Genomic DNA, 57,671 nt, shown 5'->3' with positions numbered 1-57,671 from the left:
TGCAGGACAGTGCGGACAGGTACTGGTTGAAAAAACTTCTACTTTAATTGTCATATATTATATCTCCGTTAAGTTAATTTGTAAATTAGTTTATAGTTTAGCATATATAACTGTTACCCAATATTATACCTCCTAACAATATTTATTATATATTAATTAAAAAAATAATTAAATGATTAAAATGGAAAATTTAAGAGACGATATCAAATCAATAATCAATAGTGCGTATCCTTATATTAAGGAATTTAACCCTGCTCAAAAAGCGGTAATCGAGTCCGGTTATCTAGAAGATAAATCAAATTATATTATCTGCATTCCAACAGCTAGCGGTAAAACTGTTTTAGGAGTGCTTCCTATGCTAAAGACAATACTGGATGGCGGAAAAGCAGTTTATGCTGCACCATTACTTTCAATACAAAATGAAAAAGTGAAAGAATTTAAATCCTTTGAAGAACATGGAATTAATGTTGGTAGACACCCTGCAAGCTCTGATTTATCAGTCATGGTTTTTGAATCATTTGATGCGCTTACAAGATTTTCCTGGAACACACTAAGAGACGTTGACACATTAATCATCGATGAATTTCATATGATTGGGGAGTTTACAAGAGGACCAACTCTTGAATCAGCCATAACAAGAGCTAAAATTATCAATCCATCTATGAGAATTATTGCATTATCTGCTACTTTAAGAAATATTGAGGAAATAGAAGGCTGGCTTGAAGGAAAATGTGTTGAACATGATTATCGCCCAGTACCTCTTCACAAAGAAGTTTTAGATGCAGAGATGTTTAATACTAAAAATAAAAATGACGTTATTGTAAAAGTATTAGAAAAATCAATTAAAGACAAATCACAAGCATTGGCATTTGTTTCTACAAGGCGGTTTACCGAAAGCCTTGCAACATATGTATCTAAAAAAATCAACAAAAAAATCAATTTAAAACAAAGAGAACAATTTAAAAAAGTCTCTGATAGAATATTGGAAGTTCCAAAAAAGAAAGGTTCACTTCCAACAAGCACATGTGTTAAATTAGCTGAAAGCCTTGAACATGGTATTGCATTCCACCATGCAGGATTGTTTAATGAACAAAAAGAAATTATTGAAGATGAATTTAGAAATGGCAATATTTTAATGATTACTGCAACTCCAAGTTTAATGTATGGAGTTAACTTACCTTCAAAAACAGTTGTAATTAGAGATACTACTCGTTGGACTGGAAATGGACCTCAACCAATACCTGTCTTTGATTATGAACAAATGTCCGGTAGGGCTGGAAGGCCCCAATACGATGATGTAGGATATTCTTACTTAGTTGCTAAAACTATGGATGAAGCTTCAAACCTGCAAGACTATTACGTTGAAGGAGAAATTGAATTAACTAACTCTAAACTTGTTGACAATAAAGATGCAATCTACAAACAAATTATTGCCCAAATAAATTCATCACTTTCCAAAAATCTTGATGAGCTAACTGACTTTTTTGAAAAAACATTATACGGTTATCAAATGACCAATAATCCTTCAATGGCATTATTCGCAGAAGACAGCATCAAATATGAACTTGAAAATGCAATAGACTTTCTACTTCAAAATAGAATCATAAGAGCAACACCTGAAGGATTAGCAACGACTGATTTTGGTAATTTAATAGCCAAATCCAATTATTCAGTTGAAACTGCCGTTAAAATTAAAGAATATGTTTCAAGCATTGATAAAATTAATGTTAGTGAGTTTATTTATGCATTATGTGAAACTCCTGATGTGCCATTAATCTCGTTTAAAGGAAGAAAATCAAAAGATCCTGTTCTTGACAAATTATCTGAAGAGGGATTATTTGCAGTTGACATTGGAAACATTGAAGCTACTGCCGTGTCATTAATGGAATGGGTTGATGAGAGAAATGAATATGAAATTGAAAATAAATATAATGTTTATTCCGCATCAACTAGAAGATCTGCTTATGAAGCATCACACCTTGTTAAATTTGCAAAAGATACATCAGAGGTCTTAGGAAATTATTCAAAATTAAAAGACTTTGACTTTTTATCTGCCAGATTATATTACGGCGTGAAAGAAGACATTATTCCATTAGTGGTTGGCGTTAAAAGACTTGGAAGAAAAAGAGCTAGAAATTTAGTCAATATCTTTGGAAATGACTTAAGTGGCATTTCTGAAAATGAACTGCAAAAAGTTGAAGGCATTGGTCCTAAATTAGCTGAGAAAATAAGTTTATTTGCAAAAAATTAAAAAAAGGTGGGTTTTTAACCTCCACCTTCAGCAACATTAGAATCTAATTCAATATCTTCCAATTTTCTTGCTTTTTCTTTCATTGCATCGATGTCAATTTCACCATCATCTTCCCTATCATAAAAGGAAGATTTTTTAATGTCCTTTTCTTCAAGCAATTCAACTAAATCGGAACGATACCATAATTCGGTTTTATCAAGCATTACCCATTCTGAGCCACTTTCTGATTTTAAATCAATGACCTTACCCATTGTTCCTGTGTCAACATATCTAACATGAGAATCTAGAGTAATTTCCAATCCCCTTGCATCAAAAACCATATTAATACCTGGCTATTCTTCAACTTCAATTTCAACAGTTTTAACTTCTTCGTCTTCTTCTACTTCTTCATTTTCGTATGTGATTTCAGTGCTTAAGATAACATATGCACCGATAGTTGCAATATCTTCAAAGCTGATTTCGAGTTCATCTTTAGAGAAAATATTTTTTTGCAAGGTTAAAGTGATTGTGTCAATTTTACCAGTTTCAGTGTCAAAATCAACATTATCAACTCTTCCGACTACATTTGCATTTTTGTCTAAAACGGTAGATCCGATAAATTCTTTAATTTTCATGATTTCACCTTTTATATATAATGTATAAATCATTAAATATTTAAATAAATTGTACATATAAGTTTAACTATTTAAATTATGAGGATTGAAAAATGGAAAATGCATGTCAAATTATAATTAATGACATTCTTAACGGCAAAATCACAACTAGAAGAGAGCTAGAAGTTGAAAAAAGACAATTATGTCGTGATTTGAAATTATCCAAGTTCATGAGCAATGCAGACATCTTAGAATTTGCAAAACCTGAAGAAAAGGAAATTATTTCTGGATTTTTAAAGAAAAAACCAACAAGAACAATGTCGGGGGTTGCAATAGTGGCAGTAATGTGCCACCCACATAAATGCCCTCATGGAAGATGTATTTATTGTCCGGAAAGTGATATTGCTCCTCCCAGCTATACTGGTGAAGAACCGGCCGCACTTAGAGGTAGGATGTATGAATATCATCCATATATCCAATGTTTTAACCGTTTGAAACAACTTAAAAAAATTGGCCATCCAATTGATAAAGTTGAATTAATTATAATGGGAGGAACTTTCCCTTCAAGAGATTTATCGTATCAAGAATGGTTTGTTTCACAATGCCTAAAGGCAATGTGCGATTTTGGTTTAATAATGGAAAATAAACCAGAAAATTATGATTATAATCTTGACCGTGACGAAATTAAATTATTCGAAAAAGGGGTTTTAAAAACTTACGAACCTAACGATTATGTTTTAATTGAAGATGTTCAAAGGGTTAATGAAAATTCAAAAGTCAGATGTGTTGGCATGACCTTTGAAACACGGCCTGATTTTTGTAAAAAAGAACATATCAATAGAATGCTTGATTTTGGAGTGACAAGAGTCGAATTAGGTGTTCAAACATTATCAGATGATTTGTACAAACGAATTAAACGTGGGCACTCTATAAATGATGTCATAGAGGCAAATCAGCTTTTAAGAGATTCATCTATCAAAGTGGCTATGCATATGATGCCTGGGTTATTTTCAAACCAAAATCAAGATTTAAAAATGTTTAAACAATTATTTAGCGATGATAATTTTAAACCAGACATGTTGAAGATTTATCCATGTCTAGTTACTAAAGGAAGCGAGTTATATGATTTATGGAAAGAGGGAAATTATAATCCATATAATGACGACGAGGCTGTTGAATTAATAACGAAAGTTAAAGCAATTCTTCCAAAATGGGTTAGAACAATGAGAATTCAAAGAGATATTCCTTCAACACTTATTGAAGCGGGGGTTAAAAAATCCAATCTTGGAGAACTTGTTTACAACAATTTAGAAAAAGAGCATATAAATTGTCAGTGTATTCGTTGCCGTGAAATCGGCCATAAAAAAACATCTAGAGAATATGGTTTAGAGGATTTTGAATTGTATAGTGAAAGTTATACTGCATGTGAAGGGGAAGAGCATTTCTTATCTATTGAAGATATAAATGAAGAAAGCATTGCAGGATTTTTAAGATTACGCCTGCCATCAAAAAATCATTTTCGAGCTGAAATTAATGAATCCACAGCGCTCGTTCGGGAATTGCATGTTTATGGAAATATGATTAAAATTGGCGGTAGGAATCCTAAAATAGGTCAGCATACCGGATTTGGTGAAAGACTTCTAAAAGAGGCTGAAAATATTGCTATTGATAATGGTAAAGAAGAAATGGCCATTATTAGTGGTATTGGATCTAGAAATTATTATCGTAAATTCGATTATGAAAAAGTTGGATCATATATGATGAAAAAATTAATATAACAATATTTAAATAGGATGTTCGTATATATACTAACTAATTAAGAGAGGGTGTTATGATGTACAATATAAAAAATTCAAAAGAGTTAGCAAGTTTAATTAACTACACCAATTTAAACAACATAATTACTGAAAGTGAAATGAAAGAATTTCTTGAAAAGGCAAAAGAATTGAAGTTTAATTCAGTAGTTATTTCACCAACATACATATCATTAGCTAAAGAAGTTTTAAAAGACAGTGATGTTAAAATTGGAAGTGTGGTAGGATTTCCTTTAGGTTTTGAAGATACTGAAAGCAAAATAGCTGAAACTAAAGAATTACTTGATAAAGGAGTGGACGAAATCGAAGTAGTGATGAATTTGAGCTACCTCAAAGATGAAAAATATTCCTTACTTGAAAATGAGATAAAGCAACACAAAGAAGTTATGGGAGACAAAGTATTAAAAGTAATTATTGAAAGTAAAGCTTTAGAAGATTATGAAAAAGCTAATGCTGCCAAAGTAGTTGAAAAAAGTGGAGCAGATTATATTAAAACATCCACCGGATTTGTAGCTCCAGGCCATATCTTTGAACATGTAAATGACATTAACATTATCCAAAAATATGCACCTCAAATAAAAATTGAAATTTATGGCGGTGTTGATGAATATAAATTTGCAAACCAAATTTTAACTGGAGGAGCAGATTTAATCGGAAGTGACAAAGGTTATGAAATTGTTAAAAGATACAAAACATTAAGAGAAAACACTCAAGTAAAACCTAAACCAATTACCTTAGGTAAAACCAGCAAATAGATTAAAAAACCCATCACCTTTTTTAATCCAATACCTCCAAGAGCATAATAAAGATTTTCTAAATTATTTTATGTTCAAAATTAAAATATTGTATCCGGAAATTAGTTATAAAAAAAGATAATAAAATAGGATGCCATGGGCCGGACTTGAACCAGCGACATCTAGATCTTCAGTCTAGCGTTCTCCCATCTGAACTACCATGGCATATGGACCGAACGAGATTCGAACTCGTGATCTCCTCCACGTCAAAGAGGAATCATACCCCTAGACCACCGGTCCTATACAACATTATATAATTAGGTTTAACTAATATATAAACTTTTCTTAGTTGAATAGAACAAGCAGTTAAAATTAATTTAGATAAAATAAAAAAAATTGACCAAGAAAAATGGCCAATAGATTTTATTATATAAGCTATTTTGAAAATAAACAATTAGTAAATCTATTTGATTGCTAATTTGATATCTTCAGCTTTTACAGTTTTTCTACCAGCGTGGCGTGCGAAATTAACAGCTTTTTGTGCGATTTCGTCACCTTTTTCTTCTAATGCTTCAGCTAATGCAATTTTTGCATCGTCACTAATTCTTTGTGCGCCAGCATTTTTTAAGATACGACCGACTGGTGCGATTGGTAATTCACTCATAATTACACCTCCAATTAAAAGATAGTAAACAATAGTATATAAAGGTATCGGTAAAACTCAATAATAATCGCTCATATTATACCACAATAACTGTTACAAAATACTTTTGAATATTAAAAAAAAATATAGATATTATAAAAATTTAAAGCATAAAAAAAGACAATTATATAAAAATAAGAATAGTAAGAAAATTAAAAAATTATTCTTCCAATAATTCGCTTTTAAGATAAGTTGAGGTAGCTTCAGTTATCTTTACATTAACAAAGGTTCCTAATTCAACATCCTCAACAATAACTGGAATATATGAATTAGTTTTTGCTATATATCCACCTTTAGAACCTTTTTCAACAACCAAAACATTTTGAACCGTATTGACCAATTCCTTATTTTCTTCTTTGGTTATTTCCTGTTTAATTTCAGACAAAAATTTTGATCTTTTTTTCATTATTTCATGAGGAATCTCAACTAGAGATGATGAAATTGCACCAATTCTATGCTGATATTTTGACAGATGTATCAAACTTGGTTTTATCTCTTTTAATAATTTTACAGTTTCACCGAAATCTTCATCACTTTCAGTTGGATATCCAACAATAATATCAACAGCCAATGTCAAACTTGGAATTTCCTTTTTAAATTTTGATACAATTTCCTTATATTGTGAGATGGTATGGCCTCTTCTCATGTCGGACAATACCTTATCACTTCCACTTTGTACAGGCAAATGAATAAAATCATATACCTTCAGATGTTTTATTGCATCGATTATTCCATCAACATCATTTAATATGTTTTTAGGATGCATCATTCCAACACGAACTCTGAAATCTCCATTTAAATTAGCCACTTCTTTAATTAAATCAGATAGTTTTACACCACTGTCCCGACCAAATGCCGCAGTATCCTGAGCAGTCAATTGTATTTCACAAGCACCATTTTCAATAGCTTCCTGTGCTTCAGCAACAATATCTTCAATAGAATAACTATTTAAAGGTCCTCGCGCAAAACGAGTACAGCAAAAAGTGCATGCACCTAAACAACCTTCACAAATCTGAAGAATATGAATTAAACTATCATCTCCGACTTTAGGAACGCCAACTTTAGATTCTTTTGAAAATCCTGTTTCACGAATAATTTCTCCACAATATGATGCATTAACCACACTGGCAGATTTATTTAATTGATGTGGGCCAATCCATGAAATATCCTCCCCGAGTTTATTTAATTTTTCAGGATCGATTTCAACCATACATCCGCCAACAATGATTTTTTTATCAGGATACTCTTTTTTTAATTTTTGAATCCTGTAAGTCATTTTATCTTCAGTAGGCAATTTGACATAGCAAGTATTTACAATGATTACATCTGCTTCCCCAATATTATCAACAAGAACCATGCCATTTTCTTGCAAATTTCCAGCGATGATTTGTCCATCTGCTTGGTTAAATGTACAACCATAAGATTCAATGAAAACTTTCATTTAGATACCTTATTTAGTTTTTTTAAAAATATTTCTAGTTAAATCATAATCATAATTATTGAATTTAACTGGTTTAGAATAAACTCTTTTGATTACTCCTGCTTTTGCAAAGCCGGAAGTTAATTTTTTTTCCTGTGTTTTAATAACATGTACTTTAACTATGTGTTTATCAAGTTTAATAATATCTCCAGGAGCTATTTCAAAATCCCTTTCAAGGTCGAGTTTATATGAATCAACTTCACCATGCAAATCTACTGAAAATCCAATACGTGCTGGAATTTCAACTGAAGAAGCCCAAATTGTATCAACATCTTCCAGTTTTGATTTATTTACTCGCCTATCTCCAATTTCAATACCAGTTACCTCAACTTGACCTAAATCACTAAGTAAAGTGTCGCCAACTTTTAAGTTATCGCTTGGAGACAAATCAATTGTGGTTTTATGAGATTTGTCCTGCTCTGAAATAATTAATCTGTAAGGTCTAGGTTTCTTAAGAGAAATAATGTTCCTGTACACATGACCGCAATCTTCACATTTTAATAAGTACTTTTCTGTAAATTTCTTTTTTGTTGTTTTTTGTTTTGAATTTAATATTTCAATATTATCCGACCCGCAAATTGGACAATCCATTTTTATGCCTCCTTATTCAGAATCATTTAAATAGTGATTAACTAATCCTCCATCCTCTAATATAGACAACATGAATTTTTTAAATGGTTCAAAAGTTTTTGACACCCCTGTGGTTTTATTAACCAATGTTCCTTTTGACAAATCAATACTAATAACGTCTCCATCTTTAGCTTCAATATCGCAAACAATAACCGGCAGCCCGATATTTATTGCATTTCTATAAAAAATCCTCGCAAATGATTTGGCAACAATGGCGCTTACCCCAGCAGTTTTGATTGCAACTGGTGCCTGTTCCCTTGAAGAACCACAACCAAAGTTTTCATCAGCCACTATGATATCTCCAGATTCAACATTTTGAGTAAAATCGGGCCTTTCACCTTCTAGAACATGATCTGCTAAATCTTGAGGATCAAATGTTCTTAAGTATCTTCCAGGAATAATAACATCAGTATCAATATTCTCCCCAAAGATCCATGTTTTTCCTTCAATAGTATCCATAAGTATCACTCTAAAAAAGATTAATAAATAAAAAAAAATAAAGTATCTGAAAAATCGCAAATACGAAGTTAAGGTGATTTTTGTAAGTTTATTCCTTTTTTCGTTTTAATGGTTTTGCGAATTTCTTTTCAACACCCGGACGATACATTGAATTGAATGTGCAGAATGGAATAATCCTACCATCCGGTGTTGCATAGTGGATAACACATTTTTTAACCCTATCTTCATCAAAATTAAATGGATCCATAAAGTGCATGCATGAGATAAGCATTGCATCTTTAGAAAAGTCCCCTAAAGCGTCATAATCCCCTTTAACGAATACATTTAATAAAACCTTAGTAATATCCAAATCTTTTGGAGTTCTACTGGTATGAACCATTTTAGTAAGATTTCCTGTTAAACCAGCTAAAACCCTTTTACGAGATCCGAATTTACCTTTTTTGAGTATTTCATTATATTCCTTTAATTTATTAAATAAATCTTCAACATCAATAAAGTCAGTGATTGGAATTAGTTTGTCTTTACCCTCACCTTCAGTTTTTTCTCTAAACACATAAGTAGCTATACCACAATGCTCATGACAGTTTAAAGTTACTTTTGCTGAATCTTCACCATGTAAACGAGAAATAAACTCAGCAATTGGTTCTACAGAAGATGGCGGGTAAAAAGAACTTGTCGGTACTTGGCCATCAGTTTCCTTCTCAATAATTTTAACAAAATCCGGAATAGTAATTCTTTGTTCTTCAACATGATCTGCAGGAGTCCTTCCAGCAAAGGAGACCGGTTGGAAGTTTACTCCATAAATTATGTCATTGTGATCAAATGCGAATTTAATAATCTCTCCAACTTGATGGTCATTGATGCCTTTAACTAAAGTCGGTACAAGAACAATGCCCAAACCAGCTTTTCTACAGTTTTCAATAGCCTGAATTTTATCTGGAAGCAAATTCCTAGCCCTATTGTAAATGTAAGGTTCGGGAGTTACTCCATCAAAGGCAAGGTAAACTGTATTCAATCCTGCTTCTTTAAGTTGTTTAGCAAAATTCTCTCTTTTAGCTAATCTGATACCATTAGTTGCGATTTGAACATGAGTAAAACCTTCTTCTTTTGCCATTTTAATAAGATCAACTAAATCTTTTCTGACAGTAGGTTCTCCACCAGCATATTGAATAGCAGGACAGGGATAAGGTTTTAGATTCCTCAAATTTCTAAGCATTTGTCTAATTTCATCTTGAGTAGGTTCATAAATATAACCAGCCGCTGCAGCATTGGCAAAGCAGACTGGACATTTTAAATTACACCTATTTGTTACATCAATTAATCCTAATACCGTAGAAGTCTCATGTTTTGAACATAAACCACAATTACTTGGACAGGAAGCAGTATCTTCAACACAAGGATTATCAACACCCGTAATTGTTGGAATAAAATTCTCCATCCGATTGTATAAACTCTCATCACTCCAATAAGTGTTTACAAACTCTCCATGTTCATCGCAAGTTTTTTTGATGAAAACTTTCCCATCTTCATCGAAAACTTCAGCATCAACAGGTTTTCCACACTCTGGGCATAAACTTTTTGTATTTTTTATTTTCAAATAATCACCTTTTTACTAATAAAATTCTATTAGTACAAACTTACATAATATAATATATTTAAAACAATTTAATATTTAAATATTATTAATTTTATATATGTATATAAGTATAATTTCAAATGGTGAAAAAATTAAATGGCATTCAATATTCAAATAATTTCAATAGCATTCTTAACCACATTATATTTTATTCTTCCAGCATATTTTTCAAATGGAGGGGCATTAGCATTCGGTGGAGGAACACCAATTGATTTTGGAAAATGTGACTCAAAAGGTAACCGTTGGATTGGAGATGGAGTTACTTGGAGAGGGCTAATTGCTGGAACGTTAATTGGTATGATTACTGGTGCCATTCAAGGATATCTAGCCCCTATGATTTTAAATGGCGTTGAACCTTATTTAATAACCCCAATTGTGACTAATGTAGCTAATGGAATATTGATTGGATTTTTATTAGGTTTTGGAGCATTGGTTGGTGATGCTTTAGGCAGTTTTTTAAAAAGAAGACTTAGAATTGAAAGAGGCCAACCTGTTCCCTTTCTAGACCAATTAGATTTTATAATAATCGCAATAATTTTTGCAACACCCTTAGTTAGTGTTGATTGGATATTTATCATTATTGCCCTTATATTAACCTTGATAATTCACTTAATAGCTAATGGTGGAGCTTATTTAATTGGATTAAAAGATATATGGTATTAAACTAAATACTTCTCCATCATAACTGCCGTTCCAATAGCTGGAGCAACAGTACATTCATCATCAGTTAAGATATCCCCCATTGATTTAACCTCCAACTTTAAAAATTCAGCTGCCTTTCTATCTAAAATATCTTTTCCAAGACCTGTTGTCACTATTAAATCTAATTTTTGAGTATCGACAACCTGTTTTAGGCCATCAGCAATTTGTTCAACTTGTTTTTGATGAACAAATTTAGACATTTCAACAATATCCTCCATAGATAACATTTCTAAATCAGCGCAGACTACACGTGCAATTCTGCGGGCACATTCAATTTTAGATTTGCCTTCACCATCAAAAGTATCACAGATATAATCATCTTCAGTGATTAAATCCAATACTGTGTAAATATCAGCAGTTTGAGCAAATAGTTCACTAGCTACCCTGTAAGTTTTTCCATTTAATTCAACCTTATCCAAAAAACTTGCAAGAGAGGTTCTCAGAGTACCTGTATAAACTAGCTCACCAGTTGCAGACCTATCAAAATCAGATTTTCCGATTGCGCACTCTTTACTATCTTTAATAGGAATAATGTCCGTTGTTGTACTTCCAGTATCGACAAATATGCAATTATCAGATATTAATGTTGCAATTTGAGCTGTTGCAATCCAATTTGCAGCCGCCGCTTTAAGTGGGGTTTTTTCAATTTCTTCACTGGATAACATTCCATCAACACCAACATATGCAACGGAACATGAAAACGTATCTTCACATTTTTTAACCACATCCAAAACTCCATCTTTTTTAGTGTCATAAGCATCGACAAGTTCAGCAGTCATTGAAATACCTACAGCATCAATTTCAGAAACCGGACAAATGTTTTCAATCAGTTCAATTAAAACTTGTGACAAATCATCATTATTACTCCACATTGGCAGATATGCAAAGTCAACTTCAATATTCTTAATTTCACCTTCTTCAAAGTCAACTATTGCCAAATCGGTGTTTGCACCCCCAATGTCAAATCCTGCAATTTTCATGTTATATTCTCCTAATTTTTAATGAGTCTCCAGATTTTTTAAATTCAATTTCACCATCTAGAGAAATATCTAACTCCCCAATAGCTATTTCTCCATCGATTAGTTCGATAATGGATTTGGCAATGTTGAAATTAGCCACTTTGTTCAATCCTACATAAGGTGTTGTAAATCTGGAATTTATTTCTAAAAGATAAACCGAATAAACATCTTTTTCATCTGAATTTATTAATAAATCAACACCGGCAAAACCCTTTATACCTTCAATAGATTCAATAGCTTTTGTTGCAATTCTAAAAGCTTCATCTTCATATTTACTTTCAAATGGTAGTTTACCACCCAGATAAATTCCTTTATCATTTTTAAGTTCAACATATTGTTCATTGAGACTTATAGGAATTGCCTTTTTGCCATCCGAAATTAAACTGACACTAATATCAATCCCATCAATATATTCCTGAACAATCACACGGGAACCGGGCTTGAAAATTTTATCCAAATCCAAAGTTAAATCTTCAATGTTTTCAATTATGACAATGTCTTCACAGTCAACACCCATCAATGGTTTTATGATTAATTTAAGTGGAGTTAAAGGATCTTCTGATTGCCATTTTTCATGCAGATTTTCAATTGCCCTTTTCCAGTATCCTTTTGAATCGATTTTAAATCTAAATGTTCTTGGTTGAGGAACATCCATTGGCAATGATTCATAAGTTTCATACTTATCCGATGTTTTAAAACAAGCTTCAGCTGATGAATTATATGTTTTAACATTATTGTCTTCCAATATTCTAGCAATATTGTATAAATTGTTGTTGTTTTCTGCAGATATGAAAATAGCATTGTTAAAGTTTGCTGCATTGTCAACTAACCAATCAACAACATCACAATCAATTAAAATAGGATTTGCATTATCATAATTTTTTATAATATATTCATAGGATTTATTAACTACAACATCAACATTAAAATCCTTCAAATCATCCAAAAGAGCAAACAATAATGCTTCTGCTTCTGAAATAATGCACTTGTCTTTTTCGCCAGAAGCGGTAAAATACTCAAATACCAATATGGACTCATTCTCTTTTATCATAAGTAATCATCATGCCTTTTAAATTTAAATCATCAGCCGGAAAACACATCTTATCCCCATCATAAGCCATGTGAATCAAAGCATTTTCTGTTTTTTCAAATTCGCCAACAGTTACATTTTCTGTAATTTCAGCCATTTTCCTTGTAAATGAATCCATAATATCTTCTGGAGCTTCAATGTCAAGTAACCCCTTATCATAATAATCTTCAATAGCATCAACTGTTAATTTTGCGGAATTTCCTTGACCATATGGATTTTTTGCATTTTTCATTTTATCTGCAAATTCTTTATCATCAAGGATTTTGCAAGCATTTTCAACTATGGCCTGTCTGTCAGATCCGACAAGAATATTGCCTCCTGCCGTTACTGTTTCTGGCCTTTCAGTATTATATCTTAACGTTAATGCAGGCACATCTAAAGTAATGGCTTCTTCTTGAAGACCTCCGGAATCGGTTAAAATTAAAGTTGATTTTGAAGTTAAAAGTAAAAAATCAAGATAACCTACCGGATTTACAATATGAACATTGTCTAAATCATTCAATTCATCAAATAATCCAAAGTTTTCCAAAGTTTTTTTAGTTCTCGGATGAATTGGAAAAATAATATTCAAGTCAGACAATTCTTTTAAAGCATCAATGATGTTAACTACCCTTTCTTTAATATCAACATTCTCTGCCCTATGCATTGTTAAAGTTGCAATATTTTCCATGTTTTCAATATCCAAGCCAGTAAGAGATTCATCTTCAAAACCTCTCTTTTTAGCTAAATCCAAATGTCTAAAACAGGCATCAACAACAGTATTGCCTGTTATGAAAAGATTTTTATGTGAAAATCCTTCAGACAGTAAATTAATAGCTGACTCCTCCGTTGGTATAAAATACATTATAGAAGCAACGTCCGCAGCCCTGCGATTAAGTTCTTCAGGCATTGTCATGTCAAAAGATCTAAGTCCCGCTTCAACATGGCCAACAGCAATATGTAATTTAGAAGCTACAAGTGCTCCTGCCAATACAGCATTAGTATCCCCTTGAACAAGTACAATATCAGGCTTTTCCACAAGAAGTACCTCTTCAATACCTCTCATCATTAAAGCAGTCTGTTTTCCATGAGTGTCGGAACCAACATGAATATTATAATCAGGAGTTGGCAGTTCCAAGTCTTTAAAAAAGTTATCTGACATTTCTTTATCGTAATGCTGGCCTGTATGTAAAACTATTTGATTGATGTTTCTTTTTGAGATTTCATCAATAATTGGTGCCATCTTAATAATTTCAGGCCGTGTTCCTAAAATTGTTGCTATTTTCATAATAATCACTTAAATAATATATATTTAAAATACTTTAAAACTTTTTATAAACAATTGAAATGCTGGGGAATTAAAAACCGTGCAGATCCTCTAAACTTTTTATCATAGCTTCACGAATTGCATATCTTTTTTGTAAATCCGTCAATGACCCCACAAGGTCACGTCTAAATCTTTCACAGGCATAATTGTCATGATTAAACTTGACTCCATCATATTGAATGTCCATTAAGATAAGATAGTCCGGCTCCATAACTTTAATATATGCTCTTGGTTCATCTTCTTTGGGATTTAATAATCTTTCAACCTCATCCAAATCCATTTTTCCAATAGCCACATCTACAAAGACCCTCATCATTTTACGAACCATGTTCCATAAAAATGATTCGCCATAAATATCCACAAATATTGGAGATAGTGTTTCATGAAGATTTGGAAAGTCTCTTTTGTGATAATCGGTGAAATTAACTTTCGTGATTTTAATATCGTCAATAGACCTGACAGTTGTTTTTTGAAATCTTTTAGTAAAATTAGTGAAGTTATGAGTGCCTTTAAATAATTCAGCACATTCATTTAATTTATCAATATCCAAATCCTGAAAGAGCATGTAACGGTATTGTCTCATCTGAGCATATCTCGGTTTAAAAGCATATCTTACCGGCGCACTTGCTAAAATTTGAATATCATCAGGTAAAGAATTGTTTATTTCGTTAACACGAACTTCTTTTTCAGACTGAAAACTAATTACATTGCCTAAACTATGAACTCCTGCATCAGTTCTACCTGCAATTCTAAATCTAGACTTTTTTAAATCATCAATATAGTTTAACTTACGTAAATGATAGATTAACTCTTCTTCAACTGTTCTAAGATTAGGTTGTCTTTGAAAACCATGGAAATTAGTTCCTATATATCCAATTTTTAGTGCTGTTCTCTTCATCAATATATTATTAAACTCAATGTAAAATAAAGTTTATTGAAAAATAATATGAGAGCAAATAGCTATACTTTGATAGCTATTTACAGTTATATGACATTTATAACGGATCCCCGTATCAATTCATCAATACAGCAGAGATAATAAAAATTAAAAATAAAAAATTGAAAGATAGAGTATGCATATTATATTTTATTTTTATCATCTCAATTATTCAAATAATTAAATAATCCAAATAATTATAAGTAGTAATAAGCATATAAAACTTAGCATATAATTAATCTTTAATTATAGCTTAAAAATTAAAATGAACCAATTAAATTAAATATAATAAAGAAAATAGTTAATATGCATTTAGATATTTTAATATAACTGAAGCAAATGACTTTATTAAAATAAACTGACAAACCCGAAAATTTATCAAAATGAGTTATATTTCAAAAAACAATTATTGAAAACATTATCTTGAAAATAAATATTAATTTACTCTAACATCATAATTTCAAATAAACATACCTTAAAAATAAAGAAACAAGCATAAATAATTAAAATAAAAAAAATGTAATAATTTTTTATGAAAAAATAATAAAATGCAATATAAGTATTTAAATGTATATTTACTATATTAACCTATTATCTTCCTCCTAATCATAAACGTGTTTGACAATTATTTTCTAAGTTTTACCATAACCTTATCGGTCTTTACTGATTTGTAATACCAATAGTCATGATAAGTTAACTCATCTTCCCCATCATCCCAATTACTCCATTTCCACTGACCTTTATTTTTAAAGTGAACTTTAGATAAGTAATTATCAGGATTTACAATTTTACCATTTTTATATACATATATTTTAAGTTTAAAACCTTTAGGTGTTTCCTTTTGATAAGTTTTAATCTTATATTTTCCACTATATTTTGTAACATATTTATTATTTTTAACTGCTACCTTAATATTGACATATTTACTTTTAGTAGCAGATTTCTTGACTATTAAATTAAATGTAGTGGAATCGCCTCTATACTTAGAATCTCCACTATATTTTACTTTACACACATATCTTTTAGCTTTGGATGGAGCTTTAAATGTTATTGAAAACTTTCCGTTTTTAACCTTAGCCGAATATTTTTTACCATCAACTTTTAATGATACCTTCCCCTTTGCAGTTTTTGCGATTTTATCAGTTTCATCATCAAAAATATAGCTGGTAATTTTAACTTTTTTACCGCTTTTTACAATTTTTGAATCGATTTCTAAATCGCTTTCTTTTTTCTTATTTCCAACTGCTGAGAAATCATCGTCATCATCATCGTCATCATCATGATCACGTGAACTAATTTTATCTATATTATTTTCAGAATCCAAAAGATCAGATTCTGACAAACCCGTCATGCTATTTTCATTATTCTCAATAGCAGTTACGGCCGTAACTGCTAATAAACTTACAATAAATATCGTAAGTAAAACAAATTTTTTATTCAATATTTTTTCCACACCTGTAAAATATGTCTAACATTTATATAGTTTTATGTACAAAAGTACATATTCAATATTATTTAATCTACTAACATATTAAGTTATTTACTATTCATGTAATTTGTGTTAAACTCAATTTTGTTTTTATAAAATCTTATTGAAATTAATTTTGGAGGGCGTTTTTTATGGAAGATTAACTTATAAAAAACCGCTTAGACGAACAGATATAAATTAAAAATTCAAAAGGTATGTGAAGAGTCTGTTTGATAAAGATATAATTTAAAACAATATTTTCTGGAAAAATAAAAAGAACATGAAAGAGTGCAAAAAAGAAAATAAAACTCAATGACCAGGTGGTTTGAGAAATCCGTATTTTCAAAAACTAAATTTAACAAAAATCAGCGAATTTTTTTACAGTAGGATCTTCAATTATCAATACTGTAAATTGTTTAAAAAAATAAATGAAATTAAATAAAAGAATTATTTTTTATTTAATTCGTTGAAATAAAATATTTCGTCTGATACTACTTCAAGTAATGATTTATCATGGCTTACAGCTAAAATTCCAATATTATTTTTTTTAGCATAATTTAATAATACATCCCATATTTGTACTTGTGTTACTGTATCAAGCATGGTACTGATTTCATCTGCAATGATAAATCTTGTTTTAGGATGTAAAGATCTCAATATTGAAAATCTTTGCAATTCTCCCCCAGATAACTCATTAGGCCATCTTTTTAACCAACCATCAGAAATACCAAATGTATCTCTTAATTCTTTTGATGGAACCCATGATTCCTCCAAAATATTTTCCATTTTCCATTTTGGATTCATAGTTTTTTCAGGATGTTGAAATATAAGTTGTACTGGATTATAATCCTTAGACTCTATAGGATTATTATCAATTGTTACAGTTCCTTCGTATCTTGGAATATAACCAGAAAGTATTTTACATAAAGTACTTTTACCACTACCACTATCACCAATTAAACCTATTACTTTATCATTAGGAACACTTATAGAAATATTATTTAATATAGGTGAATCTTTTTTATAAGCAAATGAAATATTATTTCCTTCAAGTTTCATCGTATTCCTCCCACAGGTGACATCTAACTTTATTATTTCCAATATCACGTAATAATGGCTTAGTATCTTTACATATTTCTTTTCTCATTGGACAATTTTTATAATAAATACAACCTTCTTCATCATTTAATGGTTGGGTGCCCTCAGTTAATTTAAATCCATTATCCGGCAAAGCTCCTATTAATGCTTTTGAATATGGGTGCATTAACTTATTAACATCTTTAAAGTTTTCTACTTGATTAATTTCAATTACATAACCTGAATAAAATATTGCAATTCTATTAGCAGTTCTAATAGCTACTTCTATATCATGAGTAATTAAAATAATGCCTTTACCATCTTCAGCTAACCTTTTAATATCATTGATTGTTTCTTCTACGCTTTTAGCATCTAATCCAGGTGTTGGTTCATCAGCAACTAATAAATCTGGATCAGACAATAATGCGGTTGAAAGTAAAACTTTTCTCGCCATACCTCCAGATAGTTCAAATGGATACATTACATCTACAGATTCATCTAGACCATATTTAGCAAATACTTCTCTTTGATGGGATTTTTTACGTTTATAATCTTCTTCACCATTCGTTTTTCCAATAGCTTGCTGCGATACTTTCATTAAAGGATCCAGGTAATTGACTGATTGTGGAACTAAACAGATATTTTTACCTCTAATGGCCTTTTTATCTTCTTCTGTTAAAACTTTACCTTTAAAACTAATATCTCCCGTGCATGTTGCATTATTTGGAAGAATTCCCAATATAGCATGAGCAAGTAGACTTTTGCCTGACCCGCTAGACCCTAGAATAGCTACAACTTCTCCCTCTTCAACATCCAATGATAAATCAGAGATTACTTTTAGTTCCCTTTGTTGTAGTCCTTGAACATATTGAGTAAAACCTATTGATAAATTTGAAACACTTAATAATTCCATAAAAACACCTAATTTTGAGCCTCAGATGGATCTAATAACTTATGTACATACTCACCAATCAAATCAAATAACAATACAATGATTAATAAAGAAACACCAGGGAAAAATGCTAACCACCAGCAACCATTTGACAAATATTGCATGGATTCAGCTAAAATAATACCAATAGCCGGTTCATGTGGAGATAAACCAAATCCTAAGAAAGTAATACCTGCTTCATGCATAATTGCATGAGGAAACATTAATATAACACCCACCACAATTTGTGAAAGTAATAATGGGAACATATGCTTTGTTGCAATCCATAGTTTGGATTTACCTTGTTGTTCAGCTACTTTAATAAACTCCATTGTTTGTATTTGCTTTACTTCAGCCCTTAAAATACGAGCTAATGGTGTCCAATGAGTTAAACCAACACCCATAATTACCCCATAAAATCCTCCACCAAAAGAGATTGACAATAAAATAATAAGCAATATATGTGGAATAGCTGAGAACAAATCTATTATTCCTGCAACAAATTCATCTAATATTCTATTAACTCCTGAAAACAATCCTAAGACAATTGCAACTGCTGTACTTATGACAGATGCAAAAGCCCCTACTCCCATACTCAATCCAAGTCCTGCAACAGTTCTTACAAACATGTCCCGACCCATCCAATCAGTACCGAAAATATGCTCAAAAGAAGGCAATTGATTAAACTGTGAAAAATTAGTGGTTAATGAAGATACATCAATAATCATACTACTTATTAGGATAACTAATAAAAATAGTGTAGATATTCCAATTATAACCAATGTTTTAGTTCGGAGATTAGCATTATATATAAACCAAGGCTTTTTATCATCACTTTTCTTTTTAAACATCATACCTCATTCTCCTTAATACGTGGATCAATAAAGTAGTATAAGATATCTGCAATTAAATTTCCAACAAACACAAATACTGCACTTATTACAACTATCCCCAATAATAATGGCACATCACTTTGAAGACCTGCAGCAACAGCAGTTTGACCAATTCCAGGATATAAAAATACTTGTTCTACAAGTATTGTTCCTCCAAACAATTCACTGAAATTTAAGAATTGTAATGTTAAGGCAGGTAATAAAATATTACGTATGCCATGTCTTTCGATTAAATCCCAACCATCTTCACCTCTAGATTTGGCAAATAACACATAATCTGAAGACAATACATTTAATAGTTCATTACGTGTATACAATGCAATTGGTGCAACACCAACCATACTTAATGTAAGCGTTGGCAGCACAAGTCTTGCAAGCCATTGCCATATCGTTACATCCGTGCTCGACACTCCAATGGGAACACCTAATCCAACTGGAAACCATCCCAGTTCTACTGAAAAAATTACTAAAATAAGTAATGCTATCCAAAAGGTTGGTGCTGACTGCAAGATATAACAATAAACCCTTATGATTTTATCAATCCATGATCCCCTATTTTTACCTGATACAACACCTAAAACAAATCCTAATAACCCGCTGATAACCCAGGATAATAACATTAATACTAAAGATGCTGTGAATTTCTCAAATATAACATCACTTACAGGTTTTCTAAAAATTAATGAATTTCCAAGGTTTCCTTGAATAAAATTAGTAAACCAATTAAATATTTTAGTGGTAATAGGTTGACCTACACCCCAATACTGTTCTAATAATGCTCTTTGAGCTTCAGTCACAGGAGTTTCTCTTAAATATGCATTAACAGGGTCAATAGGCGAAAGATCCAATAATAAAAAACTAAAAATCGAAACTGCTACCATCAAAACAATGAAATGAACTAACTTATTCCTAAAAAAAAGCATCATACGTGAATCCATATTATCAATACTCCAAAACTAATACATGTTAAAAACTATTTTAAAAAAAAAAAATAAAAAAAAGAAAGAAATGATTATTTAGTTGAATTGGTACGTGTCCATTCACAAATGTTTTGCATATAGTCGTGACCTACGCTTGGAGGAGCACCCATATCAATATCATTCTTTACAAAATAACAGTAATCAAAATCAGCAATCCATAACCAAGGAGCATCTGCATTAGGTCCAAATCCAGAACCAGAACCAGTATTGGCAGCGTCAGCCCAAAGACTATTAGAAGCATTGACATCATTTTCTCGTAAAGCAGATTCTAATATGGCATCTACTTCTGAATTACCATATCCATTTGGATTCATATAATTATCTTCACTATAATTTTCTTTACTATGATATTGTTGGTAAATATTCCTGTAAGGATTATCTGAAGATTGTTGGAATACAGCAGAATCTTTATACATTCTAGAATATATTGTATCCCAGTCTGTTCCTTCCAACTCAATATTAATTCCTAAATCTTTAGCTTGTTCAGATACGACTGTTGCAAGAGCTTGTCTTGCTTGATCATCAGAACTATACAATACCGTGAAGGTTGCATTAGTACCATTTTTCTCTCTAATTCCATCACCATCAGTATCAATCCATCCAGCATCTTCCAATATTCTTTTAGCTTCTTTTTTATCATTGTCTTTTATAATAGCATTTGGATTAGAATATTTATGACTATCAACACCAGTATAATCAACTACTGCATGACCTTTATAAACAGAATTAACGATTTCTTCACGATTAATTCCAACATTTAAAGCTTTTCTTATTGCAATATCTCCAGTTACATTGTTACCTACATCATTTCCACCAGTGGTTTTTACACCAGTATCATTTTGATATGGGAAAGTTAAACCTTGTGCACGAGGACTATAAAATTCTACCAAATTATAACCTTCAATAGTTTCATTTAAACCTGAAATCGGTACTTGAACAACACTAGCCTGATTAGATTTAGCAATTTGCATTACAGCACTATCTTCCTCAGGGAACAACATAGTTATTTGTGTGAAATATGGCTTATCCCCATAATAATTATCATTTGCTTCAAAAATAGCTTGTTGACCTTTATCCCATTGTTTTAATACATAAGGACCAGTACCAATAGGATTTTCACCATAAGTCTCATTATTATAATCTTTTTCAGGTACAATACCAATATATCTTAAATCATATGTGAAAGTAGACTGAGGTGAATTTAAAGTAAATTCGACAGTATTATCATCTATGGCTTTAGCTTCCTTTAAGTTGGACATGTCTAATTCAGAACTACTTGTTCTTGCTTCATTGAATGTGAATGCAACATCTTTTGCTGTTAAAGTTTCGTTATTGGAAAATTTAACGTCATCTCTTATTCCAACAGTCCATTTAAGACCATCTGAACTTATATTATATCCTGTTGCTAAATCATTGACAAAATTGCCCTTCTTATCAGATTTTAGAAGTGTACTTTGAACTAAAGGGTTAAAGTTCATGTGTCCACAACCCCAACCGGTCAACGGGTTGAAACCTGTTGCAGGCTCACCAGTTAGACCAGGAACTGTTACAACAATATGGGTTGGATCATCATCATTAGACGTTCCCAACATTGAAGCAACTGCAACAATTGCAATAACAATGACAATTATAGCAACAATAGAATATTTCATTTTATTATCCATTTTCTTAAAACTCCATAATTCATTTAATCTATTATCAATCAAAGTAATACACCTATCATATAATTTAATAATAAATATAATACTTTTTAAATTAATAATATGATCAGATATATTTAATTCCATATTATTTAACTATTTCTAATAATTACTACAAAACTATGTGATTTCACTTTAAACAAAATTTTCATTAAAAATTTTTAGCTTTAACATTATAGTTTACGATAATAAATCGATTATAGTGAAATAACTTGAGTGCATAAATTAATCAAAAGAATACAGGAAAAAATAAATGAAACATTCTTTTAAACAAAAATCATGAATAATCAGCTAATTTTACCCGAGTACTGTTAAAAAATCCAAATTTTAAAAACAAATTATAATTTAACTACATATTGAAAATCAGCAACTCCAGGATTGATTTCTAATCCATAAATATTTTTATCCATATGAACAGTTTCAAGCTCGTTATTTTCATCAAAAGTGACAATGAACCCCATTTTTACCCAAAAATCTAAAGCACCATCTAATGTTTTGTGAGTGTGTAAATAAATTTCAGTATAATTTGATTCTTTTGCAAAATTCTCAGCAATACCAAACATTCTAGAAGCTAAACCACAACGTCGACATCTTTTATCAACAAACAATCTCCAGATACTTGAAGTATTTTCATTAGAATATGAATGTTTAAATTCAGGAAAATCCTTATCAAAAGCCCTTATACCAATTGTCGATATAATTTCTTCATTTTCATTATAAGCAACAAAAAAATTATTTCTTTTTGGAGCAATATAATAATCCTCCAAATTTACAATATCCTTATGCCACTTTGGAACGTAACCATATCCAAATTCTTTTTTAATCATGTTAAATAAGAATTTTTGAACCTTTCTAATTTCATGCGGATCATTACTTAACTTTTTAATAGTAACATTCATTTTAAATACCAGCCATCAAAGTATTATTAAATCAATTGTTTTTATGTATTAAGTAATACTTTTTAATAATTTCTGAATAACATTAATTAATAAAATACTAAATCATATATAAAATTTATGCTTTGAAAAATAAATGGCAATTGAATAGAAAAAGTCATTAGATGTATAAAATGTTTCAATCTTATTTATTCATCACATAAAGGATTAAATTAATTGAATTATTGATTTAACCATTGATATATCTAAAAATGAAATTTTAACTGTGTTATGTCAAATTAATTCAAAATCCAACGTAAATACAATATAAATTAAAAGCATTAACACAAGAAGATACACAAGAAATCAGAGGAAAGAATATTGTTATAGTACCTCAGCAAGCAAACTTCTTAGATTCTCTAATGAAATGTTTTAAGCAAGCAATAAAACACCACCAGAATTAAAAAGTAAAAAAGAGAAAAAAGCTATAATTCCATTATTTGAAGGAATAACTAGAAAAGTACTTATTTCAACTGCACCACATTTGATGGTAGAATATGCCTTAAGGATATCAATAATCTTTAATATTTTCATTAATGTTAATAATCAATTCAAATAAAAAAAAAATGTAATGATTTCACATTTCATTTATTATTCCTAATGATATAAATTAATTAAAAAATTGTAATAAATAATACTTTTTTAAGAAATAAATCAAATTAGTAATATTTTTCTTAGATAATTTTAAATACTTCTAAAATAATAAACTTAATTCAATTGTTATTTAATTAAATTATTTTTTAATTTAATAAATTTATAGCAATTGAAAATTTAAAATTTGGAGAAAAAAATGGAACGCAAATACATTATTGGAATAATCATTGTAATAGTTATTGCTATTATTGCTGGAGCGGTCCTCATGGGAGGAACCTCCACTGAAAGAGCAGATGATGAACTAGTAGTTGCCGCTTACAGTCATGGAGGTGAACCTGAGGCCGGTTTTGACCCAATGCTTGGGTGGAATTACCTTGCAGAACCTTTAATTCAATCTACATTATTAAAGATGACACCAAACATGACATATAAAAACGATTTAGCAACAAGTTGGGAAGCAAATGATGATTTTACTGAATACACAGTTAAAATCAGAAATGATGTTAAATTTACTGATGGTACTCCATTAACAGCTGAAGACGTAGCATTCAGTTACAATGAAGCTTCAACAAATGGAGCAAGTAACTTAGACTTCAGTAGTTTAAAAAATGTCACAGCTAAAGATAATACCACAGTTGTATTTAAATTAAACAAACCAGATTCCACATTTGTTGATAAATTTGCATATCTAGGTATTGTACCGTCTGATTCTTATAATAACGAAACATATGGATCTAATCCAATCGGTTCCGGACCATATAAATTCGTACAATGGGACAAAGGTCAACAACTTATCTTAGAAAAAAATACTGACTACTATGGAAAACAACCAGAATTTAATAAATTAACAATTCTCTTTGAAATGAATGATGCTGCATTCAATGCTGCTAAAAATCATGAGGTAGATGTGGCTGCTGTACCATTAGCTTATGCTAATGAAACAATTGATGGCTACAACATGAAATTACTCGATACTATTGATGTAAGAGGATTATCCTTACCGGTTGTACCTAATACTGGTAAAACAACTGAAGATGGAAATCATATGGGTAACAATGTTACTTCAGATAAAGCAATAAGAAAAGCATTAAACTATGGTATTAATAGAACTGCAATAGCTGAAGGTGCATTAAATGGATTTGGATATCCTAACTATGACGGTATTGCACACCAATTACCATGGGCTAACGATGAAGTAAATGCTATTGAAGATGGAGATGTTGATAAAGCTAAACAAATCTTAAAAGAAGGAGGATGGAAAGACACTGATGGTGATGGAATCGTTGAGAAAAACGGTACAAAAGCATCTATCAATGTATACTACGCATCTGATGCTTCTGAAAGACAAGCTATTGCCGTAACTATCGCTGAACAAGCAAAAGAATTTGGTATTGAAGTGAATGCAACTGGTTCCAACTGGGACGAAATGGATGCAATTAAAAATACCGACCCTGTCGTATGGGGATTCGGTTCTACTGACCCATCAACCTTGATGAGCGAATATTATGGAGAATATGCAGGTCAGAGTTACAATAATCCAGCTTTAGTAAATAACAGTGCTGTGGATAAACATATTGATACAGCCAGATCAATGGATCGTGAATCCTCATACAGTGAATGGTCTGGAGTTTCCTGGGATGGAAGTGAAGGTATTTCACCATTAGGTGATGCGGCATGGTTATGGGCTGGCGAAATAAAATACGGATACTTTGTTGATGACAGTCTAGATATTTCTGAAGATACTGCATTATTACAACCTCACGGAGGGGATATCTTCTCCAACATTTACGACTGGCACAGAGTTTCTTCTATTGAAAAATAAAAATATTTAAATTATGAGTTGAATTATTACAATTTAACTCATCTCTTTTTTTTATTAGGGGTTTTTTTATGGTAAACTATGAAAAATTAGCAAAATTTTTAGGTAAAAAAATTGTTAGATTAGTGATTTTGCTCATTTTTGTTATATTATTAAGTTTCTTCCTTATAGACATGTCTCCTATCAACCCTGTAAAAACATATATTAGTAATATAATAATTTCACAAAATCAAATAGCTCAATTAGAAGCTTACTGGGGAGTTAATGAACCAATCACAACTAAAATGGCAAATTGGTTAGGGAATATTATTCAAGGAGATTTTGGAACTTCCCTTATTTTTAGAGTACCTGTAATTGATGTTATCAAAGAAAGATTCTTAGCATCATTAGCTTTAATGCTGTCCTCATGGATTCTGTCTGGAATAATAGGATTTACATTAGGAGTTCTCGCAGGATTTAAAAAAGATACAATTGTTGATAAAGCTATTAAAGTATACTGTTACATATTACAATCTGCACCAACATTTTGGATTGCATTACTTATTTTAATGATATTTAGTGTATATTTAGGTTGGTTCCCAACTGGTTTAGGTGTTCCAATTGCAACATTAAGTGAAAATGTATCATTTTGGGATTGGTTAAACCGTTTGATCCTTCCAATGATTACATTAAGTATTGTGGGAATAGCTTCAATCGCATTGTATACACGGGATAAATTAATTGAAGAAATGAATAGTGATTATTTTTTATTTGCTAAAGCAAGAGGAGAGAGTGGTTGGAATCTAATTAAAAGACATGGAATTAGAAATATTCTACTTCCAGCAGTTACATTGCAATTTTTAGGATTTTCAGAATTATTCGGTGGAGCAGTTCTTGTCGAACAAATATTTACCTATCCCGGAATTGGACAGGCTGCAGTATCAGCAGGCCTTAAAAGTGATGTGCCTTTACTTTTAGGAATTGTAATATTTAGTGCAATATTTGTTTATTGCGGCAATTTAATTGCAGATTTAATTTATAACTTTGTAGATCCAAGAATTAAGGAGAGTGAAGAAGATGGTTAATACTGAAAAAGGAAGTCTTTATAATTCTATTGGTAAAATGAATTTAAGAACAAAAACATTGATAACCATTGGAATAACTGTATTTATATTGATTGCAGTTGTTATTTCAAGCTTACTTATTAATTCAGCAGACATCACAACTAATTTCCAGGCAATGAATCAAGCCCCCTCATTTGAACATTTATTTGGTACTGATTGGATGGGAAGAGACATGTTCACACGTACCCTAAAAGGATTAGGGTTGAGTGTTCAAATTGGAGCTGGAGCATCTGTATTAAGTAGTTTAATAGCTATTGGAATGGCATTTCTTTCAAGCACCAATAAATTCTTAGATGGATTTATTGCATGGTTAATTGATTTATTTTTATCAATTCCTCATATTTTATTAATTATTTTAATTTCAATTGCATTAGGCGGAGGAGCATTTGGAGTAACAATGGGTGTGGCTATTACACACTGGACTTCACTTGCAAGAGTTTTAAGAGCAGAAATCAAACAAATACAAACATCGGAGTTTGTTAAATTATCTGAAAGATTTGGAAAATCCAAATTATGGATTGCAAAAAAACACATTTTGCCGTTAGTAATCACACAGATAATTGTTGGTACCATTCTAATTTTCCCTCATGCAATTATGCACGAAGCCAGTGTAACATTTTTAGGATTCGGTTTATCACCTCATGAACCTGCAATCGGTATCATTTTATCAGAATCTATGAAATATCTTGCAACAGGTAACTGGTGGTTAGCATTATTCCCTGGTTTGGCATTATTAATTATTGTATTGCTATTTGATATTGTAGGCGAAAATATTAAGAAAATACTTGACCCAACAAGCGCTAATGAATAGGTGAGAAGATGGATAAAATATTAGATGTGGAAAATGTATCAATTTCATTTATCCAATACACACAAGGATTAAATCAAAGAAATTTACATGTAATTACCGATTTAACCCTAGACATGACTGAAGGTGAAATTTTAGCAGTACTTGGTTCAAGTGGTTCTGGAAAAAGTCTACTTGCACATGCAATATTCGGAATCCTACCGGAAAATGCTAATTTAAAAGGAAAAATAAAATATAAAGGAAAAGAATTATCACAAAAAGATAAAGAAGAAATTCGTGGAAAAGAAATAGGATTAATCCCTCAATCAGTTAATTTCCTAAATCCACTGATGAAAATATCTGACCAAGCAATTGGACATACTGAAAGTGATGAAGAAAAAAAAGAGAAAAAACAAAAGCAAAGAGAACTCTTTAAACGTTACAATTTAGGTCCTGAAGTGGATGACATGTACCCCTTCCAATTATCCGGAGGAATGGCAAGAAGAGTGCTTGTATCAACTGCATTATTATCAAGTCCGAAACTTGTAGTGGCTGACGAGCCAACACCGGGACTTGATGAAAAAACAGTCAAAGAAACATTAAATCACTTCAAAAATATGAAAGAAGATGGAGTTGGAGTGCTTTTAATTACACATGACATTCATGCCGCATTAGAAATAGCTGATAGAATTGGAATATTCTATGCAGGTTATGTAATAGAAATAGCTGAGAATAAAGATTTCTCCGGAGATGGTGAAAACCTACTCCATCCTTACACAAAAGCATTATACAAAGCATTGCCTGCAAATGGATTCCATCTAACACATGGCCACCAACCTTTACACGGAGAAATCCCTAAAGGCTGCCCCTACTATGAAAGATGTGAAATGAGATTTGAAAAATGTAAGAGTGAATGCCCACAACTAATTGATCTTGGAAATAAAAAAGTTAGATGTTTTAAATACCAAGAAGGTGCATAAAATGGAACTTAAAGGAACAAACATTTCATTTAAATATCCACTAGCAAAAGAATTCTTACTAAAGGATATTGACATATATCTGGACAACAATAAAATCATAGGTTTAGTTGGAGATAGTGGTATTGGAAAATCAACACTATGCGAAATACTATCTGGATACCTAACAAATTTTGAAGGAAATGTGGAACTTGATGGGGAAAAATTACCTCAAAAAGAGTTCTGCCCAGTGCAATTAATTTACCAGCACCCAGAAAAGGTAATGAATCCGAAATGGAAAATGAAAGATGTCCTTGAAGAATCCTGGAATGTTGACGATAATCTTTTAGACGAATTCGGAATTCAAAAATCTTGGTTTACCCGATTTCCTCAAGAACTTTCAGGAGGAGAACTTCAAAGATTTTCCGTATTAAGAGCTCTCAATCCAAAAACAAAGTTCTTAATTGCAGATGAAATGACAACGATGCTTGATGCAATAACACAAGTGCAAATTCTAGATGCTGTGTTGAAAATAGTTCGCCAAAGAAAAATGGGATTTTTGCTTGTAAGTCATGATATGGATCTTGTTAATACAATCTGTGATGACATAATCTATTTTGAAGATATTAATGGTATTTAATCATTAATATCCATTACTTTTTGTCTATGCTTGCGCATAATCCTGAAACCCATCAATTAAACTTTAAAAACTAGAAATCATTAATGAAACAATAATTGGAATTGACATCTAAGCAATGCTTTTTTTATGATTACCAATCATTACCTCAATATTATTTACAGAATCATTATTAATCAGGATAATAATTAAAAGTTATTCAAATATAAGATTAATTATTTGAAAAATTTTAAAAATATAAAAAGAAAAAAATAAAAAAAAGAATTATTCTTTTTTAGCAACATAAATTTCTTGTTTAGTGCTTGCATTTGCATCGAAAACAATATCTTCCGCATTTTCTTTAATGTCCTGAAATGTTTCTTCAGCATCTTTTTTAGTAGAAATTACACCAGCCATTCCTTTTGTGGCTAAATCTTTAGCAGCTTGTGATTTAATGATTTGTGCACCAATTATTGCTGTTGCAATTCCACCTGCAAATAATAATGCATGTTTATGTTCTTTTGCAAATGCAGGTAAATGTTTTTTGAATACCATTAAAATTCCTCTTGAGTTATTCTTTAGATTCAACAACTATCTCTTCAGCTTCAGCTTTCATATCAGATACAATTTTTTCTGCATCTTGTTTAATTGAAATGACTTCAGCCAAAGCATTAGTAGCAGTATCTTTTACAATATCGGATTCCAATACTTTTTTACCGATTACTGCTGCAGCCACTCCACCAGTAAATATTACTGCCGCTTGGTGACCAATTGCTAAACCCACTAAACGTTTCAATACCATATCAATCCCTCACGAAATTAAAATTTATTCTTCAGCTATTTCTTCAGCTTCTTTTTTCATATCTTCAATCGCTTTTTCAGCATCTTGTTTAGCAGAAATGACTCCTGCCATAGCGTTAGTTGCCGTCTCTTTTACAACACCAGACTCTAACACTTTTTTACCAACAATTGCAGTAGCAACACCACCTGCAAAAATTAATGCAGCCTTGTGTTCAATTGCATGATCTAAAATTTTTTTAAAAACCATATTGATCCCTCTAATTAATTAAATTTATTCTTCAGCTATTTCTTCAGCTTCTTTTTTCATATCTTCAACAGCTTTTTCAGCATCTTGTTTAGCAGACATTACTCCTGCAACAGCTTGAGTAGTAGCATCCTTTACGGTTTTTGATTCAATGATTTTTTTACCGATAATCGCAGTTGCAATTCCACCTACAAATAATAATGCAGATTTGTGTTCAACGATTTTATTCATGTATTTTGGGTGTATCATTTTTAATTACTCCTAAATTTTTAAATTCAAATCAATTAATATTCCTTGTTATAACATTATGAAAAAAGTAGTATATAAAGTAATCGGTTTAAAAGGTTTTTTAGGTTAATCTAACAATTTATATTTAGTTATAACTAATTTAGGAAACTCTAAACCCTTTTTAAATTTAGTCATTCCAAAAAATGAATAAAAAGAAATTAGAATAAAGGATCTTTTACCATCCCAATTCTAAATGAATTTAATATAACAAGCAAGGTCAGTCCTAAATCTCCAAAACCAACAGACATCATTAATGTGATAATGCCTAAAATTGCAAGTACAACACATAACAATTTAACTGCAATTGCTACACTAATATTTTGTTTAATAATTCCCATTGTTTTATGAGATAATGAGAATAAATACGGGAGTTTTGAAATATCATCTTGCATTAATGCAACATCTGCTGTTTCAATAGCTACATCAGAACCTGCAGCACCCATAGCAATACCTATATTTGCACGTGCTAAAGCTGGTGCATCGTTAATACCATCCCCAATCATAGCCACATTACCAAATTTATTCCTGATGGTATCAAGGAGGTTTAATTTATCTTCAGGAAGCAAATCAGAATATACATAATTAATTCCAATTTCATCTGCTACTTTACGAGCTGCCAGTTTATTATCTCCTGTAAGCATGACAGTCTGAATACCTTGACTGTTTAAATCGGCAACTACTTCAGAAGCATTAGATCTGAGTTTGTCCGCTACAGTAATAATGCCCAATACTTTTTCTGAATTTCCAACAAAGACAATTGTTTTTCCTTCAGAAGTGCGTTTATTAATATCGTCTCTTGAGATATCAAATGAACTTCCTTCAATTAATGATTCATTAGCAGCATAATATTCAACACCATTAATGATACCAACGATTCCTTTACCTGGAACATTTTTAAACTCGTCAATATCATCAAATTCAATATCATTCATTGTTGCATAGTCCACAATAGATTGTGCAATAGGGTGAGATGATTTATGCTCTAAAGAAGCTGCAATATTAACAATATCGTTTTCTGAGAATGCCTCATCGACAACTTCAACTTCACTTAAAACTAATTTGCCCTCTGTTAAAGTACCAGTTTTATCAAAGATTACGGCTTTAATATCCCTCATTTCCTCAACATAACTACTTCCTTTAATTAATACTCCATTTTTTGTAGCTGAAGTAATGGCAGATACCATGCCAACTGGTGTTGAGATTAAAAATGCACAAGGACAGGAAATTACTAATAATGAAAGTGCTTTATAAACCCAATCAATTAATGGCTGACCAAATAATAAATTAGGAACAAGTGCAACACAAATTGCAGCAACCATCATGACCGGAGTGTAATATTTAGCTACTTTCTCAACAAGAGATTCAGTTTCAGACACATTTAGTTGGGACCTTTTAACTAATGTTACTATTTTAGAAATTACAGAATCTTTTGCTTTTTTAGTAACAACCATCTCTAAGTATCCGTCTTCATTAACAGTCCCGGAAAATACTTCATCCCCAATCTCTTTTAAAACAGGAACACTCTCTCCAGTAATGGAAGCTTGATTAATTGAAGATGAACCATATACAACAGAACCATCTAAAGGAACTTTATCTCCAGGTTTGACAATGACAATTTCACCAATATTAACATCATCAACATTTCTTAACTCTTCAGAATCTCCTACTTTAACTCTAGCGGTTTCAGGAGCAATCTCGACTAAAGATTTAATGGAACGTTTTGCACGGTGTTCTGCATAATCTTCTAAGAATTCAGCAATAAAGTAAAGGAATGTTACGGCAGCACCTTCTTCAGGATGCCCTATGATGAATGAAGCAACACAAGCAATACACATTAACATTGCCGGGCCAATAGTGTGCCTTTTAACTAATGAGTTATATGCAAGAATTGCAATTTCATAACCTGCAATTAAAGCACCTAACATGAATATTAAAGTAACGATAGTTGGGTTAAATGATAAGAATTCTAAAATATGGCCTGCAGCAAAACATATTCCACTTCCAACGATGATTTGAATTGGTCTATTAGCTATTAAAGGTTTACCCTCTGCCAATAATTCTTCATTTTCCTCACCATGGTCATGATCATCATCTGCACAATCCGGACATCCGCAAATACTTATTTCAACATCATCATCATGGTCATGACAATCACAATCAGAATCACTACAAACATCCCCATCAACATGAGAATGCTCATGCTCGTGACCATGACCCTCTGCACAATCAGAATCACTACAAACATCCCCATCAACATGAGAATGCTCATGCTCGTGGTCATGATGTTGGTGATCATGGTCGTGATCATGATCATCTGCACAATCAGGACATCCACAAATACTTATTTCAACATCCTCATCATAATCTATTTCTTCTCTGTGATCATATGCATTTAAATCAGTTTTTTTCTGATAATCTTTTAATAATCGTTTATTATAATGATTAGAATCTGTACAATGTACTTCGTCGCAATTTGAATCGTAACAGATATAATTATAATGTTCTGGATTGTGACAGTCTTCATCTTGACAATCTGCATCGTAACATCTATTATCTGTCATAATATCACCAATTAAAAATTATTCTAATATATGTTCCAAACCTACTTTGTAAATCATTTCAATGTGAAGGTCTGTAAGAGAATATCTTGCCAGTTTTCCTTCTTTTTGATATTTAACAATGTTATTAGCACGTAAGATTCTTAATTGATTTGAAACAGTTGTTTGGTTTAAATCAAGTGCCTCACAAATGTCACATACACATAAATCTTCAATGCTAAGCAGGGAAATAATTTTTAATCTTGTTGGATTTCCAAATATTTTAAAAAACTCTGAAAGATCAGTGAATTCATTTTCATTAGGTATACGTTCTTTAATACGTTCAACAACATCTTCATGAGAGTTGAAAACTTCACACATATCATAATTTTTCTTTTCAAGATTATTATTTTCCATGGTCATCACACATATCATATATTTACATATTATGATATGTTCATATATTTAAATGTTTTCATATCATGATATTATGATATGTTATTAGAAAATGATTTTTACTAAAAAAACAATTAGAACAATAGCTAAAAAGTAATAAAGTAATTAAACTAAATTAATTACTTTTTAACAGTACCAATTAAAGTACCATTAATAACACAGTCAAAATCTATTCTTTCAAGCCAGCCAGCTTTAGTGAACATGTCCATGAAACAAAATCCCATTAACTGACCGTCCTCTTTTAAGATACTATTAACTAAACTCATTAACTCATCAGTATCAACATCATATTTAGGCATTGAAAGCCCACCCAACAATACTACAACATCAGAATCATGAGGATCAGATACTTCATCTTTTAAAACCATAGCATATGATTTTGACTCAAATTCATGACATTCCTCAATATCCAATAATGGAATGAAATGATTTTCCTTATCTCTTACTGCATAAGCCATAAACTCGGCAAATGGAGTACAAACACCTGGAGATCCAATATAAGTAATCTTCTGAGCATCTCCAACTTCTTTTTTAAAAGTTGCTAATTGTCCATTTAATCCTTTCCATTCATATGCGTCTTCCATCAAACCAACTCCTTAAACATGATTTATATTTAATCTCATTATTAAAAATTCTATTTAAATTGCTAATATAATTATTATTCAATATCTTTAAGTGCTTCAACCATATGCAAATCACCAATTTTATCTGAAAACAATAAATTAACACCAACAGATATTGAAAACGTTATAAAAGCAGCGAGTAAAATATTTCCCCAAGTTAAAGAAGGAATATAATACAAAGAATCCCCTGCAGCATTCATCATCAAGGTCATGAAGTAAAATCCCAATGGAATTCCTAAAATAAATCCAATGGCTGTGAAAAACAAGTTCTGAGTGAGGAGTAATTTCCTTAGCACATTTGTTTTAAACCCTAAAACTTTTAAAGTTGCGATTTCCCTCTCCATTTCAGTAAATGATAAAATACCTAAATTATATAACACTAAAAAGGCCATTATAACTGCTACAACAGTTACAACATAAACCATCATCATTACAGATGAAGTCATCTGATTCCAACTTTTTTCCATTTTATCAATACTTGTCTCAGATTTAATTGAATCAAAGTGTTCTCCAAACTCGTCAGGTGTTAATATGGAAGTTGGAGTGAAATTTAAACCCTGATCTTCTAAAGTGTCTGGAGACATTATTAAACCTTGTGATACTGGTTCTGCATGAATTTGACCTATTTTAGAGCTTACCCACTTATCATTTCCAACAATATGCCATTTAATTTTATCTCCAATGCTTAAATTAAATCTCTCAGCAAGTTTTTTAGAAATTGAAACATCACCCTCATCAATATCAATAGGATTTCGATTACTATCAGTATAAGATATTAAATCAGTGTTATTTGTAACTAAAAGCGTTGCCGTGTCTTCCATACCATTAGCTTTAAGTTCCATAGATTGTTGCATTATAAAGCTACCACCAGTTTCATTTAAAATATAATACAATTCCATGGGATTTGCATCCTGAGATAAAGAGAGTTTAGCCCCATAATGACTTATATCCTCATATTCCCATGATTTTAATTCATTCATACTATCATTCATGCCGAATGCAGCTATTAAAAGTGCAACACATCCCATTACCCCTACAATTGTCATTAAAGCTCTGAATTTATTTCTTCTCGCATTCCTTATGTTCCAACGAATATTGAAATTTAAATGATTCCACATTTTCATTTTTTCAATAAGCATTTTAGAAGAATTGCCTGGTGCTTTAGGCCTCATAGTATTGGCGGGATTTTCTTTTGAAATTCTTATACATGAAATATAAGTTACAAAAACAGATGATGCAACCATCAATACTGTAATATAAATAAAACTCATATCAAATCCAGGATTCCAAGCAGGCATACTATAACGCGCCATCATTGATGGATAAAACATTTGAGGAATAATCATAGGTCCTGCAAGTAATCCCAAAATAGCTCCAGCTAAAACCGGCAAGAATCCATATGAAATATAATGTAAAATTATTGATTTGTCTTTAAAACCAACTGCCTTTAGAATTCCAATTTGAGTTCTCTGATTGGAAATAATTCTTGTCATCGTGGTTAAAAGTGTTAGAAAAGTAACTAAAACAAACACTATTGGGAAAACATCCCCAATCATTTTATGCTGCGCCATTTCATCTCCAAATTTCGCAACACTAAGTTGGTCGGATTGTTTTGTAAATGATAAATAATCAATCGAATCATCTAATTTATCTTTAAAATACCTATCTGAATGGTTATATTTGACAAGTACCGTATTATATTCAATGTCTCCAGGATATGCCCCGCTAGACAAATATGCAAATCCTATTTGTGAAAAATCAGGAGTGAGGGAACTTGAAGAAGTTTCGTAAATGTATTCAGGAGAATATCCCAAACCTTTAATTTCTTTTTTAAATGTTTGATTGTCAAATTCAAATTTGATTTTATCCCCAATATGCAAATCCCTAGCATCAGCAAAACGTTTATCTAACCATACTCCAGATTTATCTGAAGGATTGAAATCTTCACCTTCAGTTGAATAAAATTTAGAAACCGACCCGTCTTTGGTGAAATGCAGCGTTATGTCTGGCTTGCCCTCCATGTCAACTACTGATTGAACTACAGCTTGCCTATCTGATTGCGTTGAAAATTCGTTAATTTTATTAATAGCTGCCTCATCAAAATCGTTATTGTAAATCCACCCATCAGCAAGATTAGTATCCATGTAAAACTGACTTGAGGTTTGCTCTAGCCCATAATATTCAGCATAAATACCACAGTAAGCAAAAATGCCCAAAAATGCCATTAGAAATATTGCAATAAATTGTGTTCTATTGATTTTTATATCCCTTAGCATTTTTTTAAATAACGACATGATATAATATTAGAAAATTAAAATATAAAAAACCTATTTAAATGGATTAAATGCATTATTAAAATCATGACTAAAAAATTTAAATTAAACTAGGTATTTTACATTAACATCAAGATATACATCAATTTAATATGATATTAGTGAGATTCAATTATTTTATCTAAAATTAAAATAAGCTCATCAACACTAATTCCAGAGCGTTTACTCATATCTGAAATATCCGCTTTTCTCATCATGACTTTAGCCATAGGAGTTTTAAGCATTTTAAATTTTGTATTTGTTTTTGGAAGTTCATCTTTTAAAAAAGGATATTTTTTTATTAAATCCATCAATTTAGTGTCTGGTGTAATTTCAACCAAATTAAATCACCTTAACATCAGGATTTTTCTCGCCAAATTCTTCTTTGAGTTTAGCACATATTTCTGGTCTTTCAACACCTTTTTCTTCCATCTTTTTAATGGTCTTATATGCATTAAATAGTGTTGATGGCCCGATTTCAGAACTAAAGTATCCAATTCCTTGATTCCAAGCAAAAAGTTCAAACACATCATCTAATGCTCTTGAATCAATTCCATGAATGTAACCTTTAACAAGTTCTCGTGTTGCCTGACGCATTCTTCCAGCACCAACAGCATTAGTTAGTGACAGCAACAATCTTGTTTCATAATCAAGAAAACGATTTTCATCACTCCAAGTCAAATCCCAAAATTGTACCGCTACCTCCCCCAGACCATCATCGATTATTGGCATGTTTGTAAGTGCAACTGGCCTCATTGGAATGTCTTTAGTAGGTTGTTTTACTTCTATTCTGTAGAAATATGCATGGAATTCATGGTCATCTACTTTTTCTGTATGATGTTCAAATCCCAAATCTTCCATTACTTCATATAAAGGAATTGGATCAAAAGTTTGAATAACCTCCAAACCATTATCTTTTTCTATTTTCATTGCAAGTTTTTTTAATGCTGGAAAAAAGTTTCCAGATAATCCTCTAACATCTTTTACTTTAAATTCAGAAATTTTATCTTTCCAATTATCATAAGACATATTTTCACCTTAATATTTAGTTATGCCTAAATGTTATATAAAGATTTTGTCACTTTTTAAGTATTAAATGTATAAAAAAAGATTAATATGAGTTAATTAACTCATTAAAAAGAAAAACTGTTTCATCGACAGACATCTCAGCACGTTGACTGACTTCTGACAAATCTGCTTCCCATAAAGAAATTTTACCCATCGGAGTTACTAAAAATTCAAATTTCCAGTTACTTTTGGCCAAATCTCTTTTAAGTAAGGGATAAGTATTGAGTAAATCCATATATTTTGATTTTTCAGTTACTTCAATCATGATAATAGTTTAAATTAACCCCATTTAAAAGTTTTGTCACTTGAAAAGTATAATAAGTAGGTTAGCTACTCATTATCTTTAAGTGATTCAACCATGTCTAATCTCTTGAGTTTACCTGAAAACATTAAGTTTACTAAAATTGAAACCACATATGTGATTAAAAAGGTTACAACAAATGTTTTAAGTGTTAAAGTTACAGATATGAAAAATGAATCGCCCATTGTTGAAAACATATACTGTATTCCCAACAATCCCAAAGGAATTCCAATTATAAATCCAATGGTAGTAAACCATAAATTTTGTGTTAAAAGCAATTTCCTTAGTTTATCTGTTTTGAAACCTAAAACTTTTAGAGTAGCTAATTCACGTTTAATTTCAGTGAAAGACAATAAACCCAAATTATACAATACAATTATTGATAATAATGTTGCAAATACTACCAATAAATAACTCATACTCATAGATGATTCCATCATATCATCCCAACTTTCAGTTAAAGAATCAATTGAAAGAATTGTTTTGATGCCCTTATAATTATGATCCACATCTTCTGAAGTGATTATGCTAGTTACATTATAATCAATACCCAAATCATCTAATTTTTCTTTAGATATTATTAAACCTTGAGAAGTTGGGTCACCATGAATTCTATCAATTTTTGTTTTTACCCATTTATCTGAACCCATTATGTGCCATTTAACAGTATCACCGACACCAACACCCAATAAATCAGCCATTTTTTGTGAAATTGAAACTTCATCATCCCCAATTTCAATAGGATTTCTATTAGTATCGGTTGGAGTGTACAGTTTATTATCGTCAAGGACTTCTAAAACTCCCGATTTTTTAACGTCCCCCGATTTAATCTCAATTGAACCTTCCATTAATTTTTCACCATCAACATCCTCAACAACATCATCAATTTGAGAATCAGTTGCATTTTTTTCAACAACTAATTTTGAAGAGTAATGATTAATGTCATCATAAGACCATGATTTCATTTCATCAAAACTATCCATAGCTCCAAATGAAGCAATAATAATCATTGTACAACCTAAAACACCAACAATACTCATTAATGCTCTGAATTTATTTCTTTTAGCATCACGATAATTCCAACGAGCATTAAACGATAATTTTTTCCAAATTTTAGATTTCTCAAATAGTCCTGAAGAGGAGACCTTTGGAATTTTTGGCTTTATAGCTTGTGAAGGACTTTCTTTTGAAATACTCCTACATGCAATATATGAAACTAAAAATGACAAAATGACCATGGCTACAGTTGCAAAAATAAAACTAACATCAAAACCACTTAACCAATAAGGTAAACTATACAATGATGTAAATTCATCAAACACCACTGGAGGTATTGTTAAAGGTCCTAAAATAAAACCTAGAATGCTTCCTGCTAAAACCATCCAAAATCCATATGAAATATAATGAATCATTATTGTGCGATTTTTAAATCCTAATGCTTTTAAAACACCTATTTGAGTTCTTTGATTTGAAATTATTCTTGTCATTGTAGTTAATAAGGTTAACATTGCAATAATAATAAATATTAATGGAATAAATCCTGTCATCACTTTGTGTTGATCAGTTTCATCTTGAAACCCTGCAAAACTTGGATTGACAGCCCTGTCCATAAATGTAGTGTAATCATCGCCTAATTTATCATCAAGTTCATGTTCATAATCACTCGCACTTCCATCAAATTTAACAAGTAAAACATTATATGGAACATCAGCCATTGGAAATGCTTTATAAGACATGTAAGCGAAACCCATTTTATCAAAATCTGGAATCATTGAAGTGTCTGAGGTTTGATAAACATGCTCTGGAGAATATCCTAAACCTTTAATTTCCTTTTTGATTTCTAATCCGTTAACTTTAAAAGTAATATTATCCCCAATATCTAAATTTTTAGCTTCAACAAATCTTATATCTAACCATACACCCTCTTTATCAGATAAATCAAATTTTTCACCTTTAACCGAATAAAATTTAGATATATCATCATCGGCTAAAAAATGCAGCCTAATGTCCGGATCATTTTTAAAATCAACTACCGAACTTAAAACCAATTGTTTTTCTACATCTTTTGTTGATTCAATGTCCTTAACTTTATCAATTAAATCATTACCAACATTGTTTGAATAAATCCAACCATCAGCTAGATTTGTTTCATTATAATAAGTATTTGCAGTTTCTTCCAAACCAAAGGATTCAGCTCCAAAACCTACAAATACAAAAATGCCTAAAAAGGCCATCAAAAATATAGAGATAAATTGAATCTTATGACTCTTAATATCTCTAACCATCTTTTTTGATAACATTTACTCACCACTTTTAAGAGATTCTACCATGTCAAGATTTTTAATTTTACTTGAAAACATTAGGTTTACAATTATTGACAATGCAAATGTTATTATTGCAGATAAAAGGAAATTGGTAATTGAAATTGAAGGAACTATAAAAAAGGAATCACCTGATGATTTCCACATGGCATCCAATATGAAATAACCTACAGGCAAACCAAATATAAATCCAATAGCTGTAAACCACAAGTTTTGTGTTAACAATAATTTTCTCAAAGCTCGTGTTTTGAATCCCAATACTTTCAATGTTGCAATTTCCCTTTCAATTTCTGTAAATGACAACAATCCTAAATTATAAAGTACAACAACTGCTAAAAGGGAAGCAAAGAATATTAAAATATAAATTAATAACCACATAGCACTCATAAGTGAATCATAACTAGAAGTCATGTCTTCCATAGTATTTGCTGCTTTTACACCATCATATTTCTCATCAACTGGCTCAGAAGTTAATATGCTAGTTGCAGTGTAGTTTATATCCAAATCCTTCAATTTTTCAGCAGACATGATCAATCCCTGTGAAATTGGATCGGCATGGATTTTATCGATTTTTATTTTAACCCATTTATCTGAACCCATAATATGCCATTTAATAGTGTCACCAACATCAACATCCAGCAAATTGGCCATTTTTTGTGAAATTGAAACTTCATCATCATCAATTTTTATCTTATCCCAATTAACATCAGTTGGAGTTATTAAATCAGTGCCATTTAAAACTAAAAGCGAACCCGATTTTTTAGCCGAATCAGATTGTATTTCAATAGCTGATTCCATTATTTTATCACCATTAACCTTATCAGCTATTTCATCCACTTCAGAGGCAGTTGTATCTTCATCAATCACTAGTTTTGAGCCATAATGATTAATATGTGAAAATTCCCATTCCTTTAAATCATTTGCCCCATCATACATTCCAAATGCACATACTAAAAGTGCAGAACAACCCATAACTCCAATAATAGTCATTAGTCCACGAGATTTATTTCTTTTGGCATCACGGTAATTCCAACGAGCATTAAATGATAAACGTTTCCAGAAACTAAATTTTTCAACAAACCCGGATGATGAAACCTTAGGCATCTTAGGCCTTATTGTATCGGCTGGTTTTTCAGAGGAGATACTATTAACTGAATAATATGAAACTGCAAGAGACATTATAACCATTAAAGCAGCCACATATACAAAGCTCATACTCCATGCAGGATCCCAATAAGGCATTATATATGTAGAACTCATTGATGGATGAAACAGTGGAGGCAATGTCATTGGCCCTAAAATCAAACCTAAAATTGCACCAATTAAAACCAACCAAAATCCATAGGATATATAATGTAGAATAATTGAAATATTACTGAATCCACTAGCCTTTAGAATACCAATCTGATTTCTTTGATGAGTAATAATCCTTCTCATTGTTGTTAAAAGTATCAACATTGCAATTAGAATAAATACAACAGGGAACAAATCCCCCATCATTTTATGCTGGTCTATTTCATCAGCAAATTGAGCTACACTTGTATGTTCAGACCTATCAACAAAAGAACTATAATATCCATCTAATCTATATTCCAATAACTTCTCGTATGTATCTGAATCTCCATCAAATTTAACTTCCAAAACATTATATGAAATGTTATCTCCAGGAAATGCCTTATAAGATAAATAAGCAAAACCAATTTTGTCAAAATCAGGGATAATTGAAGATGATGAAGCATGGTAAACGTATTCTGGAGAATATCCCAAACCTCTAATTTCTTTTTTGATTTTATGACCTTCAAATGTAAAAGAAATTTTATCTCCAACTTTCAGGTTTTTAGCATCGGCAAAACTCTTATCCAACCATACACCATTTTTATCATTAATATCCAATGGTTTTCCTTCGAGCAAAAAGAATTTTGAAATAGTGTTATTTTCAACAAAGTGCAGAGTAACATCAGGATCATTTTTAAAATCGGCTGCCGAATCGACAACATATTGTCTTTCCATTTGATTAGTTGCACCCAGATACTCAACTTGATATAAAAATAAATCATTAATACCCATTGAATAAATCCAACCGTCAGCCAGATTGGTATCTTCATAGTAGTTATCAATATTAACTTCAAGACCTATTGATTCACCACCAACACCTGAAAATACAAATACTCCTAAAAAAGCCATTAAAAAGATAGAAAGAAATTGGGTTTTATGTTTTCTGATGTCTCTTAACATCTTTTTGAAAAGCATATGCTCACCATTCTAAATCAGTTACTTTTTTAGGATTTTCATTAATTGCCATATCTTCAATTTGACCATTTTTAATTCTGATTACTTTATCGGCCGCTTCTGCAAGTATTGCATTGTGTGTTACTATAACGACAGTTGTGTTTTGGTTGTTACTCATATCTTGAAGTAAATTGAGAATCAACACACCTGTTTTTGAATCAAGTGCACCTGTCGGTTCATCACATAAAAGCATAGTAGGTTGTTTTGCAACAGCTCTTGCAATTGATACTCTTTGCTGTTCCCCTCCAGATAATTGTGCTGGGAATTGATTTGAATGATCCTCAAGACCAACTGATGAAAGTACAGCTTCACCATTGATATTTACATCCACAATATCTTTCATTAATTCAACATTTTCCAATGCAGTTAAATTAGGAATCAAGTTATAAAATTGGAAAATAAATCCAACATTATTAGCTCTGTATTCAGTTAGTTGATTATCATTAAATGATTCAACATGATTGCCTTTAACAATGATTTCACCAGAAGTAACTGAATCAAGACCTCCCAATAAATTTAGAAGTGTTGATTTGCCCGCTCCTGAGGGTCCCAGAATTACAACAAACTCCCCTTCATCGATTGTAAAATTAACATTGTCCATAGCTTTTAAAACGTGACCGCCAGATTTATAGATCTTGCTCACATTCTTAAATTCGATAATTGTGCTCATTAATATTACCTTCTAATGTATAATTGTCCATTCAATAATATATCAAATAAAGTATTTAAATTTAGGTATTCCCAAAAAATCAATTTCTTAAAAAGAATTTCTTTAATTTTGCCTCATCGGTTTTATAATTGTCAATAATTTCCCCACCACAGAAATGCAATATATGAGAACAGGCCTCCATAATTAACTCGAAGTCATGAGTTATAATAAATGATGTGATTCCCATTTTTTGAAGATAAACAAGGTTTTGGCTAACTTTCATCATATTTTTTAAATCAAGCCCACTTGTTGGTTCATCAAAAATTAATATTTCTTTTTTAGAAGCAATTGCAGATGCAATAGCTACTCTTTGTTTTTCTCCCCCAGATAAAGCCATAGGATGAGAATCTTTTAAATCAATCAAATTCAAGTTGGTTAAAATTTCTTCAGCGAGTTTTTCATTTTCCTCATCCATACTTAATAATACTTCATCTAAAACACTTTCAGTAAATAACTGATGATTTACATCTTGCATTACCATATATGTCTTTTTTAATCTGTCTTTTCTTTTTAACACTTTACCCTCGAAAAATAGCTCTCCTTTACATGATCTTTTAAGACCACATAAACAATTTGCAAAAGTGGATTTTCCAGCGCCATTTTTCCCAATAATTGCTATTATCTCATTTTTTGGAATTTTAGCATTCTCAATATTTAAAGCTTGAGTTTTGCCATAATTAAGTTTAAAATTTCTAAGTTCTAAAAATTCATTTTTTGAAGAATAATAATTCTTTCTTTTGCAATTTATATTATCTAAGTTTAATTGTCTTAAACCCAATTTTCTATAATCTAAATTTTTAAAATCAGAAGCTGAATACTCATTAGCAATTTTTCCATCTTTTAAAAAAATTACTCGATCAATAACATCTTTTAAAAAGAATAATTTATGTTCTGCAATGATAACTGTTTTACCTTGTGATTTCCATTTCTTTATGATATCTTCCAAATTCCAACTTGATTGTGAATCTAAATTAGATGAAGGTTCATCTAAAACTAAAATTTCTGGAAAAGTGGCTGAAACCGAGGCGCAAGCAATTTTCTGTTTTTCACCACCAGATAATTTAAAAATATTTTTATCAAGCAACTGTTTTAAATCAAAATCATTTACAACAGATTTTAATCTATTTTTAATTTCATTTTCTTCAAAACCCAAGTTTTCACATCCGAAAACTAATTCAGAAGTAGTATCCACATTGAAAAACTGTGTTTTGGGATTTTGAAAAACCGAACCAATATGTTCTGAAATTTCATATATTGGCAATTTACTAACTGATTTATCATTTAAATAAACTTCACCTTCCCTTTTTCCATCAAAAAAGTTAGGAATAAGACCATTAAAAAAACGAGTCATTGTTGTTTTTCCACAACCAGACTCGCCACAAAGAAGGATAACCTCACCTTTTTTAATATTTGAATTAATGTCAGTTAAATTATTCCCATTGCCATTATTCCCATAGGAAAATGAAACTTTATCCATTTTAAGCAAATAATCTACCTCCAATGAAATTATAAATATAAAATCCAAAACCAATAAAAGTAATAGCTAAAAGTAGGAAATCCCATATTTTAAATTTAACTTCATATAAATGAGTTCGCTGTTTAGGATTACTTAGGCCTCTTGTTAGAGAAGCCGCAGATAGTTCATCTGATGTTTTAACAGCACTAATCAAAATTGGAATCATATAAAACTCAACTAGTTTTAACAGATTTTTTAGAGATTTAAAGTTTAAACCAAATCCTCTCATTTTCATTGCATTAGTAATTGATTTTATTTCTTCAATAACTGATGGAATATATCTAAACACGACTGAAAGTGGAATAATAATAGATTTGGGCACCTTACTTTTTTCCATTGATGTCACAAATTCACTTACTTTTGTTGTATTTATTGTATAATATCCCATCATCATAATGGACAACATTCTAGTGGCAATATAACTAAAAGACACAAACAATATTGTTAAAATACCTGTTGAAGTTGGAAGAATGAAATTTTGAAGACATTTAGCAATTATGTAGATTATAATGTATATTACTGCAGATTTAACATGATTGGAAAACAATAAACAAATACATGGAATTAAAACTAAAATACCACTAATATATAATGAAACATCATTAAAAACCATGAAACTTAACAATACAAGAATAATAATTTTGGTTCTTGGATCAATATTAAAATTCAGTTCTAATCCCATCAATATCGCCTTAAGCTATACCTGCTTTTTCAAAGTGTTTTTTCAATACCAATTTTCCAATATATGCACTTAATAATCCAAAGACGAATGTTAGAACTATTAGTACAATGCAAAACTCTGGTTTTAAGAATGGGAGAACAAAATCCACATATTCCTTGCCCATTGAAGCGGCCATAGATTTTATATAATAATCTCTTAAAATGAAAAATGGCAACATATTACCCATTATACCCAATATAAAAAATCCATAACTAACAATAACATGTTTAATAGATGAATAATTACCCATTTTTAAGATACAATCTGCAATTAAAGCACTGGAAGTAAATATGATTAATGGAACCCATGTATGACCACTTAAAAACATCACAATTCCTAAAATTAAACCCATCAAAGTAACCATTCCAAATTTAGAAACCCTAGTTATAAATAACATATATGGGATTCCACAAACCAATGCTATAATAATTGGAAGCGCTACCATTATTCCAGGTATAAAACCTAACATTCCGAAAATAAAAATTACTACAGTCAACATCACTGAAAAAATACCAACAGTGATTAAGTCTTTTATATTAAATCTTTCACTCATTAAAATTCCTCCGAAGTTTTTGTTAAATATTGAATAATGAAGAATGTTTAAATTTCCCATTCTCCACTTAATTTTTGTAAATCCACCATCTTTTTAAATAATCCGTCATTAGCTATTAACTCATCAGGTGTTCCTTGTTCAGCGATTTTACCATCATCCAAAACAACGATTTTATCTGCATTTGCAATAGTACGCATTCTATGAGCGATAATCATGACTGTTTTATTTTTAATTAAAGTGGATAAAGCTTTTTGAATTTTTGTTTCGTTTTCTACATCTAAAAAGGATGTAGCTTCATCTAAAAGGATAACATCAGCATCTTTAAGTAAAGCTCTTGCAATAGAAATTCTTTGTCTTTGACCACCAGACAATAACTCGCCATTTTCACCAATGACCGTATTATAACCCTCTGGAAGTTTTTGAACAAATTCATCACATTCTGCAAGTTTAGCTACTTCAATTACCTCTTCGTCAGTTGCATCTTTTCGGCCAACACGTATGTTTTCTAAAATAGAATCATTAAATAATACAACATCCTGGAAAACGATTGAAAAGTTTTCTAGAAGTTTTTCGGAATCTAATTTAGATAAATCCTGACCTCCAAGAGATACTGTACCAGAAACTGGATCCCAGAATCTCGCAGATAATTTAGATAGAGTACTTTTACCTCCACCAGAAGGTCCTACAAGTGCAGTTACTTCACCTTGATGAGCTGTGAAATTAATATCAGTTAAAACGTCTTTTAAATTGTCATAATTAAAATTAACCTCATTAAATTCAATATCATAACCATCTAATGAATAGTCAATCAATCCGCCTTCAATAACTTGGCGTTCAATTTCCTTACTTCTATCAATTTTATTATCCATAATCAATATTTCAGCTAAAAATAGTAATCCATTTTCAACTGGATTATATATTGATGCAGCAGCAATTAAAAAGATTAAAAGTGTATAAATTGAAATCTGACCATTCATTATCAAATATGAACCTACAAAAATTACTGAAATAATTCCTAATTTTAAAACAATATTTCCAGTAATAACTCCTACAGATGACATCAATTCTGATTTAATTCTTGACTTCTCAATATTAGATGTGATTCTAACTAGTTTAGAATAATAATCATTTTCATAATTATATGATTTTAAATCACGAATTGAATCTATACATTCTTGCATAGAATCTCCACATTCAAGTAAATCAGCCATTACAATATTGGAACCTTTTTTAATTATTTTTCTTGAAATAAATAATATTAAAAATGCAACTGGAACCACCCATAAAAGTGCAATGCCTAATCTCCAATCAAAGATCAATAAACCAATTGCAACAAATATTAATGAAACAATAGAACCAATCAATTGTGGAATTGCATGTGAAAAAACATGCTCTAAATCAGTACAATCATTCATAATTGTTGATGTTAAATCTGCTAAGTCTCTTCTTTCAAAAAAGGATAACGGCAGCTTCCTTAAATTTTCACCAAGATTGATTCTTCTATTTTCACTTTCAATATAGGTAGTATTATATACAAAATGATATTGTTTCCATGAAAGTGCAAATATGATTCCTAAAACAATTAAAATTGCTACAATAAACATCCCCAAGTTAGGATCAATTATCTCACCACCAATTAACGGATTAATCCATATGTAAAGTAATGCTGCATATAATCCTACTGGAAACATGAATGAAATGTTCTGAAGTGATGTGTATATTATTCCTTTAATTAAATTATCAGCACCTTTTTTAGTTAGTCCAAATCTTTCAATAAAATATTCGGATAACATTTAAATCACCTCACTTTTAACTTTCCATTGAATAGAGCGATTAAATTCATCCCACATTCTTGAATACAATCCTTCATTTTCAACTAAATCATCATGATTACCTTCTTCTACAATCCTTCCATTATCAATTACAAATATCTTATCTACATTTTTAATAGTAGATAATCTATGTGCAATCATAATAACAGTTTTATCTTTTGTAATTTCTGAAATTGCTTTTTGAATCATGTATTCATTTTCAGGATCAGACAATGCAGTTGCTTCATCTAAAATAATTATTGGAGCATCTTTAAGTATTGCTCTTGCAAGAGCTATTCTTTGTTGTTGACCTCCTGAAAGATAGGTTCCTTCACTTCCGATTATAGTATCAATTCCTTCAGGAAGATCATCTATAATATCATCACATTGTGCAAGGCTTAAAGCTCTTCTAACCTCTTCTCTTGAAGCACCTTTGCGACCAATTGCTACATTTTTGTAAATTGAATCTTTAAATAAAGTGGTATTTTGGAATACAAAGGAAATATTTTCCATTAACTCTTTTATGGAAATATCCTTTACATCAACATCCCCTATTTTAATGGAACCCTGATTTACATCCCAAAATCTTGGAATTAAAGAAGCGATTGTAGTTTTACCTCCACCAGAAGGTCCGACCAATGCAATTGAATCATTTTCATTGATTTTTAAATTAATATCATTTAAGATGTGCTCATCTGAATCAGTATTTTCATAATCAAATACAACCCCTTCAAACTCTATTGAATTATTTTTAGGTTTTTGAGGATTTGAAGATTCAACTAACGGTTCTTCATTTAAAATTTCCTCAATACTGTCAAGGGCATGAGATGCAAGCATCCAATCCTGTGAAACCATCATAATTTTATTCATCATTACTGCACACATTGGTGTAAATATTACATAAAATATAAAATTAGATAAGAATTTTATATCAATAAGGGATCCGGCAAGTAATATTCCTGCTGGAATCAACAGCGCAAAAAATCCGTTAATAGATACAGTGAATGCAGTCATTGGAAGTTGAGTTGACAAAGCATAATTTGCTGAAAATCTTCCATAATTCCTAATTGCATCAATGAAATTTTTAAATGAAAAAACAGTTTGTTGAAATGCTTTTGTAACAGGTATTCCCCTTACATATTCAACTGCTTCAGCATTCATTTTTTCCAAGTATATTTGATATTGAATCATTAAATTTTGTGATTCACCTGAAAACATTGGATACATCAATATAAAACACAATATAATTGGAATAAGACAAATTAAACCTAATAACCAATCGAAACTAAATAATAATATTAAAAATACTATTGGAGTTACAACTGCCCCCACAAAATCAAATATCTTATGAGCAAGGAATCCTTCAGTTTTTGAAGTACTGAAATCAATGACTTTTCTCAAACCACCACTTGTATGATTTGAAAAGTATCCTAAAGGCAGGGTGAGCAAATGGTTCATGGCTGCATTTTTCATATTTTTTTCGTTTCTAAAAGCTGACAGGTGAGTGCACATCAAACCAACGAAATTAATTAAAATCCCCAAAAATGCATAGAGAAATGCTTTAAATGCATATTCCCCTAAGTTTTGTGCTTGAGAAAAATTTGGAGCCACCATCAATATCTCATTAACAACATCCCAAATATATACAAAAGGAATTAACAAAAATATTGCACTTATAGCTGATAATACACAACCTAAAATGGTTAAATATTTATAATTTCCAGAATAATTCAGTAATCGGATAAATTTATTTTTATTTTGAGCGTTTGGCATAAATATCTCCTTAAACTCTAATTTAGGTTTGCCTAAAAATTTAAAATAGTCTGAAAAGACAACCCATTTAAAATAAATTAAAAATCTAATAAAAGAGAAACTTTAGCTATTTTTTAAAACATAACTTAAACAAACCTATTTTCATTTATAAAGTTAATATTAAAAAGTATATAAATATATTTGAACTAAAAAGACATAAAATATACCAAAAGGACAATATTAAATTTTGTAGTCCCTTGGTGTGCAACCAACATACTCTTTAAAAGCCTGGCTAAATTTTGAAGGAGAAGCATATCCAACCATTTTTGATATTTCACTAATAGAATAATCCCCTTCTTCAATTAATTTGCAAGCATAATCAAGTTTATACTCTTTTCTCCATTTAAAAATAGGTTTTCCATAAACTTCCTTAAAACAATTCTTAATAGAAGTTTTACTAATACCATACTTCTTAGCAAGCTCTTCAATGGTGATTTTACTTTCTAAATCATTAATCAAATCATTATGAACATGATTAATTATATCTGCTTGTTTTTTGGATAATGAAATGGATTCATCCTTTGAAAAATCAGTTATTGAGAAAAATAATAATAATTCACAACATTTTAATTTATAATAAGAATCTTTAATTCTTTCATCAACATTGTATAATTCACCAATTACATGATCTATTTTATCATTAGATCTAGCTAGCATATACCCCTGAGAAGAATATAAACTTTCATATAATCCAATCAAATCAAAATCCGGGATATATTCCTTAATATAATCATTAGCAATATCTACATCAATGAAAATCTCCAAACCTTTATAATAGTTTAATGGAAAATCAGAAATAGATTTAGTTAAATTGTAAACGCTAACGCATAAATCTCCTTTTCCAAAATAAACCGTTTTATCATCAGCAACTTCATATGAATATCTGCCTTCCAAGCAATGATTAATTTCCAATAATCGATTATTAACTTTTTCTTCAATAAATAAATCATTTATATTCTCGACATATACATCAATATAAGAAATTACAATTCCTGGAAAAATTGAATATGTCACCAGTTCACCGTATTCAGAATTATTTCCCAGCTCAAATGTCTTTTTTAATCCTTCATCAACAATATTAAAATCAGAAATTACAACTTTGCCAAACAGTTTATAGAGATTTTCATTCATAATATTAACTATATAATCAATACATATAAAACATTTCAAAATTATAAATAATAATATAATAAAATATTACAGGAAAATCCAAATGTCATTTAAAAAAGATGAAATGTTAATAATGCCTGCAGTCGATATAAAAAACGGCAAATGTGTTCAGCTTGTTCAGGGAAAACCTGGAAGCGAAATGGTTGAAATAGAAAACCCCGAAGAAATTGCTCTCCATTGGCAAGATTTGGGAGCTAAAACTATACATATTATTGACCTAGATGGAACAATTGATGGAGTTGTCAACTTTCCAGTGATTAAAAAAATCTTAAAAGAAATATCAGTTCCGATTCAACTTGGCGGCGGGATCAGAAATGTTGAATATGCTAAAAAACTCTTAGATTTAGATATTGAAAGATTAATAATTGGAACAATGGGAATTCAACACCCTAAAACCATTGAAGAACTTTCAAAAGAATATGGTTCAGACAGAATTATGATTTCGCTTGACAGTAAAAACAACAAAGTGGTTATTAAAGGATGGCAAGAAAAAATTGATAAAAGCCCATCAGAATTATCTAACGAGTTTAAAGAACATGGTGCAGGCAGTATTTTATTTACAAACGTTGACGTTGAAGGATTATTAGGTGGATTTTACACTGAACCCGTAGAAGAGTTAAAAAAATCTGTAGATTTGCCAATCGTGTATTCAGGTGGAATCACCACAATAGAAGACATCAAAAAATTAAAGGAAAGTGATGTGGAAGGAATTGTAATCGGTTCTGCACTTTATAAAGATAAAATTGATTTAAGTGAAGCTTTAAAATATCAAAAGAGGATTTAAAATGAAAGTAATGGCGACCGGAACGTTCGATATACTCCACCCAGGACATGGGGTTTACTTAGAAGAGTCAAAAAAACTTGGTGGAGAAGATGCTGAGCTTTATGTTGTTGTGGCAAGAGATGCAACAGTTAAGAAAAGAAAAAGAATACCTATTGTTGGAGAGGACCAACGTTTAGAATTAATTAAAATGTTAAAGCCTGTAACTGACGCTTATCTCGGTGATGCAAATGGAGATATCTTTAAAATTGTTCGTGAAATCGACCCGGACATTATCACAGTTGGAGCTGATCAAATACATAACATTAGTAAATTACAGGAAGCAATTGATAAAAGAGGATTAAAAGCTAAAGCTATGCGAATAGAAAAATATCGCGATTGTGAACTTGACAGCAGCTGCAAAATTATTAAAAAAGTAAAAAGAACCAACTTTGAAGGTAAAATTTTAGATAATTGTGAAGATTAAGGAGATTAAGAAATGTTTAATATAGCAATAATAGGAGCAAGCGGATATACCGGTGGAGAACTTTTAAGAATGCTTTTAAACCATCCTGAAGTAGAAGTAACTGACATTACCTCAAGACAATACGATGGTGCCCCTGCACATAAAGTTCACCCACATATAAGAGATTCAGGGCTTGTATTTACAAATAAAAGTCCTAGTGATTTAGATGCAGATGTTGTATTTACTGCAACTCCTCACGGAGCATCAATGAAAATTGTACCGGAAATCTTAGAAACTGGAGCTAAAGTAGTTGATTTAAGTGGAGACTACAGATACCGTGATAGAGAAATTTATGAAAAATGGTATGGGATGGAACACACTGATAAAGAAAACAAAGGCGCTTTTGGACTTCCAGAATTATACAGGGATGAAATTAAAAAAGCGAATCTTATTGCAAATCCAGGATGTTTTCCAACTGGAGCCATTTTATCCTCATATCCATTAGTTAAAAATGATTTAGTTGAAAGAATCATTATTGATTCAAAAACTGGAGTTAGTGGAGCCGGAATAAATCCATCCAGCACAACACATTACCCAAATATTGCGGATAATGTAAATCCATACAAAATATCCTCTCACAGACACATGTCTGAGATTCAACAAGAATTACATGGATTTGATGATGTTAAAGTATCATTTACCCCTCACTTAGTACCGGTAAACCGTGGAATTCAAACTACAAGCCATAGCTTTTTAAATGAGAAAAATATAGATATTACACCAGAAGAAATAAGAAAACTTTACGAGAAAGAATACGGTGAAGAATTCTTCATTAAACTTATGGACGAAGGAGAAATCCCGCACCTAAGTTCTGTACGCGGATCTAACTTCGTACATATTGGAGGATTTGAAATTGATGAAACTGGAAGAATAATAATGTTATCATGTATTGACAATCTCGTTAAAGGAGCATCGGGTCAAGCTATTCAAAACATGAACATTATACTTGGAATTGATGAAACCTTAGGATTAACACACTTTGGTCTTCATCCTTAAATTCGAAGGAGGTTGAATATGAAAAGAGTTATAATCTATTATTCACAAGGTGGAACAACAGATTTGATTGCAAAAACATTAGCTAAACATTTAAATGCAGATTTAATAAGAATTTATGATTTAAAAAATCGTGAAGGATTAAGAAATAAATTGATTTCATCAATTAATGCATTTAGAGAAACAAAAACCGAAATTATTCCTGCTCAAGTTGATTTAAGAGATTATGACACAATATATTTCGGAACACCTACCTGGTCAAGAAATCCCACCCCTGCAATATTAACTATAGTCGACAGATGCGACCTAAGAACAAAAGATGTTATTTTATTTGCTACAATGGACAATCGTGGAAATTCAAACATTGAAAGACTTGAAGAAAAAGTTAAATTGCGAGGAGGAAGAGTTATTGAAAGCTTTAGTATCCAAACTAAAGACAAAAGTCCTGAAAAATTAGTTAATGATGCTGAAGCAATGATCGAAATTAAAGATTTAAAAATGTATTAGGTGCAAACATGAAAAAATCAGAATTGAAAATTAAAGCTATTGAAAATGGCACTGTAATTGATCACATTAGTGCTAATAAAGCACTACACATCATTAAAATATTAGGATTACCAGATTCTGAAACTAAAAATGTTACAGTAGCTATGAATGTTTATTCTGGAGAAATTGGTAGGAAAGATATTGTAAAAATTGAAAATAGAGAATTAGACCCTAAAGAACTTAATCAAGTAGCTTTAATTGCGCCTAAAGCAACTATTAACATTATCAGAGATTATAAACCAATTAAAAAAGATAAAATTGTTCTCCCAGATAAAATTTCCTCAATAATCAAATGTACCAATCCAAAATGTATCACAAATTACGAGAATGAACCAATTATACCCTATTTTAATGTAATCAACAAATACCCTCCTGTTGTTAGGTGCCATTATTGTGAAAAATTAATAAAAACAGAAGCTATTGATAAGCAATTTGAATAATGTTTATCTTATATGATCTGCTAGTCTTTTTGATAAGGCAAGTATTGTCAATATCAGTGGTTTTCCAGGAGATATTGGCAGTACACTTGCATCACAAACAAATAAATTAGAAATTTTTGTTTCCAAATTCCCATCCACTATTTTCCCTATTTTTGCAGTTCCACCAGGATGTGCTCCTCTATAAACTGTTGAACCGATAGTTTTTGGGTCAACACCTGCTTTTTGTAAGATAAACCCTGCAGTAGCAACTCCTTCAGCTAAATATCTAATATCATTTATAGTATTAATCTTAACAACATCTCCAGCATCATCCACATAACCTTTACACTCATCAGATGTTTTTACCATGATACTTAATATATCCCTATCAGTTACGGAATCATCATCAATATTTCCACGAATAAATGAGGAAAAGTGAGGCGACAATACAAAATTTCTACCAATTACAAAACCTGCCATTTGTACTTCACTATTAAAATTAATATCTTTTATGTATCCTCCAACACTTACAAACGGATCAAAGAATATTTCACGACCAGCATCTTTTATACCCGAATTTCTTAAAATTAATGTGGAACTAATAGCGCCAGCAGATAATACTACTTTATCTGCTTCAATAATTTCTTCATTAGCATCTTTAATATATTTTACACCACAAACTTGATTATTTTCATTAATAATTTCAATTACTTCAGCATCACATATTAATCTAGCTCCAGCATCGACTGCTTCATCAATAAAGTCTTTTCCAGACCATTTTGCATCTACTGGACATCCCAATGCACATTTTCCACATTGAATGCACTCATCTTCTCTAATTGATTTAGGCATTTTTAGTGTTTCAAGCCCCATTTCTCTTCCGGCATCTAGAAACGCCTGAGTTCCCCTACCAATATGAGAATCATCAAGTTGATGAACATCAATTAAATCCTCAACATACTTATATTCATCTGTTAAATCAATACCATATTCATGTAATTCACTATCCAATGCCCTTACCATATTGGACATTGAAACAATAGTTGCACCACCAATGCAAGTGGCTGTTAGCAAATCTATATCATTAGAATATTTATCATAATAGTCAAATGCATCTTTTGAATTTATATAAGGTCCTTTTTCTAAAATAGTTACTGAAACACCGTTTTTTGCAAGTTCACGAGCTATTAGAGCCCCTCCCGCTCCAGTACCTATAACTACAAACATTCAATCACCAAAATATTTCATTAACAATGGTTATATAAACTTTGATCTATAAAAAAATTATGTTTTATCAGTTAAAATATATTAATACAACAAAATAAATATTTATATGGTGAAATTATGAAAAATGAAATTTTAATTGCAGTTTTAATTTTAATTTTCACAATAGGAATTGTATCTGGAGAAGATATAAATATAAATTCTATAAAGGCACCTGATTCATACAAAACAATAGATGATGACACACTTGAATCTCCCCTTACTAATTTACACATTGATATAGACGATTTTGAATTAGAATCAGATGATAACGATACCGACGATAAATGGTATAAAAACAATACAAATTGTAATTATACTGTAGTTAATGGAACTATCCACAATACATTTAATTTCACAGATGAAATAAATCAAAGGTATGGTTGTGTTGAATTAATTAAAATTAACGGAATACCAACTACTATCACTGTTTGGGGAGTTGAAGGGACTCCTGATAAAATCATCAGCAATGCCAGTGAATGTCTTGAAAAAGTAAATGAATTAAACAGCTTTGAACCCATCGATCCTTCAAGTTACAAATAATATTAAATTATTATTGAGTCGGTCCAATAAATAATTTTTTCTAATTTTTTTATTTTTTTTATTAAAGAGTGTCCGCCAAAACTCAAAAATTAATTTTTGACAAATACAAATAATGCTTCAATTGTAAAAAATAAAGAAAATGTTGCCTAGATGAATTTGCTTTTGGCGGACACCCAGTTAAAAATAAAAAAATGCAGCTATTAGATAAGAAAAATTAAATTTTTATGCAATATAATCAAAGCGTATAGTATAATTGAACAAAAATACTGATAATTAATTTGACAGACCTAAATCATATATCTTTATTTATAAATACTAACAAAATTATTAGCATATGCTAGGAGGTATTAAAATGAAGAAGAGATATATTTTGTTCTTGTTATCAATATTTTTGATGGCTATAATTGTATTAGGTTCAGCTTCTGCATTTGACTTTGGTTCTTTATTTGGTGGAGATAATTCTTCAGAAGCTCAAAATGTTACTATTGATGGTGTTGATTTTCAAATTCCCGCAGGTTATACTGAAAATGAAAAATTAGCAATAAACAATCAAACTAACAGCAGTGCCGGCATTACATACACATCAAATGGAAAAACTTTTACAAATGATGATAATGATGTTATTTCCATTATTGTAGCTTTGTATGATGGACAAAAAGTTGATGATGAGTTTGCAGGATATTTAGGTGGAAATAAAACTACATACAATGGTCAAACTGGTTATTTGCTTGAAAATTCAAACATTTACATGTTTAATTATGCAAGGGATGGAAAATTAGTTATAATTACATCTACTGACGGTTCTATTTTTAAAGATGTAGTAATTTAATCTGTTTAATTTTTATCTAATGTTGCTCATTAGATATTATTTTTTTTATTTTTTTAGTATTTCAAAAATACGATTTAAATTTATTGTTTATGCATATAACTTAAATTTTAGTTAAAATAACTTATACATAACTAACATGTGATTTAATGTCTTTGATAATTTGGTGATTAATGTATAAATGAAAAAAATAAAAATGTGAGAATAAAAGTTATTCCTCTTTATTATCTTTAAATAGTTCAGCTATGCCTGCAACTGAAGATAAAACACCACTTGATTCAAATGGTAAAAATACTTTTGAAGCTTTTCCATTAGCAATCTTTTCTAAAGATTCCAAGTATTTGATAGCTATAAGGCCATCATCAGGATTTCCTTCATGAATTGCAGCATATACTTTTTCAATAGCTAGAGATTCACCTTCTGCTCTTAAAATTGAAGCTTGTTTATCTGCTTCAGCCATTTTTTTAATAGATTCTGCTTTACCTTCTGCTTCTAAAATAGCGGCTTGTTTATCTCCTTCAGATTTTTTAATTTCGGACTGTTTGTAACCTTCAGCTTCGAGAATTGATGCTCTTTTCATTCTTTCTGCTTTCATTTGTTTACTCATTGCTTCTACAATGTCTTGTGGAGGTTCGATTTTTTGTATTTCTACACGTACTACTTTACTTCCCCATTTATCTGTAGCTTCATCTAATACATCACGTAATTCCGCATTAATCATTTCACGGGAAGTTAATGTTTCATCGAGTTCTAAATCTCCGATTATGTTTCTTAAATTTGTTTGTGCAAGTTTTGTAATAGCTTGGTAAAAATTAACTACATTATATTTGGCATTAAATGCATCTACAACTTCATAAAAAATTACACAATCAACAACAACTACTGTATTGTCCTTTGTAATTACTTCCTGAGGAGGAACATCAACTACTTGTTCCCTTAAATCTACCTTTTCTAAATTTTCAAAAAATGGAATTAATACAACCACACCACTTGAAACTGTTCTATTATATTTTCCAAGTCTTTCAACAACACCTTTTTCATAGGGTCTGA

Annotated in this window: 58 protein-coding genes and 2 tRNA genes (1 of these 60 running past the window's edge); 16 read left to right on the top strand and 44 right to left on the bottom strand. The window is 30.7% G+C overall.

From position 1 onward, the window contains the following. A protein-coding gene (locus Q9969_RS11180) for a thioredoxin family protein (RefSeq protein WP_305514714.1) crosses the window boundary here: on the bottom strand, positions 1 to 54 show its 5' end (the start). 216 nt of this gene lie to the left of the window's left edge; only the first 54 of its 270 coding nucleotides appear in the window; it begins with the start codon at positions 52 to 54; its stop codon lies beyond the left edge, outside the window. A 118-nt stretch (positions 55 to 172) separates the two neighbouring features. Here Q9969_RS11180 and Q9969_RS11175 point away from each other — a divergent pair, with 118 nt between their 5' ends. Then, positions 173 to 2,251 (top strand): DEAD/DEAH box helicase, encoded by a 2,079-nt coding sequence (locus Q9969_RS11175; RefSeq protein ID WP_305557759.1) that lies wholly within the window; start codon positions 173 to 175, stop codon positions 2,249 to 2,251. Between the two features lie 14 nt (positions 2,252 to 2,265). Here the strand turns inward: Q9969_RS11175 and Q9969_RS11170 are convergent, their stop codons facing one another. Both Q9969_RS11170 and Q9969_RS11165 read right to left on the bottom strand, forming a co-directional pair. Beyond that, a complete protein-coding gene (locus Q9969_RS11170; RefSeq protein WP_305515155.1) occupies positions 2,266 to 2,571 on the bottom strand; it encodes a DUF2098 domain-containing protein in 306 nt (101 codons plus the stop codon). 12 nt (positions 2,572 to 2,583) lie between these two features. Next, entirely contained in the window at positions 2,584 to 2,865 is a 282-nt protein-coding gene (locus Q9969_RS11165; protein ID WP_305515153.1) for a PRC-barrel domain-containing protein, read from the bottom strand. A 92-nt stretch (positions 2,866 to 2,957) separates the two neighbouring features. On the opposite strand from Q9969_RS11165, the gene Q9969_RS11160 reads away from it, so the two are divergent. Together Q9969_RS11160 and deoC are read left to right on the top strand one after the other, a co-directional pair. After that, positions 2,958 to 4,622: a tRNA uridine(34) 5-carboxymethylaminomethyl modification radical SAM/GNAT enzyme Elp3 gene (locus tag Q9969_RS11160; RefSeq protein ID WP_305557757.1), complete on the top strand. Its 1,665-nt coding sequence runs from the start codon at positions 2,958 to 2,960 to the stop codon at positions 4,620 to 4,622. A gap of 53 nt (positions 4,623 to 4,675) precedes the next feature. Beyond that, positions 4,676 to 5,413, top strand: coding sequence for a deoxyribose-phosphate aldolase (gene deoC, locus Q9969_RS11155; protein ID WP_305557755.1), 738 nt, complete (start codon positions 4,676 to 4,678; stop codon positions 5,411 to 5,413). A 131-nt stretch (positions 5,414 to 5,544) separates the two neighbouring features. Here deoC and Q9969_RS11150 read toward each other — a convergent pair. The 7 genes from Q9969_RS11150 to tes all read right to left on the bottom strand — a co-directional run bounded on the left by Q9969_RS11150 (position 5,545) and on the right by tes (position 10,261). Continuing rightward, positions 5,545 to 5,617: transfer RNA gene (locus Q9969_RS11150), tRNA-Phe, on the bottom strand. 3 nt (positions 5,618 to 5,620) lie between these two features. After that, positions 5,621 to 5,692: transfer RNA gene (locus tag Q9969_RS11145), tRNA-Val, on the bottom strand. A gap of 163 nt (positions 5,693 to 5,855) precedes the next feature. Continuing rightward, entirely contained in the window at positions 5,856 to 6,056 is a 201-nt protein-coding gene (locus Q9969_RS11140; protein ID WP_042691314.1) for a histone family protein, read from the bottom strand. A 199-nt stretch (positions 6,057 to 6,255) separates the two neighbouring features. Beyond that, positions 6,256 to 7,536, bottom strand: coding sequence for a tRNA (N(6)-L-threonylcarbamoyladenosine(37)-C(2))-methylthiotransferase (locus Q9969_RS11135; protein WP_305557753.1), 1,281 nt, complete (start codon positions 7,534 to 7,536; stop codon positions 6,256 to 6,258). 9 nt (positions 7,537 to 7,545) lie between these two features. Further along, positions 7,546 to 8,166 carry an HVO_0476 family zinc finger protein gene (locus Q9969_RS11130; RefSeq protein ID WP_305557751.1) on the bottom strand — a complete coding sequence of 207 codons (621 nt, stop codon included), beginning with the start codon at positions 8,164 to 8,166 and terminating at the stop codon, positions 7,546 to 7,548. Positions 8,167 to 8,178: 12 nt separating this feature from the next. Next, the gene (hacB, locus tag Q9969_RS11125; RefSeq protein WP_305557749.1) at positions 8,179 to 8,664 is read right to left on the bottom strand and encodes a homoaconitase small subunit; all 486 of its coding nucleotides are present in this window, start codon (positions 8,662 to 8,664) and stop codon (positions 8,179 to 8,181) included. A gap of 88 nt (positions 8,665 to 8,752) precedes the next feature. Further along, entirely contained in the window at positions 8,753 to 10,261 is a 1,509-nt protein-coding gene (gene tes / locus Q9969_RS11120; protein WP_305557747.1) for a tetraether lipid synthase Tes, read from the bottom strand. Between the two features lie 135 nt (positions 10,262 to 10,396). Between tes and Q9969_RS11115 the strand changes: the two genes are divergently transcribed. Beyond that, positions 10,397 to 10,963, top strand: coding sequence for a CDP-2,3-bis-(O-geranylgeranyl)-sn-glycerol synthase (locus tag Q9969_RS11115; RefSeq protein ID WP_305512915.1), 567 nt, complete (start codon positions 10,397 to 10,399; stop codon positions 10,961 to 10,963). On the opposite strand, the gene Q9969_RS11110 is transcribed toward Q9969_RS11115, so the two are convergent. From Q9969_RS11110 to Q9969_RS11055, 12 genes are all read right to left on the bottom strand, one after another. Continuing rightward, positions 10,960 to 11,982, bottom strand: coding sequence for a hydantoinase/oxoprolinase family protein (locus Q9969_RS11110; protein WP_305512913.1), 1,023 nt, complete (start codon positions 11,980 to 11,982; stop codon positions 10,960 to 10,962). The two genes, Q9969_RS11115 and Q9969_RS11110, sit on opposite strands and share 4 nt — an antisense overlap. Before the next feature lies 1 nt (position 11,983). Beyond that, positions 11,984 to 13,072 (bottom strand): ATP-grasp domain-containing protein, encoded by a 1,089-nt coding sequence (locus Q9969_RS11105; RefSeq protein ID WP_305512912.1) that lies wholly within the window; start codon positions 13,070 to 13,072, stop codon positions 11,984 to 11,986. Continuing rightward, positions 13,056 to 14,378, bottom strand: a complete 1,323-nt coding sequence (gene wecB / locus Q9969_RS11100) for a UDP-N-acetylglucosamine 2-epimerase (non-hydrolyzing) (protein ID WP_305557745.1) — start codon at positions 14,376 to 14,378, stop codon at positions 13,056 to 13,058. The genes Q9969_RS11105 and wecB overlap by 17 nt, the downstream gene beginning before the upstream one ends. Positions 14,379 to 14,448: 70 nt before the next feature. Continuing rightward, entirely contained in the window at positions 14,449 to 15,315 is an 867-nt protein-coding gene (gene truA, locus Q9969_RS11095) for a tRNA pseudouridine(38-40) synthase TruA (RefSeq protein ID WP_305557742.1), read from the bottom strand. Positions 15,316 to 15,979: 664 nt separating this feature from the next. Continuing rightward, a complete protein-coding gene (locus Q9969_RS11090) occupies positions 15,980 to 16,795 on the bottom strand; it encodes a hypothetical protein (RefSeq protein WP_305557740.1) in 816 nt (271 codons plus the stop codon). 474 nt (positions 16,796 to 17,269) lie between these two features. Then, complete coding sequence (locus tag Q9969_RS11085; protein WP_305557738.1) at positions 17,270 to 17,881, bottom strand: ATP-binding cassette domain-containing protein; 612 nt, start codon at positions 17,879 to 17,881, stop codon at positions 17,270 to 17,272. Continuing rightward, complete coding sequence (locus Q9969_RS11080) at positions 17,871 to 18,812, bottom strand: ABC transporter ATP-binding protein (RefSeq protein WP_305557736.1); 942 nt, start codon at positions 18,810 to 18,812, stop codon at positions 17,871 to 17,873. The genes Q9969_RS11085 and Q9969_RS11080 overlap by 11 nt, the downstream gene beginning before the upstream one ends. Positions 18,813 to 18,820: 8 nt before the next feature. After that, a complete protein-coding gene (locus tag Q9969_RS11075) occupies positions 18,821 to 19,681 on the bottom strand; it encodes an ABC transporter permease (RefSeq protein WP_305512956.1) in 861 nt (286 codons plus the stop codon). Continuing rightward, the gene (locus Q9969_RS11070; protein WP_305557786.1) at positions 19,681 to 20,670 is read right to left on the bottom strand and encodes an ABC transporter permease; all 990 of its coding nucleotides are present in this window, start codon (positions 20,668 to 20,670) and stop codon (positions 19,681 to 19,683) included. The genes Q9969_RS11075 and Q9969_RS11070 overlap by 1 nt, the downstream gene beginning before the upstream one ends. A 65-nt stretch (positions 20,671 to 20,735) precedes the next feature. Further along, positions 20,736 to 22,409 (bottom strand): ABC transporter substrate-binding protein, encoded by a 1,674-nt coding sequence (locus tag Q9969_RS11065; protein WP_305557734.1) that lies wholly within the window; start codon positions 22,407 to 22,409, stop codon positions 20,736 to 20,738. Positions 22,410 to 22,741: 332 nt separating this feature from the next. Beyond that, positions 22,742 to 23,302 (bottom strand): GNAT family N-acetyltransferase, encoded by a 561-nt coding sequence (locus Q9969_RS11060; protein ID WP_305557732.1) that lies wholly within the window; start codon positions 23,300 to 23,302, stop codon positions 22,742 to 22,744. A 408-nt stretch (positions 23,303 to 23,710) separates the two neighbouring features. Continuing rightward, positions 23,711 to 23,872 carry a hypothetical protein gene (locus Q9969_RS11055; RefSeq protein WP_305512896.1) on the bottom strand — a complete coding sequence of 54 codons (162 nt, stop codon included), beginning with the start codon at positions 23,870 to 23,872 and terminating at the stop codon, positions 23,711 to 23,713. Positions 23,873 to 24,128: 256 nt separating this feature from the next. Here Q9969_RS11055 and Q9969_RS11050 point away from each other — a divergent pair, with 256 nt between their 5' ends. From Q9969_RS11050 to Q9969_RS11030, 5 genes are all read left to right on the top strand, one after another. After that, positions 24,129 to 25,754, top strand: a complete 1,626-nt coding sequence (locus tag Q9969_RS11050; RefSeq protein WP_305512894.1) for an ABC transporter substrate-binding protein — start codon at positions 24,129 to 24,131, stop codon at positions 25,752 to 25,754. Between the two features lie 68 nt (positions 25,755 to 25,822). Continuing rightward, the gene (locus tag Q9969_RS11045; RefSeq protein WP_305512892.1) at positions 25,823 to 26,815 is read left to right on the top strand and encodes an ABC transporter permease; all 993 of its coding nucleotides are present in this window, start codon (positions 25,823 to 25,825) and stop codon (positions 26,813 to 26,815) included. Continuing rightward, positions 26,808 to 27,665 carry an ABC transporter permease gene (locus Q9969_RS11040; RefSeq protein ID WP_305557729.1) on the top strand — a complete coding sequence of 286 codons (858 nt, stop codon included), beginning with the start codon at positions 26,808 to 26,810 and terminating at the stop codon, positions 27,663 to 27,665. Before Q9969_RS11045 ends, Q9969_RS11040 begins: the two co-directional genes overlap by 8 nt. Before the next feature lie 8 nt (positions 27,666 to 27,673). Beyond that, positions 27,674 to 28,621 (top strand): ABC transporter ATP-binding protein, encoded by a 948-nt coding sequence (locus Q9969_RS11035; RefSeq protein ID WP_305512888.1) that lies wholly within the window; start codon positions 27,674 to 27,676, stop codon positions 28,619 to 28,621. A gap of 1 nt (position 28,622) precedes the next feature. Further along, the gene (locus Q9969_RS11030) at positions 28,623 to 29,237 is read left to right on the top strand and encodes an ATP-binding cassette domain-containing protein (RefSeq protein WP_305557727.1); all 615 of its coding nucleotides are present in this window, start codon (positions 28,623 to 28,625) and stop codon (positions 29,235 to 29,237) included. Between the two features lie 261 nt (positions 29,238 to 29,498). Here Q9969_RS11030 and Q9969_RS11025 read toward each other — a convergent pair whose 3' ends face one another. The 20 genes from Q9969_RS11025 to Q9969_RS10930 all read right to left on the bottom strand — a co-directional run bounded on the left by Q9969_RS11025 (position 29,499) and on the right by Q9969_RS10930 (position 50,706). Beyond that, on the bottom strand, positions 29,499 to 29,768 hold the full coding sequence (locus tag Q9969_RS11025; protein WP_305512884.1) for a DUF6110 family protein: 270 nt from the start codon (positions 29,766 to 29,768) through the stop codon (positions 29,499 to 29,501). A gap of 16 nt (positions 29,769 to 29,784) precedes the next feature. Further along, positions 29,785 to 30,015, bottom strand: coding sequence for a hypothetical protein (locus Q9969_RS11020; RefSeq protein ID WP_305512882.1), 231 nt, complete (start codon positions 30,013 to 30,015; stop codon positions 29,785 to 29,787). Positions 30,016 to 30,039: 24 nt separating this feature from the next. Continuing rightward, the gene (locus tag Q9969_RS11015) at positions 30,040 to 30,261 is read right to left on the bottom strand and encodes a hypothetical protein (protein ID WP_305512880.1); all 222 of its coding nucleotides are present in this window, start codon (positions 30,259 to 30,261) and stop codon (positions 30,040 to 30,042) included. Between the two features lie 24 nt (positions 30,262 to 30,285). After that, on the bottom strand, positions 30,286 to 30,507 hold the full coding sequence (locus tag Q9969_RS11010) for a hypothetical protein (protein WP_305512878.1): 222 nt from the start codon (positions 30,505 to 30,507) through the stop codon (positions 30,286 to 30,288). A gap of 197 nt (positions 30,508 to 30,704) precedes the next feature. Beyond that, positions 30,705 to 33,107: a cation-translocating P-type ATPase gene (locus Q9969_RS11005; RefSeq protein WP_305557725.1), complete on the bottom strand. Its 2,403-nt coding sequence runs from the start codon at positions 33,105 to 33,107 to the stop codon at positions 30,705 to 30,707. A gap of 18 nt (positions 33,108 to 33,125) precedes the next feature. Then, complete coding sequence (locus Q9969_RS11000) at positions 33,126 to 33,500, bottom strand: metalloregulator ArsR/SmtB family transcription factor (protein ID WP_305512874.1); 375 nt, start codon at positions 33,498 to 33,500, stop codon at positions 33,126 to 33,128. Between the two features lie 158 nt (positions 33,501 to 33,658). After that, the gene (locus tag Q9969_RS10995; protein ID WP_305557723.1) at positions 33,659 to 34,123 is read right to left on the bottom strand and encodes a DUF2124 domain-containing protein; all 465 of its coding nucleotides are present in this window, start codon (positions 34,121 to 34,123) and stop codon (positions 33,659 to 33,661) included. A gap of 74 nt (positions 34,124 to 34,197) precedes the next feature. After that, entirely contained in the window at positions 34,198 to 36,387 is a 2,190-nt protein-coding gene (locus Q9969_RS10990) for an ABC transporter permease (protein ID WP_305557721.1), read from the bottom strand. 206 nt (positions 36,388 to 36,593) lie between these two features. Continuing rightward, positions 36,594 to 36,815 (bottom strand): DUF1858 domain-containing protein, encoded by a 222-nt coding sequence (locus Q9969_RS10985; protein ID WP_305512868.1) that lies wholly within the window; start codon positions 36,813 to 36,815, stop codon positions 36,594 to 36,596. 1 nt (position 36,816) lies between these two features. Next, positions 36,817 to 37,503, bottom strand: a complete 687-nt coding sequence (locus tag Q9969_RS10980; RefSeq protein WP_305557719.1) for a DUF2249 domain-containing protein — start codon at positions 37,501 to 37,503, stop codon at positions 36,817 to 36,819. A gap of 82 nt (positions 37,504 to 37,585) precedes the next feature. Continuing rightward, positions 37,586 to 37,807 carry a hypothetical protein gene (locus Q9969_RS10975; protein ID WP_305512865.1) on the bottom strand — a complete coding sequence of 74 codons (222 nt, stop codon included), beginning with the start codon at positions 37,805 to 37,807 and terminating at the stop codon, positions 37,586 to 37,588. A 65-nt stretch (positions 37,808 to 37,872) separates the two neighbouring features. Beyond that, positions 37,873 to 40,143 (bottom strand): ABC transporter permease, encoded by a 2,271-nt coding sequence (locus Q9969_RS10970; protein ID WP_305557717.1) that lies wholly within the window; start codon positions 40,141 to 40,143, stop codon positions 37,873 to 37,875. After that, positions 40,144 to 42,414 (bottom strand): ABC transporter permease, encoded by a 2,271-nt coding sequence (locus Q9969_RS10965; protein ID WP_305557714.1) that lies wholly within the window; start codon positions 42,412 to 42,414, stop codon positions 40,144 to 40,146. Between the two features lie 4 nt (positions 42,415 to 42,418). Continuing rightward, positions 42,419 to 43,123 carry an ABC transporter ATP-binding protein gene (locus Q9969_RS10960; RefSeq protein WP_305512859.1) on the bottom strand — a complete coding sequence of 235 codons (705 nt, stop codon included), beginning with the start codon at positions 43,121 to 43,123 and terminating at the stop codon, positions 42,419 to 42,421. Positions 43,124 to 43,202: 79 nt separating this feature from the next. After that, positions 43,203 to 44,648 (bottom strand): energy-coupling factor ABC transporter ATP-binding protein, encoded by a 1,446-nt coding sequence (locus tag Q9969_RS10955; RefSeq protein WP_342766076.1) that lies wholly within the window; start codon positions 44,646 to 44,648, stop codon positions 43,203 to 43,205. After that, positions 44,641 to 45,360, bottom strand: coding sequence for an energy-coupling factor transporter transmembrane component T (locus Q9969_RS10950; RefSeq protein ID WP_305557712.1), 720 nt, complete (start codon positions 45,358 to 45,360; stop codon positions 44,641 to 44,643). Before Q9969_RS10950 ends, Q9969_RS10955 begins: the two co-directional genes overlap by 8 nt. Before the next feature lie 10 nt (positions 45,361 to 45,370). Then, a complete protein-coding gene (locus tag Q9969_RS10945; RefSeq protein WP_305557710.1) occupies positions 45,371 to 45,952 on the bottom strand; it encodes an MptD family putative ECF transporter S component in 582 nt (193 codons plus the stop codon). A 47-nt stretch (positions 45,953 to 45,999) separates the two neighbouring features. Next, a complete protein-coding gene (locus Q9969_RS10940; protein WP_305557708.1) occupies positions 46,000 to 47,745 on the bottom strand; it encodes an ABC transporter ATP-binding protein in 1,746 nt (581 codons plus the stop codon). Next, the gene (locus Q9969_RS10935; RefSeq protein ID WP_305557706.1) at positions 47,746 to 49,536 is read right to left on the bottom strand and encodes an ABC transporter ATP-binding protein; all 1,791 of its coding nucleotides are present in this window, start codon (positions 49,534 to 49,536) and stop codon (positions 47,746 to 47,748) included. 219 nt (positions 49,537 to 49,755) lie between these two features. Next, positions 49,756 to 50,706 (bottom strand): AraC family transcriptional regulator, encoded by a 951-nt coding sequence (locus Q9969_RS10930; RefSeq protein ID WP_305557704.1) that lies wholly within the window; start codon positions 50,704 to 50,706, stop codon positions 49,756 to 49,758. Between the two features lie 82 nt (positions 50,707 to 50,788). Here Q9969_RS10930 and hisA point away from each other — a divergent pair, with 82 nt between their 5' ends. From hisA to pyrI, 5 genes are read left to right on the top strand one after another with little or no spacing between them, the layout of a single operon-like run. Next, positions 50,789 to 51,529: a 1-(5-phosphoribosyl)-5-[(5-phosphoribosylamino)methylideneamino]imidazole-4-carboxamide isomerase gene (gene hisA, locus Q9969_RS10925; protein ID WP_305557701.1), complete on the top strand. Its 741-nt coding sequence runs from the start codon at positions 50,789 to 50,791 to the stop codon at positions 51,527 to 51,529. A gap of 1 nt (position 51,530) precedes the next feature. Then, a complete protein-coding gene (locus Q9969_RS10920; RefSeq protein WP_305512845.1) occupies positions 51,531 to 51,992 on the top strand; it encodes an adenylyltransferase/cytidyltransferase family protein in 462 nt (153 codons plus the stop codon). 12 nt (positions 51,993 to 52,004) lie between these two features. Continuing rightward, on the top strand, positions 52,005 to 53,027 hold the full coding sequence (gene argC / locus Q9969_RS10915) for an N-acetyl-gamma-glutamyl-phosphate reductase (RefSeq protein WP_305557699.1): 1,023 nt from the start codon (positions 52,005 to 52,007) through the stop codon (positions 53,025 to 53,027). An 18-nt stretch (positions 53,028 to 53,045) separates the two neighbouring features. After that, positions 53,046 to 53,531 (top strand): flavodoxin domain-containing protein, encoded by a 486-nt coding sequence (locus tag Q9969_RS10910; protein WP_305557697.1) that lies wholly within the window; start codon positions 53,046 to 53,048, stop codon positions 53,529 to 53,531. A gap of 8 nt (positions 53,532 to 53,539) precedes the next feature. Beyond that, a complete protein-coding gene (gene pyrI, locus Q9969_RS10905; RefSeq protein WP_305512839.1) occupies positions 53,540 to 54,010 on the top strand; it encodes an aspartate carbamoyltransferase regulatory subunit in 471 nt (156 codons plus the stop codon). Positions 54,011 to 54,013: 3 nt separating this feature from the next. Here pyrI and Q9969_RS10900 read toward each other — a convergent pair whose 3' ends face one another. Next, on the bottom strand, positions 54,014 to 55,216 hold the full coding sequence (locus tag Q9969_RS10900; protein ID WP_305557695.1) for a GMC family oxidoreductase: 1,203 nt from the start codon (positions 55,214 to 55,216) through the stop codon (positions 54,014 to 54,016). A gap of 117 nt (positions 55,217 to 55,333) precedes the next feature. Here Q9969_RS10900 and Q9969_RS10895 point away from each other — a divergent pair, with 117 nt between their 5' ends. Next, a complete protein-coding gene (locus tag Q9969_RS10895) occupies positions 55,334 to 55,795 on the top strand; it encodes a hypothetical protein (protein WP_305557693.1) in 462 nt (153 codons plus the stop codon). A gap of 352 nt (positions 55,796 to 56,147) precedes the next feature. Next, positions 56,148 to 56,624 (top strand): hypothetical protein, encoded by a 477-nt coding sequence (locus Q9969_RS10890; protein WP_305554059.1) that lies wholly within the window; start codon positions 56,148 to 56,150, stop codon positions 56,622 to 56,624. A 208-nt stretch (positions 56,625 to 56,832) separates the two neighbouring features. On the opposite strand, the gene Q9969_RS10885 is transcribed toward Q9969_RS10890, so the two are convergent. Next, positions 56,833 to 57,671 (bottom strand): SPFH domain-containing protein (locus Q9969_RS10885; RefSeq protein ID WP_305557691.1); only part of this gene is annotated, 839 nt, incomplete at its 5' end.

It is taken from the genome of Methanobrevibacter sp. V74 (assembly GCF_963082495.1).
Classification (GTDB): domain Archaea; phylum Methanobacteriota; class Methanobacteria; order Methanobacteriales; family Methanobacteriaceae; genus Methanocatella.
The sequence above is the reverse complement of the archived record's forward strand: the minus strand, read 5'-3'. Positions and strand labels throughout refer to the sequence as shown.

Bases quoted from the DNA above. Each gene is read 5' to 3' on its own strand.
- Q9969_RS11030 (WP_305557727.1), top strand. From the start codon at position 28,623: ATGGAACTTAAAGGAACAAACATTTCATTTAAATATCCACTAGCAAAA.
- Q9969_RS11170 (WP_305515155.1), bottom strand. From the start codon at position 2,571: ATGGTTTTTGATGCAAGGGGATTGGAAATTACTCTAGATTCTCATGTT.
- Q9969_RS10950 (WP_305557712.1), bottom strand. From the start codon at position 45,360: ATGGGATTAGAACTGAATTTTAATATTGATCCAAGAACCAAAATTATT.
- Q9969_RS11175 (WP_305557759.1), top strand. From the start codon at position 173: ATGATTAAAATGGAAAATTTAAGAGACGATATCAAATCAATAATCAAT.
- Q9969_RS10945 (WP_305557710.1), bottom strand. From the start codon at position 45,952: ATGAGTGAAAGATTTAATATAAAAGACTTAATCACTGTTGGTATTTTT.
- Q9969_RS11020 (WP_305512882.1), bottom strand. From the start codon at position 30,015: ATGGTATTGAAACGTTTAGTGGGTTTAGCAATTGGTCACCAAGCGGCA.
- pyrI (WP_305512839.1), top strand. From the start codon at position 53,540: ATGAAAAAATCAGAATTGAAAATTAAAGCTATTGAAAATGGCACTGTA.
- Q9969_RS11135 (WP_305557753.1), bottom strand. From the start codon at position 7,536: ATGAAAGTTTTCATTGAATCTTATGGTTGTACATTTAACCAAGCAGAT.
- Q9969_RS10920 (WP_305512845.1), top strand. From the start codon at position 51,531: ATGAAAGTAATGGCGACCGGAACGTTCGATATACTCCACCCAGGACAT.
- Q9969_RS11015 (WP_305512880.1), bottom strand. From the start codon at position 30,261: ATGGTTTTTAAAAAAATTTTAGATCATGCAATTGAACACAAGGCTGCA.
- Q9969_RS11105 (WP_305512912.1), bottom strand. From the start codon at position 13,072: ATGATAAAAGAGAATGAGTCCATATTGGTATTTGAGTATTTTACCGCT.
- Q9969_RS10970 (WP_305557717.1), bottom strand. From the start codon at position 40,143: ATGTTATCAAAAAAGATGGTTAGAGATATTAAGAGTCATAAGATTCAA.
- Q9969_RS11050 (WP_305512894.1), top strand. From the start codon at position 24,129: ATGGAACGCAAATACATTATTGGAATAATCATTGTAATAGTTATTGCT.
- Q9969_RS11140 (WP_042691314.1), bottom strand. From the start codon at position 6,056: ATGAGTGAATTACCAATCGCACCAGTCGGTCGTATCTTAAAAAATGCT.
- truA (WP_305557742.1), bottom strand. From the start codon at position 15,315: ATGAAGAGAACAGCACTAAAAATTGGATATATAGGAACTAATTTCCAT.
- Q9969_RS11085 (WP_305557738.1), bottom strand. From the start codon at position 17,881: ATGAAACTTGAAGGAAATAATATTTCATTTGCTTATAAAAAAGATTCA.
- Q9969_RS10980 (WP_305557719.1), bottom strand. From the start codon at position 37,503: ATGTCTTATGATAATTGGAAAGATAAAATTTCTGAATTTAAAGTAAAA.
- Q9969_RS10895 (WP_305557693.1), top strand. From the start codon at position 55,334: ATGAAAAATGAAATTTTAATTGCAGTTTTAATTTTAATTTTCACAATA.
- deoC (WP_305557755.1), top strand. From the start codon at position 4,676: ATGATGTACAATATAAAAAATTCAAAAGAGTTAGCAAGTTTAATTAAC.
- Q9969_RS10965 (WP_305557714.1), bottom strand. From the start codon at position 42,414: ATGCTTTTCAAAAAGATGTTAAGAGACATCAGAAAACATAAAACCCAA.
- Q9969_RS10960 (WP_305512859.1), bottom strand. From the start codon at position 43,123: ATGAGCACAATTATCGAATTTAAGAATGTGAGCAAGATCTATAAATCT.
- argC (WP_305557699.1), top strand. From the start codon at position 52,005: ATGTTTAATATAGCAATAATAGGAGCAAGCGGATATACCGGTGGAGAA.
- Q9969_RS11045 (WP_305512892.1), top strand. From the start codon at position 25,823: ATGGTAAACTATGAAAAATTAGCAAAATTTTTAGGTAAAAAAATTGTT.
- Q9969_RS11035 (WP_305512888.1), top strand. From the start codon at position 27,674: ATGGATAAAATATTAGATGTGGAAAATGTATCAATTTCATTTATCCAA.
- Q9969_RS11040 (WP_305557729.1), top strand. From the start codon at position 26,808: ATGGTTAATACTGAAAAAGGAAGTCTTTATAATTCTATTGGTAAAATG.
- Q9969_RS11165 (WP_305515153.1), bottom strand. From the start codon at position 2,865: ATGAAAATTAAAGAATTTATCGGATCTACCGTTTTAGACAAAAATGCA.
- Q9969_RS11000 (WP_305512874.1), bottom strand. From the start codon at position 33,500: ATGGAAAATAATAATCTTGAAAAGAAAAATTATGATATGTGTGAAGTT.
- Q9969_RS10990 (WP_305557721.1), bottom strand. From the start codon at position 36,387: ATGGCATTTTTGGGCATTTTTGCTTACTGTGGTATTTATGCTGAATAT.
- Q9969_RS10930 (WP_305557704.1), bottom strand. From the start codon at position 50,706: ATGAATGAAAATCTCTATAAACTGTTTGGCAAAGTTGTAATTTCTGAT.
- Q9969_RS10995 (WP_305557723.1), bottom strand. From the start codon at position 34,123: ATGGAAGACGCATATGAATGGAAAGGATTAAATGGACAATTAGCAACT.
- Q9969_RS10900 (WP_305557695.1), bottom strand. From the start codon at position 55,216: ATGTTTGTAGTTATAGGTACTGGAGCGGGAGGGGCTCTAATAGCTCGT.
- Q9969_RS11110 (WP_305512913.1), bottom strand. From the start codon at position 11,982: ATGAAAATTGCAGGATTTGACATTGGGGGTGCAAACACCGATTTGGCA.
- Q9969_RS11080 (WP_305557736.1), bottom strand. From the start codon at position 18,812: ATGGAATTATTAAGTGTTTCAAATTTATCAATAGGTTTTACTCAATAT.
- wecB (WP_305557745.1), bottom strand. From the start codon at position 14,378: ATGAAAATAGCAACAATTTTAGGAACACGGCCTGAAATTATTAAGATG.
- Q9969_RS11025 (WP_305512884.1), bottom strand. From the start codon at position 29,768: ATGGTATTCAAAAAACATTTACCTGCATTTGCAAAAGAACATAAACAT.
- Q9969_RS11160 (WP_305557757.1), top strand. From the start codon at position 2,958: ATGGAAAATGCATGTCAAATTATAATTAATGACATTCTTAACGGCAAA.
- hisA (WP_305557701.1), top strand. From the start codon at position 50,789: ATGTCATTTAAAAAAGATGAAATGTTAATAATGCCTGCAGTCGATATA.
- Q9969_RS10910 (WP_305557697.1), top strand. From the start codon at position 53,046: ATGAAAAGAGTTATAATCTATTATTCACAAGGTGGAACAACAGATTTG.
- hacB (WP_305557749.1), bottom strand. From the start codon at position 8,664: ATGGATACTATTGAAGGAAAAACATGGATCTTTGGGGAGAATATTGAT.
- Q9969_RS11055 (WP_305512896.1), bottom strand. From the start codon at position 23,872: ATGAAAATATTAAAGATTATTGATATCCTTAAGGCATATTCTACCATC.
- Q9969_RS11115 (WP_305512915.1), top strand. From the start codon at position 10,397: ATGGCATTCAATATTCAAATAATTTCAATAGCATTCTTAACCACATTA.
- Q9969_RS11010 (WP_305512878.1), bottom strand. From the start codon at position 30,507: ATGATACACCCAAAATACATGAATAAAATCGTTGAACACAAATCTGCA.
- Q9969_RS11005 (WP_305557725.1), bottom strand. From the start codon at position 33,107: ATGACAGATAATAGATGTTACGATGCAGATTGTCAAGATGAAGACTGT.
- Q9969_RS10890 (WP_305554059.1), top strand. From the start codon at position 56,148: ATGAAGAAGAGATATATTTTGTTCTTGTTATCAATATTTTTGATGGCT.
- Q9969_RS10940 (WP_305557708.1), bottom strand. From the start codon at position 47,745: ATGTTATCCGAATATTTTATTGAAAGATTTGGACTAACTAAAAAAGGT.
- Q9969_RS10935 (WP_305557706.1), bottom strand. From the start codon at position 49,536: ATGCCAAACGCTCAAAATAAAAATAAATTTATCCGATTACTGAATTAT.
- Q9969_RS11060 (WP_305557732.1), bottom strand. From the start codon at position 23,302: ATGAATGTTACTATTAAAAAGTTAAGTAATGATCCGCATGAAATTAGA.
- Q9969_RS11075 (WP_305512956.1), bottom strand. From the start codon at position 19,681: ATGTTTAAAAAGAAAAGTGATGATAAAAAGCCTTGGTTTATATATAAT.
- Q9969_RS11130 (WP_305557751.1), bottom strand. From the start codon at position 8,166: ATGGATTGTCCAATTTGCGGGTCGGATAATATTGAAATATTAAATTCA.
- Q9969_RS10975 (WP_305512865.1), bottom strand. From the start codon at position 37,807: ATGATTGAAGTAACTGAAAAATCAAAATATATGGATTTACTCAATACT.